Origin of the sequence: Microbacterium sp. JB110 (genome assembly GCF_003335195.1) — a bacterium.
Taxonomy (GTDB): domain Bacteria; phylum Actinomycetota; class Actinomycetes; order Actinomycetales; family Microbacteriaceae; genus Microbacterium.
Genome location: NZ_QPGM01000013.1, coordinates 1 through 41,773, shown reverse-complemented (window position 1 = coordinate 41,773; position 41,773 = coordinate 1). Strand labels below are relative to the sequence as shown.

Here is a 41,773-nt window from a genome sequence, read left to right as displayed (position 1 = left end):
GGTCGGACCGCGGTGCCCGCTCCGACCGCGACGACCGCCGCCCAGGCACGCGTGACGACCGCGGTTCCGGATCGCGCTTCGGTCGTGACGACCGCCGCCCAGGCTCGCGTGACGACCGCGGCTCGCGATCATCCGGCGCCCGCCCCGACCGCGACGACCGTCGCGCCGGCAGTGCCCCCGGCCGCACTGAGTACGCGGGTGAGCGCGCATGGCGCGAGAACCGCGAACAGCAGCAGGCGCCGCGCACCCGTGCGCAGGAGGACCACATCGACGTCGTGCACGAGAAGCTCACGGCGCAGGCCGTCGACGCGGGTGACGTCGCCGAGGTGACCTTCGCCGACCTCGGCCTCGGCGACAACATCGTCCGCGCGCTCGCCGACATGGGCGCATCGAGCCCGTTCCCGATCCAGGCGTCGACGGCCCCGTCGATCCTCGACGGGCGCGACGTGCTCGCCCGCGGCCGCACCGGCTCCGGCAAGACGATCGCATTCGGCGCACCGCTGGTCGAGCGCATCCTGCGCGCCCAGAAGGGCACCAAGCGCGAGTTCGGCCGCGCACCCGTCGCCCTCATCCTCGCCCCGACCCGCGAGCTGGCGCTGCAGATCGATCGCACCGTGCAGCCGATCGCCCGCGCCGTGGGTCTGTTCACCACGCAGATCTACGGCGGCGTTCCGCAGGGCCGCCAGGTCGGTGCACTGAAGAAGGGCGTCGACATCGTGATCGGAACGCCCGGCCGGATCGAGGATCTGCACAAGCAGGGCAAGCTCGACCTGTCGAGCATCACCACCAGCGTGATCGATGAGGCCGACCACATGTGCGAGCTCGGCTTCCTCGAGCCGGTGCAGCGCATCCTGCGCCTCACCTCCGATGGCGGCCAGAAGCTGCTGTTCTCCGCGACCCTCGACCGCGAGGTCGCCTCGCTCGTCGACGAGTTCCTCACCGAGCCGGCCGTCTACGAGGTCGCCGGCGAGACGCAGGAGACCGGCACGATCGATCACCGCGTGCTGGTCGTCGAGCACCGCCGCAAGGCCGAGATCCTCGAGCAGCTGGTCAACCGCGAGGGCAAGACGCTGGTGTTCACCCGCACCCGCGCCTACGCCGAGATGCTCGCCGAGCAGTTCGACGACGCGGGGCTGCGCGCGATCGCGCTGCACGGCGACCTGAACCAGGCCAAGCGCACCCGCAACATCGAGCGCTTCTCGAAGGGCAAGGCGCAGGTGCTGGTCGCCACGGATGTCGCCGCGCGCGGCATCCACGTCGACGACGTCGATCTGGTCGTGCAGGCGGATGCTCCGGATGAGTTCAAGACGTACCTGCACAGGGCGGGCCGCACCGGCCGTGCGGGCAACGAGGGGCGCGTGGTCACGCTTATCCCGCGCCAGCGCCGCCGCCGGATGACGGAGCTGCTCGGCCGCGCCGAGATCGAGGCGCCGTTCGAGGAGGCCGCTCCAGGCGACGACCTGATCGACGAGCTCGCCGGCGCTCCGACCGTTGAGGATCTGACGACGGCGTGAGCCGGAGCCGGATGCGCGACTGAGGGGGTCGTGTCGGTGGGCCTGCGGGTCTGCTGACGCGACCCGTCCGGCATCCGGAAGCCGGAGAGCGCACTGTTCAGCGTGCAGGCCCGTCGTCATATACCGGACGGGTTCCCTGGGAGCTCACATCCGGTGCGACACAATGGAAGCGATGAGGTTCTCGATGGTGACCGCGCGCACGCCGCTGGCGCAGCATCGCGCCGCGCCGCGCCATCGGAGTGCGCTCGGGATGCTGATGGTGCTCCTCATCGTGGTGGGAGGCACGGCCGGCGCTGCGATCGGGCACATGACCGCCGCGACGGCCCAGGCGCCGGCGGCGCAGACGACCCAGGAACCCACCGGCCCGGCGACCGCCACGGCGCTGCCCGCGCCCGACATCGACGCGGTCACGGCCGCGGCGCCGTGCGAGAACGCGAAGGTCACCCAGGCTCTCGACGCGGGTGATCCGGATGCCGTGATCGAGGCGCTCGGGGGAGCGGAGGCCTTCCGCGGGCACGTGGCGGCCGGTTCCGCGCCCTGCATCGCGCTCAACGACGGGCGCTGGCCGTGGCTGGTCGTGAACAAGCACGTCACGCTCGACCCGATCGACTACGTGCCGGAGAACCTCACCGCGCCCGACCGGCGCGTCACGACGTCGAGCGTGCTGCGCGCCGAGGTGACCGACGCGGTGAACCGGCTGATCGCCGACGCCGCGACCGAGGGCGTCGGCGACATCGCCGTGACCAGCGGCTACCGCTCGTACGGGCTGCAGGAGAACCTCTTCAACGGCTACGTGAACAGCTCAGGGCTGGAGGCGGCCGAGGCGACGTCCGCGCACGCCGGACACAGCGAACACCAGACGGGGTACGCCGTCGACGTGGTGCCGTGCAGCCCAGGGTGCGGCACGATGGACCAGTTCGGCGCGTCGCCGCAGGGGCAGTGGACCGCCGAGAACGCGTGGAAGTACGGCTTCATCGTGCGCTACGAAGAGGGGTACACCGACACGACCGGCTACTCGCCGGAGCCGTGGCACCTGCGCTACATCGGCACGGAGCTCGCGGTCGCGTACCACGAAGGCGAGTTCCACACGCTCGAGGACTTCTTCGGCCTCGAGGCGGCGCCGGACTACGAATAGGCCCTCCTCAGCCGGGCAGCACCGCGCCTGAGGCGAACACAGCCGCGGTCACCACAAGGCCCACGACGACCGCGACGGTGTCGCGCACGCGCCAACGGGGCGGGTGGCGCTCGGTGCGGGTGGGGAAGGCGCCGAAGGCGCGGGCGTCCATGGCGAGTGCCACGCGCTCGGCGTGCCGGATGGCGCTGGCCAGCAGCGGCACGATGGCGGTGAAAGCGCGCGAGACGGGGTCTCCTCCGGTGCCGCGCACACGGTGCGCGGATCGGATCACCTCGAGTTCGTGACGGAACCGCGGCACGAACCGGTAGGCGGCGAGGGCGGCGTAGCCGATGCGATACGGCACCCGAAGGTGTGCGACGACCGAGCGGACGAACGCGGTGCCGTCCGTGCTCAGCCCGGGGATCAGCGCGAGCGCGAGCAGCGCGGTCAGCCGCAGTCCGGTGGCGGCGCCGGTGGCCGCGTCGCTCCAGAGCGTGAAGCCGCCGGCGATGGCGAGCGCCATCACGGGCAGGATGACGCAGAGCCAGACGGCCAGAGCACGCGTCTTCGGCGCGCCGATCAGCACGACGGCGTACGCGGCGGCGACGGCGATCGCCGGTGTGGCGACATCGCGCGTGAACACGAGCCCGATCATCGCCGGCAGCACCGCGGCAAGCAGCGCCAGCGGATCGAGCCGCTCGAGCGGGGAGCGGCTCGGGGCGGCGCGGGGGTGCACATCCGGAGGGTCATGGCCGGTATCAGCGGTGGCCGATGCCGACGGGGCCGCGGAAATCGGGCGGTCGGCTTCGAGCGTTGTGTCGGGGCCCGGAGGCGCGACGGGAGCCGGGACGGTCGGATCCGCGCCGGCCGCCGTCGACGTTGCCGCAGAAGCCGACTGGTCACTGTCGATTGTCGTGTCCGGGCCCGGATGCCCGGAAGGCACCTGTGTGTTCGTACCGGCATCCGGGCGCCAGAACGCGGGTTCGCGCACCAGCGGGAGCACCTCGTCGGCGGGGCCGAAGCCTGCCAGCCTGCCGTCTCTCACGGCGGCGATGTGCGTCGCGTGGCGGGCGACGAGATCCGGGTCGTGCGTGACGACGATCACTGTGGTGCCGCCCCGGTGGAGTTCGTCGAGCAGGGCGAGCAGCGCGTCGGCGCGGGCGCGATCCTGGCCGAATGTGGGCTCGTCGAGCACCAGCACTCCGCCCGGCCGGTCGGCACCGCCGATCAGCGCGGTGCCGACCGAGAGGCGGCGCTTCTGGCCGCCGGAGAGGCGGAACGGATGCCGGTCGGCGTGAGCTCGCAGGTCGAAGCGACCCAGCATCTCGTCGACGCGCGCGTCGCGGTCGGCGGGGGAGAGTCGGCGCAGCCCGTGCGCGAGTTCGTCGCGCACGGTGTGGGCGACGAACTGGTGCTCGGGGTTCTGGAAGACGAAGCCGATCTGCGCGGCCAGCTCACGCGGCTTCGCGCTGCCGGCATCGAGCGGCGGCGCACCATCCCTGGCGATCAGCACCTGCCCGCGCGGGGGAGGCACGACCCCGGCGATCGCCTGCGCGAGCGTGGTCTTGCCCGCCCCGTTCGGCCCGATGATCGCGGTGAACGACCCCCGAGGAACCTCGAGCGTGACATCCCGCAGCAGCGTCGCGGCACCCCGCCCGCGCCCCCGCGTCACGGTCAGAGCTCGCGCCACCACTGCCGAACCGTCTGGAGTTTGTCGAGATGCCCCGCTTTGGTCGCCCATTTGGTTGATATGTGTGCGTCTCGCGGGCCGGGTCTCGTCGCCGTGATCGGGCGAGACCCCGGATGGGGTGGAGGCGGCGGGCGGCAGTGTGCGCTCGGTGATGGTTGTGGGCGGGGGTGCGCCTTCGACCTCGTTCGACGGCGTGGGCTCGGCGGTGGTTTCGCCGCCCTCGTCGGGCCCGACCCCGAGCTCGCGCAGCAGCTGCGCGTGCTCGATGAGCACCTCATCCGGTGCGCCGTCGATCGCGACCGCGCCGTCGTGGTCGAGCACGATCATCCGGGTCGCGAGTTCGCGCACGGCGTTCACGTCGTGCTCTACGAGCAGCACTGCGGGCGCGTCGGGCCTGGCCGCCGAACTGTGCGCCGACCCGGCCGAACCGGGCGCCGTGGGTGCCGACTGCTCCGCGGCTGAGTCGCTTCCTGGCCGCTGGGTCACCCCGCCGCGCACCAGCTCCCGCACTGCGGCGTACACGTCGGTACGCCCCGCGGGATCGAGGTTCGCGGTCGGCTCGTCGAGCACCAGCAGTCGCGGCTCGGGGGCGATCGCGCACGCGACGGCGAGGCGCTGTCTGCCGCCGCCGGACAGCACGCTCGGGTCGTCGCCGCGCCGCTGCCACAGTCCCACGGTGCGCAGCGCGCGCTCGGTGCGGAGGAGCACCTCGTCCGCGGGCAGCAGCAGGTTCTCCAGCGCGAACGCGACCTCGTCGAGCACCGATCCGGTGACGATCTGCGCATCCGGGTCCTGGAACACCATGCCGACGTGTCGGCTCAGCTCGGCGGGCGTCGCCTCGGCCGTGTCGAACCCAGCGATCGTCACCCGGCCCGTCAGCTCGGCGTCGTGCGCGTGCGGGATCAGGCCGTTCAGCGTCATCGCGAGGGTCGATTTGCCGCATCCGCTCGGGCCCAGCAGCAGCACGACCTCACCGGGGAGGATTCGGAACGAGACGTTCCTCGGCGTCGGCTCATCGGCATCCGGATGGGTGACGCTCACGTCCTCGAGAGTGACCAGGGCGTGCGGAACGGGCGCGGTCATGTCGCGCGGCGGGGTCCGTGCGCTGCTGCCGCACGTGCAGGTTCGCGAGGTGCCCCGAGATGGTCCAGAACCCCGTCAATGTCGTGGCATCTCGACAAAGCCCAGGCACCTCGCGAGGGGGCGGTGAGTCGGCGGGGCATCGCGGGTCAGCTCCGGACGACGCGGCGGCGGGGTGCGGCGCCTGCGCGTTCGAGGGCCTTGCCGATCTTGATGCCGACGATGGTCCACGCGACGGGGCCGAGCAGCGACAGGCACAGGTACGTCACCTGCGCCCACGCCGGCAGCGCGGCGAGGTCGGCGGCGAACCACACGGCCACCGCGACGACGGCGCCGATGATCAGCGCCGAGATCAGATAGCGCCACCAGCTCCACGCGCGGTAGCGGAACAGCGCGGCCACGCCCTCCTGGATCAGCCCGAACATCAGCGCGGTGCCGAGGAACTGCGGGATGTACACGGGAGCGATCGCCGAACCGACCAGCCCCGCCAGCACGTGGGTGAGCAGCGCGACGCCCGGAAGGCGGAACAGTTCCTGCGCCACGATGCCCGGCAGTGCGTGCACGCCGAGCAGGAACCCGTAGAGGAAGGGAACCGTGGCGATTACGGGAACGGAGAGCCAGCCCTCGGCGCCGCCCAGCGCACCGGTGACGACGGCGATCGCGGCGCACACGAGGAGCACTCGCGTCGACATGCCCTGCTTGCTCACCCGACGAGTTTACCGGGATTCAGCTGAGGCAAGCCTTAGTACCGGATGAACCACCTCCTCAGTCGCGTGTCGGCCACTCCACAACGGCGCCGGGAACGTCGTTCTCGCGCAAGTACTTCTCGATGAACGGGCACAGCGGCATGACGGTGTCGCCGCGGGAGACCACGTCGGCCAGCGCCTCCGCCGCGAGCACCCTGCCGAGCCCGCGACCCTTGAACGCAGGGTCGGTCTCGGTGTGCACGAACCGCGTCTTGTTGGTGCCCAGCGTGAACCGGGCGAAGCCCGCGAGCGTCTCGGACCCTGTGGCGTCGTCGATCAGAAAGATCTCGTAGCGGCGCTCGTCATCGTTGCGCACGACCCTTGTGGTAGCCATATGCCGACGCTACGCCAGACTCCCGACATCCGGGAAGGCCGATGCCGGGGGCCGAGGTTCTCCACAGGCGCGCCGCGTAGGCGCCGGATGTCGCAGCCGCCGCCTACGCTGGTGGAGTGACTACGAGCGAACCCTACGCGCACCCGGAAGACGAGTGGGTTCCGCCCGAGGAGCCGCTCGACGATGAGTACGGCGACCCCTACGCGGGTCACGGCGATCCCTACGCCGAGCAGGCGTATCAGGGCGGCGCGATCGAGTGGGTCGGGCCCGGCGTGCAGATCGACCGCTCCGGCACCAGCGCACAGCCGTCATCCGGATCGGCCGCGCCCGGGTCGGCGCCATCCGCAGCCCGCGCCGCCACCCCCTCCCGCTACGCGACGGCGCTCGAGGCGCTCGGCACGGTCTACGGCTTCGAGTCGTTCCGCGGAGACCAGGCAGAAGCCGTCGACCAGGTGATCTCGGGCGGCGACGCCGTCGTGCTGATGCCGACAGGCGGAGGAAAGAGCCTCTGCTACCAGATTCCCGCTCTCGTGCGCGAGGGCACCGGGCTCGTGGTCTCGCCGCTGATCGCGCTGATGCACGACCAGGTCGATGCGCTGCGCCAGAACGGTGTGAACGCGGCCTACCTCAACTCCACGCAGAACCCCGATGAGCGGCGCCGTGTTGAGAACGAGTACCTCGCGGGGGAGCTCGACATCCTCTACGTCGCGCCGGAGCGACTCGGCAACTCGCAGACGGTGAGCCTCCTGCAGCGCGGCACCCTGAGCGTGATCGCGATCGACGAGGCGCACTGCGTCAGCCAGTGGGGCCACGACTTCCGCCCTGACTATCTGGCGCTCGGCGAGCTCGGCTCGACCTTCCCCGGCGTGCCGCGCCTCGCACTCACCGCAACGGCCACACCCGAGACGCATCGCGAGATCACCGAGCGGCTGGCGCTGCCCGAGGCGAAGCACTTCGTCGCCAGCTTCGACCGCCCGAACATCCGGTACCGCGTCGAGGCCAAGGCGGAGCCGCGCAAGCAGCTGCTCGCGTTCATCCAGTCGCAGCCGGAGGGCTCGGCCGGCATCGTCTACGCCCTCAGCCGCAAGTCCGTGGAGCAGACCGCGGCGTTCCTTGCGGGCAAGGGCATCGACGCGATTCCGTACCACGCGGGCCTCGACGCGGGCACCCGCGCGAAGCACCAGGGGCGCTTCCTGCGTGAGGACGGCGTGGTCGTGGTCGCCACGATCGCGTTCGGCATGGGCATCGACAAGCCGGATGTCCGCTTCGTCGCGCACGTCGATCTGCCGAAGTCGGTCGAGGGCTACTACCAGGAGACGGGCCGCGCCGGTCGCGACGGCGACCCGAGCGTCGCGTGGATGGCGTACGGGCTGGGCGACGTCGTGCAGCAGCGCCGGATGATCCAGCAGAGCGACGGCGACAGGGCGATCCAGCAGCGTCAGCAGCAGCATCTCGACGCCATGCTCGCCCTGTGCGAGACCGTGTCGTGCCGGCGGCAGAACCTGCTCGACTACTTCGGCGAGGCGTCGGGCCCGTGCGGCAACTGCGACACCTGCCTCGAACCGCCTGAGACGTGGGACGGCCTGGTCGCGTCGCAGAAGCTGATGTCGACGATCGTGCGCCTGAAGCGCGAGCGCAACCAGGCGTTCGGCGCCGGCCAGCTCATCGACATCCTGCGCGGAGCCTCGACCGAGCGCATCCGCCGGATGAAGCACGATCAGCTCACGACCTTCGGTATCGGCCAGGACCTCTCCGAGCAGGACTGGCGCAGCGTGATCCGACAGCTCCTCGCCCGCGGGCTGCTCAGCGCCGTGGGAGAGTACGGCACGCTCGCCGTGAACGATGCATCGGGCGGAGTGCTGCGCGGCGAGACGCAGGTGCCGCTGCGACGCGACGTGATCGGGCGCGTCTCCCGCGGCGGAGGCGGGGGCGGTGCGAAGAAGGCGTCGGCGGCCGACCAGCTGGCTCCGGATGACCGGCCGCTGTTCGAGGCGCTGCGCGCGTGGCGCACGGCGCAGGCGAGCGAGCAGGGCGTTCCGGCCTACATCGTGTTCGGCGACGCGACGCTGCGCGCTCTCGCGGAGCACCGGCCGAGCTCGGTCGAGCAGCTCGACGGCATCAGCGGCATCGGAGCGAAGAAGCGCGACGCATACGGCGAGGCGGTGCTCGGGGTCATCGCACAGGCTGAGAGCTGAGCGGTGCGTACGCATGCAGATATCGGTCGCAGCAGAAGGACGACGGGCATCGTGCGCGTCCATAGCAATCCTTAGAGTCTAAAGAGTCTAAAGAGTCTAAAAGTCTCTATAAGGATGGATCTCATGGCGTATCGCAACCCATTCAAGCCGACCGCGGGCGCTTCGCCGCCGCTTCTCGTCGGGCGCGACGAGGTGCTGGAGGAATTCGAAGAATCGATCGATGACGGTCCCGGAGCGCCAGGGCGGCTCTCGTTGATCACCGGGCCTCGAGGTGTCGGCAAGACAGTCGTACTGAACGCAGTCCACGACATCGTCGTCGCAAAGGGATGGATCGCGATAGCCGAAACTGCGACAACAGGAATGTGCGACCGCATCACCCAGGCTGTCCGGCGTCACCATGAGGAACTGCGGCAAGGACGTTCCGCACGCGTGAGGGGGATCACGCTGCCAGTAGTCGGTGGAGGCCTGACCTTCGAGTCGCGTGCAGATCCTCCGGCGGACCTGCGCGAGAGCACCGCATCGCTGCTTGACGAACTCGAACCGAACGAGACCGGACTGCTCATCACAGTCGACGAAGTCCATCGGAAGAGTGTCGGTGAGATCCGGCATCTCGCAACCGTCGTGCAGCATCTGGTGCGTGAGGACCGGAACATCGCCCTGGTGATGGCTGGCTTGCCCTCGGCGGTCTCTGACGTGCTCAGCGACAGCGTGCTCACCTTCATGCGTCGTGCCAGCCGCGAAGAGTTGAGCGACGTTTCCCTCGCCGATGTCAGAGAGTCGCTCGCAGAAACCATCACGCGGAACGGGCGAACAATCACCTCCAGCGCGCTCGACGCCGCTACGGAGGCAACCGGGGGATACCCGTTCATGGTGCAGCTGGTCGGCTATCACTGCTGGCGCAAAACGACCGGCAGTGCTATCGATGACGCAGCGACGAGCAGCGGCATTCCCGCTGCTCGGAAGCGCCTCGGTTCCACCGTTCACGCGGCGGCTCTTGCTGATCTGTCCGCGGTGGACCGCACGGTGCTCCTAGCCATCGCCGTCGACGATGGCCCGGCACGCACCGCGGATGTTGCGCGGCGAATCGGCGAGTCCGCGAAGTATGTGTCCATCTATCGGCAGCGGTTGATCGACGCGGCCGTCATTCAGCCTGCGGGGAGAGGGTTCGTCGACTTCACGATCCCGTATCTGCGTGAGTACCTGCGCGAGCACGCGGCCAGCGCCCTTTGATGTGAGCGTTGTCGAGGATCAGCGTGGGTGCAGGCGCTGATGGCGACGCGACGCTGCGCGCTCTCGCGGAGCACCGGCCGAGCTCGGTCGAGCAGCTCGACGGCATCAGCGGCATCGGAGCGAAGAAGCGCGACGCATACGGCGAGGCGGTGCTCGGGGTGATCGCCGAAGCGGCGTAGCGCGGGGGGCGCGCCGCCCGGAGGCCGCATCGAGACATTTCTCAACAGACTTCCAGGCAAGAACCGCGGAATCACGCGGGAGTCGTCTCAGTCGTTATCTGCTCGTTACCAATCTGGCTCTTCGCGGATGAGGGTGTAGTCGTCGGTTGACGAGCCGGCGGCGTGGCGGTCGCGGGGACGAGGTCGAGGCCTTCCGATGATGGAAGTTCTCACGCTGTCCATCAGGAAGACCTCGACGATGATCCACGGTACCTTCGCCACCCCTGACCTGTCTGCGTTCTGCCTCCTCGATGAGCACGGCCTCACCGTCACGGGCCAGCAGATCGATCCTGACAAGGCGGTACTCGAATGCCGCGTCACCGACCGCGACCCGTTCTGTCGCGGTTGCGGTGCCGAAGGCATCGCCCGCGGGACACAGGCCCGCCGGCTGGCGCATGTCCCGCTGGGGTGGCGGCCGACGACGCTCCTCGTCCGCGTCCGCCGCTTCGCGTGTTCCGACTGTGGGACGATCTGGCGCGAGGACACCACGGCGGCGGCCGAGCCGCGGGGGAAACTCACTCGCGCCGCGATCCGGTGGGCCTTGGAGGCTGTCGTCTGCCAGCACCTGCCTGTCGCGCGGGTCGCGGAGTCCCTCGACGTGTCTTGGCATGCCACCAACGACGCCGTCCTCGTCGAGGGCCGGCGCGTCCTGATCGACAACCCCCGCAGGTTCGACGGGGTGACGACGATCGGCGTCGACGAGCACGTCTGGCGCCACACGCGCCTCGGCGACAAATACGTGACCGTGATCATCGACCTCACCCCGGCCCGCGAGAAGACCGGCCCCGCCCGGCTGCTCGACATGGTCCCGGGCCGCTCGAAGCACGCCTTCAAGACCTGGCTCGCCGGGCGCCCGAAACAGTGGCGCGACGGCGTCGGCGTCGTCGCGATGGACGGCTTCACCGGCTACAAGACCGCCGCCGGCGAAGAGATCCCCGACGCGACGGCCGTGATGGATCCCTTCCATGTCGTTCAGCTGTTCGGCGATGCGCTCGACAAGACCAGGCAGCGTGTCCAGCAGGAGACTCTCGGGCATCGCGGCCGAACCGGCGACCCCCTCTACGGCTGCCGCCGTCTGCTCAGGACGGGGCTCGGACTGTTGAAACAGCACCAGCTCGCGAAGCTCGAGGCGGTGTTCGACGCGCATCCCGATCATGTCGCCGTCGAGGTCACCTGGGACGTCTACCAGCGCGCGGTCGCCGCCTACCGGCACAAGAAGCCGGGCACCGGGAAGAAGATCTTCACGCGCGTCATCGCCCAGCTCGCCGGCGGCGTCCCACAGGATCTGCCCGAGTTGATCACCCTCGGGCGGACGATCAAGCGGCGCGCGGGCGACATCCTCGCGTTCTTCGACCATCCCGGCACGAGCAACGGGCCGTCCGAGGCGATCAACGGCAGACTCGAGCATCTCCGCGGCACCGCCCTGGGCTTCAGGAACCTGACCCACTACATCGCGAGGAGCTTGCTCGAGACCGGCGGGTTCAGGCCGCTACTACACCCTCAAACACGATGAGCCACCAATCTCGGTGGACAAGCGTCCTGGAATACCGATTGGATAGGTCACGAGTCTGCCAGCTCGGTGCGGTCCGTACCGTGCCACCGCGAGCGGGCAGTATCGACCATTGTCGTCATTTCTGGGGAGATGCACTGCATGTCAGTTGAAGAACAGAAGCGGCCTGGCGGGCTGCGGCGCATTGGTCGCCGCGCGCTCGCTCCGGCCGCAATCGGAACGGCCGCCCTCTTGGGCGCTGCCGCGCTGGGCGGACTGCCCGCGCTTGCGGCGGACGAGAACGATGACTCGGAAGCTCTGGGCCAGATCCTCGACGCGGATCTGCTGGGAAGCGACCTGCTCGATGCGGTGTCGGCGCACGCCGGCAACCCGAGCGAGCCGCTCGTGGACACCGGCTCGATCAACGCGGATCTGCTCGACGGCATTGCGACCGTCGATGTTGGCGGCGTGTCGATCCCGGTCATCAGCGGCCCCGATGGCGGTGGGCTGCTTGAGCTCGGCGACCTCGGTCTACTGAACGCCTACGCGGCGACGCCGTCGGCCACGGAGTCGAAGGCTAGCGCGGGCGTCGTCGGTGAAGACGGCGTCATCAACGTCGATGCCATCAACGACGGCAGTTACGGCAACTCGAAGATCGACCTGACCAACCTGTTCGACCAGCTCGATGTCGACCTGATCACGGACGGCGTCATCGACGAGTTCGCACTCGAGCTCGGCGCGGTCGCATCTGCCGCGGAGGAGAACGCGGGCACTGTCAGCAGTGAGTATGTGCTCGCCGACGCGAAGCTCGACATCTCGTCGCAGCTGGTCGGCGACATCTCGACCGAACTCGACTCGACGATCGGTGGTGTCGGTACGACCGTCGACGGCCTGCTCGCCAGCGACGGCACGGTCGGTTCGCTGCTCAGCGATCTGGACATCGACCTGAACGTGCTCGGGACCGGCGTAACGGTCTCCAGCGGCACGATCGGTGTCGACGGTCTCGACGCGGCGCTCACCGAGCTGAGCAACACGATCATCAACGAGCCGCTGACCGACCCGAACGACATCGTGTCGATCGACCTCGCCAACGGCACCATCGCAGTCGACCTGGCCGCGGCCACGGACGGCGGATCGCTGAACGGTCTCGACCCGAACACGGAGCTGCTCGACAGCACCACGATCAGCAATGTCACCACTGCGATCTCGGACGCGCTCGGAACGGTCACGACGAAGGTCACTGACGGTGTGACAGAGGTGCTGAACAGCACCGAGGTGACGCTGGACCTTTCGGCTGTGCTGAGCGCACTTGGTACCAGCGTCGACGCTGAAATCATCGTCGAAACGACCCTCGGTCAGCTTGCTGGCACCGCAGAGGGCGACCCCACGGTCGAGATCATCGCCGACGGCGGCCTCCTGGACACCCTCCTCGGACTTGTCGGGCTGAGCCTCCAGGACCTGGTCGAGGGTCTCGTCACGCCGCTGGTCGACGCGCTCGTCGGTGTTCTGCAGGACACGCTGAGCACCTCGCTCGACACGATCGGCACCGACCTGTCGTCGAACCTGAGCGGCATCGTGGACCCGGTCCTCACCGGCCTCCAGCCGCTGTTCGACGCGCTGAACCAGGTCGCCTCGGTCACGATCAACGACCAGCCGACCGAGGAAGGCGGCGAGGGCAAGCTCGGTCCCGAGTCGTTCACCGTCTCGGCCGTGAGCATCGCGATCGTGGGCGGCGACCTCGCACAGGTCGACCTGGCATCCTCGACGGTCCGCGCGGCCGACGAGGACCCCGGTACCGAGCCTGGAACTGAGCCGGGTACGGACCCCGGTACCGAGCCTGGAACTGAGCCGGGTACGGACCCCGGTACCGAGCCTGGAACGGAGCCGGGTACGGACCCTGGAACCGAGCCTGGAACGGAGCCGGGTACGGACCCTGGAACCGAGCCCGGCACTGAGCCTGGTACGGACCCGGGCACCGAGCCTGGAACTGACCCCGGTACGGACCCGGGTACGGAGCCTGGTACCGACCCGGGCACTGAGCCTGGTACTGACCCTGGCACCGAGCCTGGAACTGACCCCGGTACGGACCCGGGTACGGAGCCTGGTACCGACCCGGGCACTGAGCCTGGTACGGACCCCGGTACGGAGCCTGGAACTGACCCGGGCACTGAGCCTGGTACGGACCCCGGTACGGAGCCTGGAACTGACCCGGGCACTGAGCCTGGTACGGACCCCGGTACGGAGCCTGGAACTGACCCGGGCACTGAGCCTGGTACGGACCCCGGTACGGAGCCTGGAACTGACCCGGGCACTGAGCCTGGTACGGACCCCGGTACGGAGCCTGGAACTGACCCGGGCACTGAGCCTGGTACGGACCCCGGTACGGAGCCTGGAACTGACCCGGGCACTGAGCCTGGTACGGACCCCGGTACGGAGCCTGGAACTGACCCGGGCACTGAGCCTGGTACGGACCCCGGTACGGAGCCTGGAACTGACCCGGGCACTGAGCCTGGTACGGACCCCGGTACGGAGCCTGGAACTGACCCGGGCACTGAGCCTGGTACGGACCCCGGTACGGAGCCTGGAACCGACCCGGGCACGGACCCTGGTACTGACCCCGGCACCGAGCCTGGAACTGACCCCGGTACCGACACCGACACCACGGACAGCAGCACCGACACTGACGGTGCGACTGACCCCGACGACGGTGGAATCTCGATGGAGCTGGAGCACGATGTGCGCGAGCACGGCCAGGAGCAGGTTGCTCACGGCTACGGCTTCCAGCCCGGCGAGACGGTGAAGGGAACGATGTTCTCCAGCCCGTACGCACTCGGTTCGCAGGTCGCGGACGACAACGGTGAGGTCACCTTCACCTGGAACGTCCAGAGCGACGCTGAACTCGGAGACCACACGGTCGAGCTGGCCGGTGCCACCTCGGGCACGGTCGACGACGAGTTCAAGGTCGTGGCCAAGGCCGGGACCGGAAGTGACGGCGACGACGAGCTTCCCGCAACGGGTGTGGACATGGGCGGCATGCTGCCCATCGCCGGCCTGCTGCTGCTCGCCGGTGTCGGCATCGTCGTGGCGACGCGGCGTAGTACAGTTCGCGGGTGACCAAGGGTAACCCCAAGCGCGGAAACGGGTCGGGTGTGGCGAACGCGTCACGCCCGGCCCGTCTCCCGCGCTCAGCGCGAATTGCGGCGGGCGTCGCGGCGGTGTTCATCGCGATCCACGTCTTCTTCACGGCCGTCTACAACACGCCGTACGACCACATCCGCAACGATGTGCTCCCCGGCGCGGCCGCATCCGGATACATCAATCCGTATCTGCAGCAGGACTACCGGATCTTCGCCCCCAACCCGGCGAACTCAGACCGCAATCTGTGGCTGAGGGCATGGGTGGAGACGCCCGACGGTGAGCGCGTGACGACCAAGTGGGTCGATGCCACATCGATCGAGCTCGCCGAACCCGCACGGCGCGTGCTGCGCAAGCAGCTGTCGATTCAGGCCGCTCTTCGGCTGATGAGCACGTACTTCGACATGTCGACGGCCCAGCGCGAAGTCGCCGAACAGAACTTCCACGAGGACGAAGATCTCACACCTCTGCAGGACGCCCTCATCGAGGCCGACGACAGTCTCGATTCCGAGGCACGCGCCTTCATCCGGGCATCGAACTTCGCCACCTCCTACGCGACGCAGGCAGCGAAGGCGCTGTGGAGCGACGACGGGGAGGTGATCGCCGTGCAGACGCGATCCGTGTCGACCCCGATCATCCGGTGGGACGAACGCTTCGAAGACGAGCCGGAGGAGCTCAGCTCGAGCTACACGGCCATGGGCTGGCGCCCGGTCATGGAGTGGTCGGGTCAGAGCACCGAGGGCTTCTCCGCCAGCTTCCTGAAGTGGGCGGAGAAGGCAGGCGTCTCGGGATCGCTCACCGACGACGAGGAACAGCCGGGCGACACCGTGGAATCAGACGACACGGACTCCACAGGCGGCGGTACCGGGGGTGATGAGGAATGACTCAGGTGATCAGAATCTGGGAACTCTTCACCCATTGGGTGCTCGACGAGCGCCGCGGCAGCTACGGCGTCGCCCTGATGCGCATGGGCTTCGGCGCGATGACCATCGCGCTGATCCTGATGTTCCTGCCCGACATGTCGTACTCATTCGGCGAGGGCTCGCGCTGGGGTGAGGTGTACTACCGCACCTCATTCACCGACGACTACCTCTGGCCGATCTCCGAGCTCTTCTCCCGCGCCGACAGCGACGCGGTCACGCTGGTCAAGGTCTTCGTTCTGCTCGTGGTCGCCGCGCTCTACACCCTCGGGTGGCGGATGCGCATCATCTCGCCGCTGTTCCTGGTGCTCCTGCTCGGCTTCGCCTCGACGAACCCGCAGCTGTTCGCCACGGGCCACCACCAGACGCTCCGCGTGGTGCTGATCTTCCTGCTGCTCGCCGACACCTCCAGGGTGTGGTCGCTCGATGCGCGCAGGCGCAGGCTGAAGGGCGAGCCTCCCGCGCTCGGATTCGGCAGGTTCCGGGTGCCGAGCTGGTTCCCCGTGCTGACGAACAACGTCGCGGTGATCCTGATCGGCGCCCAGCTCTGCATCGCCTATATCGCGAGCGCGCTGTGGAAGCTGCAGGGCCCGATGTGGGGCGACGGCACCGCCGTCTACTACACGCTGCGCCTGCAGGAGCTCGCGCTGCTGCCGTGGCTGAACGACTTCGTCTGGACCCTCACACCGCTCGTGATCGTCGCGACTTTCGCGGCCGTGTACGGGCAGCTGATGTTCCCCGTGCTGCTGCTGAACCGCTGGACCCGCATCCTGGGCCTCGTCGTCGTCACAGGGATGCACTTCGCGATCGGCATCCTGCTGGCGCTGCCGTGGTTCTCGCTCGTGATGATCCTCAGCGACATGATCTTCATCCGCACGCAGTCGTGGCGCTGGCTCGCCGACTTCGTGCGGCCGAAGATGCGTCGACTGTGGAACAGAGTCTCCGGATGGCTGCCCGCTCGTCAGGAGAAGGCCACCCCGGATGAGCAGAAGCCCGCTCAGAGCACGAAGCGCAAGAAGTCGAAAGCGGCTTCGGATGAGCAGGATGTGACGCCGGCTCCGGATGAGCAGGATGTGACGGTGTCGTCCGCGGTGCTGGATGCACAGGACACGACCCCCGCGCTCACGAGGGTGCCCGCCGAGACGACTCCGCAGGCAGATCCGGCCACTCGCCGCGAGCGGCGTGCCAGAGCGGATTTCCCTGCCTCCGGCGGCAGCTGACGAGGCGCGCGGCGACGCTCTCGGTTCGGCATGACTCACTGCGAGCGGGGCGCATATGCCGTTGTCGGCGGAGACGTGGGCGTCTTCGTCGACAACGGCGGCAGAAGCTCGGAGGATGCGCGAAAGCGCGGAGGGATTCGAGGATCTGCTCCGAGAGACTGCGGATTTTCCGAGATTATGCGCCGGGCACAAGGGCGGATGGCACCTTCCCGACGGCGAACTGTCGATCTCGCACAACGCATTGCCTCTGGTTTGGTCGACAGGCATAACGTGAAGGCATACGGATGGCCCGCGCACCCCAGAGCGCGGGCCACTCGCGCGCATCGAAGCGCGCACGAGGAGGCTTACGCATGACCGACATCGCCACCAAGCACGCCGAAACCGACGAGCTCGAGGCCCGCATCGACATTCCTGTCGTGACCGAGGCACTGCTCGGCACGTGGGCCGATATCCGGCGCGAGGCGCGGGAGATGATCAAGGACTCCGCCTTCTGGCGCATCGAGGGCCAGGCGATCCCTGAGCATCGTGAGCGCACGCTCTCCCAGCTGCACCTGCTGGTGAAGGCAGGAGCCAACTCCCGCGCGAACCCGAAGGAGTACGGCGGGCAGGAGAACCAGGGCGGCAATCTCGCCGGATTCGAGGAGCTCGTCGCCGCCGACCCGAGCCTGCAGATCAAGTCGGGCGTGCAGTGGGGGCTGTTCGGCTCGGCGATCCTGCAGCTGGGCACCAAGCCGCACCACGACAAATGGCTGCGTGATGCCTCCGACATGGTCCTGCCAGGCGCGTTCGCGATGACCGAGACCGGCCACGGCTCGGACGTGCAGGCGATCGGCACGACCGCGACATACGACGCGGAAACGGGCGAGTTCGTCGTGAACACCCCGTTCCGCGGCGCGTGGAAGGACTACCTCGGCAACGCCGCTCAGCACGCGAAGGCCGCAACGGTGTTCGCGCAGCTCGTCACCGGCGGCGTGAACTACGGCGTGCACTGCTTCCTGGTGCCGATCCGCGACGACGACGGCGCATTCCTGCCCGGTGTCGGGGGAGAGGACGACGGTCCCAAGGGCGGCCTGAACGGCGTCGACAACGGCCGTCTGCACTTCGACCACGTGCGCGTGCCGCGCGAGAACCTGCTCAATCGCTACGGCGACGTCGCCGAGGACGGTGCCTACTCGAGCCCGATCGCCAGCCCTGGCCGCCGCTTCTTCACGATGCTCGGCGCGCTCGTGCAGGGCCGCGTCTCGCTCGACGGCGCAGCCACCTGGGGTTCGGCCCTGGCGATGACGATCGCCGTCACCTACGGCAACCAGCGCCGCCAGTTCGACAACGACGGCGCGGGTGAGACCGTGCTGCTCGACTACGGCCGCCACCAGCGCCGGCTGATGCCGCGACTGGCGACGGTGTACGCCCAGGCCTTCGCGCACGACGAGCTGCTGCAGAAGTTCGACGCCGTCTTCAGTGGTGCGGCAGACACCGACGACAACCGGCAGGATCTGGAGACCCTCGCCGCGGCGCTGAAGCCGCTGTCGACGTGGAACGCGCTCGACATCGTGCAGGAGGCGCGCGAAGCCTGCGGCGGCGCGGGCTTCCTCGCCGAGAACCGGCTCACCGGCCTGCGCAGCGACCTCGACGTGTATGTCACCTTCGAGGGCGACAACAACGTGCTGCTGCAGCTGGTCGGCAAGCGCCTGCTGGGCGACTACGCCAAGCAGTTCGCGGGCAAACCGGCCGACGTGGCGCGGCTCGTCGCCGGGCAGACGGCCGGTCGCATCTACAACGGCGCGGGGCTGCGCCGGCTCGGCCAGGCGGTCACCGACTTCGGCTCGACCGCCCGCTCCGTCGAACTCGGTCTGCGCGCCGACCACCAGCACGAGCTCCTCGCCGCGCGCGTCGAGCAGATGGTCGCTGACGTGGCCGCGAAGCTGCGCCCCGCGGCCAAGATGTCGCCGGCTGAGAGCGCCGCGGTGTTCAACGAGAACCAGAACGACCTGATCGCAGCAGCCCGCGCGCATGCGGAGCTGCTGCAGTGGGAGGCGTTCACCGACGCCCTCGACCGCATCGACGATGAGGACAGCCGCATGGTGCTCACCTGGGTGCGCGACCTGTTCGGCCTGCAGCTGATCGAGACGCACCTGGCGTGGTACCTGATCACCGGTCGCCTCTCGGCGCAGCGCGCCGCGGCAGTGTCGAGCTACATCGACCGCCTCTGCTCCCGCCTGCGCCCGCACGCGCAGGACCTCGTCGACGCGTTCGCGTACGAGCCGGAGCATGTGCGCGCACCGATCGCCTCGGGTGCGGAGCGCGACCGCCAGGAGGAGGCCGCGCAGTACTACGCCGATCTCGCAGCCAGCGGCAGCGCCCCTCAGAAGGAGCCCAAGCCGAAGAAGCGGTGACAGCGAGGCCCAGGGGAGTTCTCCCCAGGGCCTCGCCTGTGAATACGGAGCCGTCACCCACTAAGCTCTGTGCGAAGGGCACCGCTGTGCCCTGCCGCCGTACCGGAGAGCGGCCAGGGGGAGATACATGTCGATGCTGTCGTGGCTGAGCGGCCGCCGTCGGACGATGGCCGGCGGCGCAGTAGTGGGCGTTGCCGCCGTGGCCGTGACCACGCTCGCGTTCGCGCATGACGGGAACCCCACCACCGAGCTCGATCTGCACGACGGCAGCGTCTGGCTCACGAACGCCTCGCTGCTCGCGGCCGGCCACTTCAACGATCCCTCCCGTCAGCTCGACGGCTCCATCCGGGCCACGAGCCCCGAGTTCGACGTGCGCCAGCAGGGCAGCGACGTGCTGCTCTTCGATCAGCAGACCTCCACCGTGGCGGCCGTCGATGTCGCGACGATGTCGATGTCGACCCCGGCAGAGGTGATGCCGGCTGCCGACGTCGAGATGGGCGGGCAGTCCACGGTCGTGCTCGATCCGGAACACGGCGAACTGTACGTGGTTCCGACGCAGGCGGTCGGCAGCTTCGACCGCGCCGAGGAGGAACCGCTGCTCGAGCTCGGCGAAGGCGCCGATGTCACTGTCGGGCATGACGGAATCGTGCACGCCGTCTCCCCGGCCACAGCCTCGGTGTTCACGATCGCGACCGACGCCAACGGCCAGCCTGCGGAACCCGACAGGCGATCCCTCGAGATGCTCGGGGCCGATGACAGCGTCGACATCGCCGCCGTGGGAGCGACGGCCGTCGTCTTCGACAGGACGACCGGTCAGATCGTCACGCCCGACGGGATCGTCGCTGAGCTTCCGCGAGACGAGGCGCAGGGCGCGCGCCTGCAGCAGACCTCCGCGGACGGCGACAGCGTGCTCGTCGCAACGGAATCGGAGCTCCACCAGTTCCCGCTCGCCGGCGGGGAACCGAACGTGTCGCCCTCCGGCGCAGGCGACGGCGTGCCGGCGCAGCCGGTCTGGCTGAACGGGTGCGCGTACGCCGCATGGGCGTCCAGCGGTGTGTTCGTGCGCGACTGCGCGGGCGCGCAGAACGACACCTCCGTCGAGCTTCCGTCCGGCGGCAGCACCACAGACCTGCGTTTCCGCGTGAACCGCGACGTGATCGTGCTCAACGACGTCGCCGACGGTGCGGCATGGCAGGTCGTCGACCAGGTGCGCAAGGTCGACAACTGGGACGACCTCACCCCGCCGGAGGGCGAGGAGAGCGAAGAAGAGGACGACTCGACCGACGAGACGATCGAGGTGCAGCCGCCAGAGCGCACCGAGGAGAACCAGGACCCGATCGCGAACGACGACGAGTTCGGCGTGCGCGCCGGCCGTTCCACGGTGCTGAAGGTGCTCGACAACGATTCGGACGCCGACGGCGACATCCTGACGGTCGATGCGCCCGACGGCGGGCCGCGCATCGGCGAGATATCGAAGGTCGAGGCCGGATCATCGTTCCAGATCTCCGTGCAGCCGGGCGTCAGCGGCAGCGGCACCTTCACCTACGAGGTCGACGACGGTCGGGGCGGCACCGACACCGCGACCGTCACGGTGGAGATCCGGCCCGAGAGCGAGAACGACGCGCCTGAGCCGAAGCGCGAGCCCGTGGTGCCGATCGAGGTCGGCGGCACGGTCACCTACAACGTGCTGCAGGACTGGCGCGATCCGGATGGCGACGACGTCTTCCTGACTGCGGTGGAGCCGCTCGCGGGCGACGGCGTCGACTTCACTCCGGATGGCCAGGTCACCTACCGCGCGACCAGCGGCACGCAGGGCCCGCACGACATCCCGATCACCGTCTCCGACGGCGACGCGAGCACTCCAGGCGTGCTGAAGCTCGACATCCGGCCAGTGGGGTCGACCGAGCCGATCGCGAACAACGACCACGTCGTGGTGCGCGCGGGCGAGACGGCGACGGTCGCGCCGCTCGCCAATGATGTGAACCCCACGAACGAGTCGCTGCGGCTGACCAACGTCGGCGAGATCGCCGGGGCCGCGATCGTACCCGACTTCGCGAACAAGACCTTCACCTTCCGCAGCGACAGCGTCGGCACGGAGTACGTCGAGTACATGACAGCGGCCGGCCCCAACTCCGCCGTCGGATATGTGCGCGTCGACGTGATCCCCGACGAGACCGTCGACCTGCCGCCCGTCGCGGTGCGCGACGTGGCGCTGCTGCCGGCCGGGGGCGAAGCGCTCGTGAACGTGCTCGGCAACGACGAGGACCCGACGGGCGGGGTGCTCGTGCTGCAGTCGGTGCAGGTGCCGGATGACGCGAGCGGCATCAGCGTCTCGGTGCTGAACCACGAGACGCTGCGCGTGACGGACACCGGCACGCTCGCCGAGTCGGTCACGGTCACCTACAGCGTCTCGAACGGCCCATACTCCGCCACCGGCGAGGTCGTGATCATTCCGATCCCCGCGCCCACCAACATCCGGCCGCCCGTCGCCAACGACGACGAGGTCACGGTGCGCGTCGGCGATGTGGCCACGGTCGACGTGCTCGCCAACGACTTCCACCCGAACGACGATGAGATGACGGTGCTGCCCGCCCTCGTCGACCCGCTGCCGGAGCCGGAGCAGGGGGAGGCGTTCGTCTCGCAGGACGCCGTGCGCTTCAAAGCGGGCGATGAGCCTGGCACGGCCTATGTCACCTACGAGGTGGAGGACTCCCGCGGCCAGCGAGACTCGGCGTTCATCACGGTGAACATCCTCGAACTCGACGAGGAGCGCAACCAGGCTCCGCGTCCTGAGGATCTCGAGGCGCGCGCCCTGGCCGGCACGCAGGCGCAGATCGCCGTGCCGCTGGACGGCATCGATCCGGACGGCGACTCGGTCGAGCTGATGGGCATCGACTCGGCTCCCGAGAAGGGCAAGGTCTCCTCCGTCGAGAAGGACCACTTCGTCTACGAGGCCTTCCCCGACTCTGTCGGAGTCGACACCTTCTCGTACCGGGTGCGCGACAGACTCGGCGCGGAATCGACCGCGACCGTGCGCGTGGGCATCGCCGGGGCCGAGGATGTCAACCAGTCGCCGTACGCCGTGACCGACTCGCTGTTCGTCCGCCCGGGCCGCGAGGTCGCCGTGCCGGTGCTCGCCAACGACTCCGACCCCGACGGCGACCGGATCGGCCTGGTCGACGACGGGCTCATCCTGCCAGACGACGTGCCGGACATGTCGGCCGACGTGCTGGGCGATCGGCTCATCGTGACGGCGCCGGGCTCCGAGCAGGAGACCTCGCTGCAATACACGATCGCCGATGCGAAGGGTGCGCGCTCGACGGGCCTGCTGATGGTCACGGTCGACGAAGACGTTCCGCTGCAGTCGCCGATCGCGCGCGACGACACCGTGCTGGTCGGCGACGTCACGGACGAGCTGACGGCCGATGTCGAGGTGCTCGCCAACGACGAGGACCCGGACGGCACGGTCGACGCCCTCGAGATCGCGCCGGAGCAGGGCGAGCTGGTCGGCGACGGCATGGTGCGCGTCGAGGTCACCGAGCAGCGCCGGATCATCACCTACACGATCACCGACGAGGACGGCCAGGACGCCTCGGCGTTCATCCACGTGCCGGCGGTCGGCGACCTCGCGCCGCGGCTGATCGACACGACGGGCATCGAGGTGCAAAGCGGCGAGACGGTCGACGTGCCGCTCGCCGACCATGTCACGGTGCAGGGCGGCGGCGGTGTGCGCATCACGCAGGCCGACCGCGTCTCGGCCGTGCACGCCAACGGCGACGCGCTGGTGAAGGACACGGGCACGCTGACCTACACCTCGCAGGACGGCTACCACGGCCCGGACGCGATCACCTTCGAGGTGACGGACGGCGACGGCCCAGACGACCCGGATGGCCGCACGTCGACCCTGTCGATCCCCGTCACGGTGCTGCCTCCGGACAACGTCAGCCCCGAATTCACCGACGGTGCGCTCGAGGTCGGCGCGGGCGACGGTCCGCAGTCGACCGATCTCGCCGCGCTCACCACGGACGCCGATCCGGATGACCTGGCAGGCATCTCGTATCGGATCACGGGCGGCGAGAACCAGGCCATCGACACCAGGATCGACGGGCAGAGCCTCGTCGCAGAGGCGGGCCCTGACGCCAAGGGCGAGCAGGCCGCGATCACGCTGGAGATCTCCGACGGCGAGAGCGAACCGGTCACGGGCACGGTGCACGTCACGGTGACGGCGACCGGGCGCGCGATGCCCGTGGCGAACGACGACGTGCTCGACGACGCGCACCAGGGCGAGTCGTACGACATCGCCGTGCTGGAGAACGACTTCAACCCGTTCCCGGATGAAGACCTCACGGTCGTCGACGCCAGGGTCGACGCAGGCACCGGCAGCGTCTCGCACGACGATTCGCGCGTGCAGGTGACGCCAGGTGCCGACTTCCACGGCACGATGACCGTGATGTACCGCGTGCAGGACGCCACAGGCGACCCGGATCGGCAGGCGCAGGCGCGGGTCGAGCTCACCGTGAAGGGCAAGCCAGACGCCCCCACCGAGGTGACGGGCAGCCAGGAGATGAACCGCTCGGCGATCATCAGCTGGCGCCCGCCGGCGAACAACGGCGAGCAGATCACGCACTACACCGTCACGAGCGTGCAGGGCCCGGCCGTGTCGCAGCAGTGCCAGGCGACGACCTGCACCATCACGGGGCTGTCGAACGGGCAGGACTACCGGTTCGCCGTGACGGCCACCAACGCGGTGGGCGAGTCGGATGCGTCGCTGGCGTCGCCGGTCGTCACGCCCGACGTGAAGCCGGAGCGTCCCGACGCGCCGCGGATCACCGACTTCGGCGACCGCTCGCTCGACGTGGCGTGGACGCCGCCGGTGAACGAGGGCACGCCGATCGAGAGCTACACGCTGTTCATCTCGCCGGCAGCCCCCGACGGCACCAGCCAGAAGGAGTTCCCAGGCGGAACTCTCTCCCACACCTGGACGGGGCTGCAGAACGGCCAGAACTACACCTTCTCGGTGCTCGCGCGCAACGGCGCGAAGGATCCGTCAGACACCAGCCGCGGCTCGGCGCCGGACTTCCCCGCCGCGCCGCCGAATGCGCCGGGCAAGCCGACCATCTCGAACGCGGAGCCGGTCGGCAGTGAGTCGCAGATGACTGTGCAGTGGCCCGAGGTGACCGGCGGCGATGCGAACGGCGACAGCGTGATGCGATACCAGGTGCAGCGCAAGGGTGGAGCAGGCGCCACGGAGCCGGTCACCGTTTCGGCGCCCACCCACCAGCAGACTTATGTTGTTCCAGTGTCTCAGGATGACTACACGTACAAGGTGCGTGCCGAGAACAAAGCCGGCTGGGGCGCATGGAGCACAGCGAGCAACCCGCAGCGCGCGACCACTCCGCCAGGGCCCCCGTCGAACGTGAAAGCTACGGCGACGGACACGAACACCGCTGCCGGTGGGGCCGTCAACCTGACGTGGAGCGCCGCATCAGACCTCAATGGGGCAAAGCCGAGCGAGGTTACCTACGTTGTGTCCTGGAAGGACAATGGCGGGAACCACAGGAAGACCGTGGGCGGGACGGCGACGAAGATCACGAACCTGGAGAATGGGCGCGGATACATATTCACTGTACGCACCGTCACGAAGGGCTCGACGTACTCGCACGCCAGCGGGGGCGGCGACGCGAGTTCGAACCTCGTCGAGCCGTGGGGAAAGCCTGCCGCGCCGACCGTGTCAGCCAAGCCCTCGGGTGCCCAGAGCATCGCATTTTCCGCAAGCCCTCCGAAGGACGACAACGGTCGTGACATCGTCCGCATGGACATCAAGTACGTCACCGACAAATCGGGCACAGGCGGAAAGTCTGCTTCTACCGGTGGTGGTGGATGGTCGGAGACCGAGAATGTCGGCTACTCGAATACGAAGTGCGTCATAGCGACGGTCACGAACTCTGAAGGTCAGAGTGCTTCAAGTGGCGTGGCATGCGCGAAGAGCAAACCGAAACCGAAGCCCCCGGAGCCTGTCGCCACGACGAGCAAGTCGAGCGTCTCGGCACAGGGCCAGCCCAACTGTGTGTCGTCTTCGTGCGCCTACATGGTGCTGAACGTGAAGGACTTCCCCGCCGGAAACTACACGCTGAGGTGCAACGCGAATGGTCCGTATGGCGGTACCTGGGGCAACTCCACCTACTCGGTCCCCGCGAACGGATCCGTGCGACTGAAGTGCTACTTCGGCGACCCCGGCGAGAAAGCCTGGGTCAGCATCGAGGGCTGGGGCAATGCGCAGGCCATGACCTGGTACTAGCGCACCGCCCGCGCCGCTGTGACCGACCAAGTAACGCGACACGAAGGATGAACACGACGATGACGATGAGCGCCGAGCAGGCCGCATGGTTCCACGGCACCTTCACGCGCCTGGTCGACAGCGTGGACCAGGCGCTGATGGGCAAGCGCGAGGTGGTCGGTCTGGTGGTCGCGACGATGCTCGCGGAGGGCCACGTGCTGCTCGAGGACGCCCCAGGCACCGGCAAGACCAGCCTGGCCCGCGCTCTCGCCGCAACCGTGAAGGGCACATCGAACCGCATCCAGTTCACGCCCGACCTGCTGCCCAGCGACGTCACCGGCGTGACGATCTACGACCAGAACGCGCACTCCTTCGAGTTCCACCACGGCCCGATCTTCGCGTCGATCGTGCTCGCCGATGAGATCAACCGCGCTTCGCCGAAGACGCAGTCGGCGCTGCTCGAGGTGATGGAGGAGTCGAAGGTCACCGTCGACGGCACCACGCACGACGTCGGCCGCCCGTTCCTGGTGATCGCGACGCAGAACCCGATCGAGCAGGCCGGCACCTACCGGCTGCCGGAGGCGCAGCTCGACCGCTTCCTGATCAAGACGTCGATCGGCTACCCCACGCTCGAGGTGACCGAGCGCATCCTCGTCGGCTCCGCCGAGCGCAACACGGCCGCGTCACTCACCCCGATCATCACCACCAACGCGATCGCCGACATGGCCGACCTCGCCGCGACCTGCCACGTCGACCAGGCGGTGCTGCGCTACGTCGCCGAGCTCGCCGAGGCGACGCGAGACGACAGCGGAACGCAGGTCGGCGTCTCCGTGCGCGGGGCGATCGCGATGGTGCGCTTGGCGAAGGTGTGGGCGGCCGCGAACGGGCGCCACTTCGTGACCCCGGACGACATCAAGCTGCTGGCGCCGCACGTGTGGACCCACCGGCTCGTGATCGACGCCGAGGCGGAGTTCGCCGGCACGACGGCCGAGACCGTGATCGAGCGCGTGCTCGGCGCCGTGGCCGCGCCCGTGAACCGCGCCTGAGCGCGCAGCCGCACGACCCGGAAGAGCCGATGCCGACCGACCAGACCGACGCACCCGTCCTGCCAGCCACGGCGGGGCGGCAGGACGTGCAGCGCGACGTCGCGGGCTACGGCGCCGTCGCCCTGCACGCGCTGCGCGTCGCGGGTGCGTGGGCGCTGCGGGTGGCCGCCGTCGTGCGGCCGACGGGCTGGGTCGTCGTCTCGATCGCGGCGGCGATGTGGGTCGCCGGCCTGTGGTGGGGATGGCGGGAGATCATCCTCGCCGCCGTCATCCTGACCGTCGTGATCGCACTGAGCGCGCTGTTCCTGATCGGCAGGAGCAGCTACGACGTCGAGCTCGACCTCAGCAGAACACGCGTCGTCGTCGGAGAGAAGGCGCACGGCGCCCTGCTGCTGCGCAACACGGGCGCCCGCGCGATCCTGCCGTCGCGCGTGGTGCTTCCCGTCGGCAGCGGTCGCGGCGTGTTCGGCGTCGGCCGGATGGCGCCGGGCGAAGAGGCCGAGGAGCTGTTCACGATCCCGACCCTGCGCCGTCAGGTGCTCAGCGTCGGCCCCGTCTCGATCGTGCGCGGCGATCCTTTCGGCCTGTTCGAGCGCACCGACTCGCGCAACGAGCCGGTCGAGCTCTACGTGCATCCGAAGACGACCATGCTCGTCGGGCAGTCGCTCGGCCACATCCGGGATCTCGAGGGCCTCACCTCGACCGTGATCGCGCGCGACGACATCGCCTTCCACGCGCTCACCGAGTACCAGCCGGGCGATGACCTGCGCCACGTGCACTGGCGCTCGACCGCGCGCACCGGCACCATGATGATGCGCACCTACGAGGAGACCAGGCGGTCGCACTTCGTGCTCGGGTTGTCGACCGCATCGGCCGAATACGCCTCACCGGACGAGTTCGAACTGGCCGTGTCGACCGTGGGATCGGTCGGCGTGCGCGCGCTGCAGGACGCATTCGCCGTCGACCTGCGCACGCCTGAGGCCGACACGGAGCCGCCGAACTCGCGACGGCTGCTCGACTCGCTCTCCGCCGTGACGGGCACCCGCGCCCGCGACGGCGGCGTCGGCGACCTCGGGCAGAGGATCAGTGCCGACCTGCCGCTGGCCAGCGTCGTGGTGATCGTGTGCGGCGGGCGGGTGACGACGGCGCAGCTGCGGGAGGCGTGCGCGCGGATTCCGCACGGGGCACGGTGTCTGGTGATCATGACCAGCGAGGGCGCGGAACCCGCGCTGCGGCGCATCGGCGACGCCGACGTCGTCACCATCGGCACGCTCGACGACCTGGCCCCGACCGTGAGGAGGGTGCTGTCGTGACGCTCTCTCCGCGCCGCTGGGTCGTCGATCTCTCGGCCGTCGCCGTCTTCGTCGCCATCACGCTGGTGGGCTGGTGGCCCACCTTCACCGGCCCCGGATACCTCGTGGCGGGGGCGGGAGCCGCCGTGCTCGGGCTCGGCATCGCCGCGGCGGGGGCCAGGTTCCGCCTCGGCGTGCTGTCGCTGGCCGGACTCACCGTCGCGGTGTACTTCCTGCTCGGCGGGCCGCTCGCGCTTTCGCACACCACGATCGCCGGCTTCGTTCCGACGCTCGACACCTTCGCGCAGCTCGCGACCGGCGCGGTGACGAGCTGGAAGTCGCTGCTGACGAGCGTGACCCCCGTCTCGATGACGGACGGGCACGCGCTGGTTCCGTTCCTGGCGACCCTCGTCGCCACGGTGATCGCGGCCAGCCTCGCGCTGCGGCTGCGGACATCCGGATGGGCGCTGATCCCGCTGGGCGCGCTGCTCGCGACGGAGATCGCATTCGGAACCTTCGAGGAGTCGCTGCCGCTCGTGCAGGGCATCTGCCTGGTGGTCGTCGTCGTGGCATGGCTCGCGCTGCGAGAGGCATGGGCACCCGCGCACAGCGCCGTCTCGCTCGAGGCAGGCGCGGAGCGGGGCGCGCACGGCCGCGGTCGCAGCAGGCTCGTCGCCGGCGGCGTCGTGCTGGCGCTCGCCGCGGGTCTCGGCGCCGGCGCGAACGCGCTGATCCCCGGCAACCTGACCCGCGACGTCATCCGGGAGCACATCGTTCCTCCCTTCGACGTGCACCAGTACCCCAGCCCGCTGCAGGCCTACCGGCTGTATGTGCGCGACTACAAGGACCAGGCGCTGTTCACCGTCGAGGGCGGGCTGCCGGACGACGTGCGCATCCGGCTCGGCGTGATGGACGCCTACAACGGCATCGTCTACGACGTCTCGGACACGGGTTCGGCCGACTCGAGCGACTTCACCCACCTCCGCAGCGACATGGCGGCCGGCCGCAGCGGCGACGACGTCGAGTTCGACGTGACGATCGGCGAATACGCCGACGTGTGGCTGCCCGATGCCGGCCATGTCGACCGCATCGACTTCGCCGGCCCGCGCGCCGAGGAGCTGCGCCGTTCCGCCTACTACAACGCGAACACCGGCACCGCGCTGACGCAGGCCGGCCTGCGCGAAGGCGATCGCTACACGGTGCACGCCGTAAACCCCGACATCCCAGCGGACTCGACGCTGGCCGACGTGCCGTTCGGCAAGGTCGAGGTGCCGCAGGCAGAGAACGTGCCGGAGGGGATCGCGGCATCGGCCGCCGACACCATCGCCGAGGCGGAGACGCCGATCGAGCGGGTGCGGGCGCTCGAGGCGGAGCTGAGCGAGCACGGCTTCTTCAGCCATGGGCTCGCCGACGAGGCGTATTCGCTGCCTGGCCACGGCGCCCGTCGCATGCAGACGCTGTTCGAGAACGAGCAGATGGTCGGCGACGACGAGCAGTACGCCGTTGCGATGGCGCTGATGGCGAACGAGGTCGGCATTCCCGCACGGGTGGTGATGGGGTTCCACGACCAGGCGCCCTCGCCCGAGGCGGAAGAGGACGAGGCTCCGAGCACCGAGGCATCCGGAGATTTCGTCGCCACAGGCGACAACCTGCACGCGTGGGTGGAGGTGGCCTTCGAAGGCTACGGCTGGTTGCCGTTCGACCCGACCCCGCCTGAGGATCAGGAGCCGCAGCAGGAGACGACCGAGCCCAAGCCCGACCCGAAGCCGCAGGTCGTGCAGCCGCCGCCCCCGCCGCAGGAGCCGGCCGATCTGCCGCCGCTGATCCCGGATGAGGAGGAGCAGGAGGAGGAGAGCGCAGCCGTCTGGGGTGTGCTCTGGCTCGTCCTGACGATCACCGGGGTCACGCTGCTGGGTCTGATGCTGCTGCTCAGCCCGTTCGTGATCATCGCGCTGCTCAAGGGGGCAAGGCGTCGCAAGCGCTACGGTGCGCCGATCCCGGCCGACCGGGTCGCCGGCGGCTGGGAAGAGCTGATGGACAGGGCGACCGACTACGGCGCGGCGGTGCCGATGGGGCAGACACGGCAGGAGGAGGCGACCGCCGTCGGCGATGCGCTCTCCGAGTCGAGGATGACGCCCCTCGCGGTGCGGGCGGATGCGTCGGTGTTCGGGCCGGGCGACCCACCGGCGATCGAGATCGAGGAATACTGGAAGCACGTCGACGAGGTGGTCGACGCGCTGGCAGAGAAGGCATCATTCTGGAAGCGGATGAGGGCGCGCATGAGTGTGGCCTCACTGACGCACGGCTCGAAGCTGTCCGTCCGGATGCGTTCGCTGCGCGAACGACTCGCTTCGGCACGAGAGGAGGGCGCCAGATGAGCACCCCGCACAACCCAGGAAACCCCGGTGCACCGTACGCCGCCTCGGCGCAGCAGCGTCCGTTCGCCGCGTACGCGCAGGTGCCCGTCGACCCATACGCGCTCGCCGCTGCAGGGCCGCTGGGAGCGCCGGATGATCCGAACATGCCGGTGTCGCGCGATGCGGCCGGTCCGTCGTCCGCTGGCGGCCAGAACGAGGGCGCCGTCGGGCCGGCCCCGACCGCGCAGGCGGAAGGCGGCCAGTCGGCAGGAGGATTCGCCGCGCACGGTGACGATGCATCGTCGTCACCGCCGATCGACTACGTGCCCGGCATCACTCAGGATCCGCCGCAGCGGTCAGCCCCGGCGACGACGGAAGCCGCAGAACCGGCCGTCGCCGGTCAGGACATGCCTCGTGCATCAGGTCATCCGACCCCCGAAGACGACGACGTCGACGGCGAAACGGTCGTGCGCGTAGGGGCGGCCGCCGCGCTGGAGTGGGACGACGGCACCGGTCTCGAGCTGGACGGTCGCGTGATCGTGGGCCGCAACCCCGCCGAGGAGGACGGCGCGGCGGTCGTCGCGGTGCGCGACGAGACGCTGTCGCTGTCGAAGACGCACTTCGAGGTCGTCGTCGAGAGCGGCATCGCGTGGCTCACCGACCGCCACTCGACCAACGGCGTCACGATCGTTCGGAGCGGAGCGCGCATCGTCGCGACGCCGGGAGAGCGCGTCCAGCTGGTTCCGAACGACGTGCTCGAGATGGGCGATCGCACCGTCACCTTCCGGGGGCGAGCCGGATGAGACCGATCACCGTGGTGAGCGGTGCCGCCACCGACGTCGGCGCGAAGCGATCGCTGAACGAGGACGCGTACCTCGCCTCGACGCCCGTGTTCGCCGTGGCCGACGGCATGGGAGGGCACGACGCGGGCGAGATCGCCTCCGCGACGGCGATCGAGTCGTTCGCGTCGCTCGTCGGCACCGGGTCCGTGCAGATCGACGAGGCGCGCGAGGCGTACGACCGAGCCAGGGGCAGGGTCGACGCGCTCTCCGGCGATCGGGAGAAGGGCGCGGGAACCACGTTCGCCGGCGTGCTCGTCAGCGAGGTCGACGGGTTCGGGTACTGGTTGGCGATCAACGTCGGCGATTCGCGCATCTACCGGCTCGCCGGCGGCGAACTCGAACAGATCAGCGTGGACCATTCCGTCGTGCAGGAGCTCGTGGACAGCGGGCGCATCACGCCGGAGCAGGCGGGGCGGGACAACCGGCGCAACGTGATCACGCGCGCCATGGGTGCGGGGTCTGTGGCCGAAGCCGACTACTGGATGCTTCCCGCGGCTGCGGGGGAGCGGATGCTGATGTGCACCGACGGCCTCTCCAACGAGCTTCCCGGTGAGCGCATCGCGCAGATCCTGAGGGAAGTTCCCCAACCGGGGCAGGCGGCCCTCATACTGGTGCACGAGGCGCTCGCGAACGGCGGCCGCGACAACATCACGGCCGTGGTCGTCGATGCACTCTCGGTGCGGGGGACCCTCGCGCACGAATCCGTCGATTCTGCTACCGAACCGCGAGAGGCGGTACAGCAATGATTCGCGCACGCTACACCCCGGGGCCCGCGTTCCTGATCGTCGCGAAGGACACTGCCGTCCTGCTGCCGCCGACGACGCCCGCGGAGATGCTCGACCGCGCCTGGCTCGCCCTGCACGGCGATCGCGACGAACTCGACGAGCTGCTCGGCTCTGTCGGCGACCATGTGCTGATCGCCGGCGACGTCGCTGGCGTGCGCGTGGTCGTGCGCGGCGATCGCGAGGCCGTGGTCACCGGTGGGGGCATCGAGTCGCAGACGGTGACCGGTTCCGACGGCGCGGCCGAGCTGGCGGGCGCAGAGCTGGTGTCGGTCGCGCTCGGGTGGGCGACGCCGAACCCGTCGCTGCCTCTGCTGGGGGGCGTCGTGGGCGTCGCGAGCGTCGAGATCGAGGTGGTCGCCGCCCAGGTCACAGGGGAGGCCGCGGTCGCTGGCGATGTCGCGGCCGAGGAAGCCGGCGAGACGGCAGCGGCCGAGGACGCCGGCGATGCGGCGGGCGACGGTGCGGGCATCGGCGACGAGATTCTGGATGAGACGATCCTGCCGGTCGACGTCAACGGTGACGGCGTCTACGACGACCACGAGATGCTCGGCGCCCCGGCCGGCTCCGATGAGTCAGGCTCGCCGGACGAGACCCCCGCGCCGGATGAGGGCGCGGCACCGGATGAGACCGTCACTCCGGATGAGCTGGGAAGCGCGGGCGGCCAACAACCGGACGACGCGAAGGCGGTCGGCGCGGAGCCGGCGGTCGACGGCGGGTCCGGAGCATCCGGATGGAGTGCCGCAGATACCGGCGTCGCGCTGACGGCGGCGGGTGCCGCCGCGGTCGGCGGGCTCGGGGCCACGGCGGGCGTGCCCGGAGCGGCCGGAGCCGTCCCAGGCGGCGGACTCGACAGCGGGAGCGAGCACGAATCGGCCGACGGCGCAGCAGCCGGGATCGGTTCGGTGGCAGGCGGCTTCGCCGAGGCGGATGCGCCGGAGGCCGCAGGAATCGGCGTCGACGGTGCGGACGGCGACGAGGTGCCGGACGGGGAAGGCCCCTCAGCGGAGGCCGCGGCAGACGCGATCGATTCGGAGCCTGCCGTGCCGGAGCAGCCGATCGTGCGCGCGCCGGAACAGGCGGCACCCGCTGCCCCGCGCGATCCGGATCCCGCTGATTCGTCGGAGCTGGGGGATCACGACGGGAACACCGTGCTCCCGGGTGAGCTTGCGGCCATCCGGAATCAGGGCGAGCAGGACGGCGACCACGACGGCATCACGATCGCTGCGGGGGACATCGCCGCGATGCGACGAGGAGCGCAGGCGTCGCCGCCTGCGCCGACGACCCCTGCTGGACAGGCAGCCGCCCGCCCGCCGGCGCGCGTGCGGCTGTCGACGGGCGCCGAAGTGGCGCTCGACCGGCCCGTGCTCATCGGGCGCCGGCCGCGGTCGGTGCGCTCGGTCGGTGAGGACGTGCCGCACCTGATCACGGTGGCGAGCCCGATGCACGACATCTCGCGCAACCACATCGAGATCAAGATCGAGGACGACGTGGCGATGGTCACCGATCTCGACTCCACCAACGGCACCCTGCTCTACCGAGACGGCGACCCGCAGCGACTGCACCCGGGCGAGCGCACGATTCTGATCGAGGGCGACGCGCTCGACGTCGGTGAGGGCATCACCGTGACGTTCCAGGGGCTGCCGTGACCAAACGGCCGCCCGCCGCCCCTCCCCAGCTGCCAGGCTTCGAGTACATCCGGCTGCTGGGATCGGGCGGGTTCGCCGACGTGTTCCTGTACGAGCAGCAGATGCCCAAGCGCCGCGTCGCGGTGAAGGTGCTGCTGCCGGATCGGCTGGAATCGGCCGGTCAGCAGTTCGCCAGCGAGGCGAACGTGATGGCGATGCTGTCGAATCATCCGGCGATCGTGACGATTCTGCAGGCCGGGATGAGCGCCGATCAGCGCCCCTACATCGTGATGGAGCACTGTCCGCGCCCGAACCTGCAGCTGCGCTACCGGCGCGCGCCGTTCTCGGTCGCTGAGACGCTGCGCACGGCGATCCCGGTGATCGCGGCGGTGGAGACAGCGCACCGGATGGGCGTGCTGCATCGCGACATCAAGCCAGCCAACGTGCTGGTCACCGAATACAACCGGCCGGCGCTGACCGACTTCGGCATCGCGTCGAACGCGGGCTCCGCGGAGGCGGCGGCCGGCATGTCGATTCCGTGGTCGCCGCCGGAATCGTTCGCCGTGCCGCCGCGGAACGGGCCGGAGACCGACGTCTATCAGCTGGCTGCCACCGTGTACACGCTGCTGGCGGGGCGGGCACCGTTCGAGATTCCCGGCCAGCGCAACTCGAGCGCCGAACTGATCGACCGCGCCGAGCGGATGCCGGTGCGCCGCATCGACCGCCCGGACGTGCCGCCGTCGCTCGAGGCAGCACTGGTGCGCGCGATGGCGAAGCGGCCGGAGGACCGATTCCCGACGGCCGTGGCGTTCGCCAGGGCGCTGCAGAAGGTGCAGATCGAGCTGGAGCACTCCGTGACTCCGATCGACATCCTCGATGATGCACCCACAGAGGAGCTCGACGACGAGAACGACGGCCTCACCAGGGTGAGGGCCGTGATGAACATCGAGCCGGATGTCGAGGGCACGCGGCCGTCGGCGGCGACGGCGGAGGTCGCGGGGCCGATCGACGACGCGACCGTGGTGCGCAGACCAGGCGCGGAGCCCGTGGGGGACGCGCGGACGGCCGGCACGAGCCCCGAGCAGCAGGGGACCGGTGCGGGCATCGGAGGTTCGTACGGCCAGAACGGCGCACTCGCCGCGAGCATCTGGACCGGAGGGGTCGACGATCTCGACGACGCCACGATCCCGTCGCCGAGCGTCGGAGGATCCGTGCCGACCTTCGCCGCGCAGGTCGGCGCTGCGGCGGCATCGGCGCCGGGCGGAGCGACCCACGCGCCGGGAATCCGGGGCTTCCAGAGCGCACCTGCGGCGGGCTCGGCGAAGAAGCGCGGCCGGCCGGTGTGGCCGTGGGTCCTCGGCGGCGCGGTCCTGGCCGCGGGCCTGGTATCCGTTGCCGTGTTCGCCCTGCCCGCACTGCTCGGCGATGAGCCGCCCGAGGCCGACCCGACGGTTCAGCCGCAGGACCCGGTCACCGAGACCCCGCCGGCCGTGGCGGAGCTGAGCGCCGAGATCGACGGCGACGAAGCGACCTTCTCGTGGAGCAACCCCGATCCGCAGGACGGCGACTCGTACCAGTGGGGCATCGACGAGCCGGGATCCCCCATCGAGTTCCACGACACCCGCGAGGCCTCGGTCACCGTCCCCGCCGACCCCGTGCCCACCTGCATCGAGGTCTACCTCGTCCGCGCGGATGGGGTTGCCTCACCCGCCGCCACCACCTGCGCCAGCTGACCTGCCGGGCCCCGGGCACGCACATCGCGGCGTTGTCGTCCGTCGCCGACCTGGTGGTCGACTCCGTCCTCCGCCTTGCGCTGCACGCGCCCGGAACCCGGCACGCGCGCTGCGGTGTTGTCGTCCGTCGTTGACCTGGTGGTCGACTCCGTCCTCCGCCTTGCGCTGCACGCGCCCGGAACCCGGCACGCGCGCTGCGGTGTTGTCGTCCGTCGTTGACCTGGTGGTCGACTCCGTCCTCCGCTTTGCGCTGCACGCGCCCGGAGCCCGGCGCGCGCTGCGGGCGGCTACGCGCTCTCGAGGTGGCGGGACTTGTGGCCGAGCACCTTGACCATGATGCCGTGCCGGCGGAGGGCGGCGACCGTGCGCGCGCCCTCTGACGCATCGCGACCGAGCGAGCGCAGGTCGGCGACGACGAGCACGTCACCGGATGTCAGGGTGTTGAACAGGCGGTCCAGCCTCGTCTCCCACGACTCCAGGATGTCGGGGGCCGGGTGGCGGAAGCCGTCGATCGGCACGCCGAAGCGCGTCAGTTCGGTGCGCTGCTCGACCACGGATGGCAGGTCGTCGCGCGCGACGACGAGACCCACCAGGCGCGCGCCCTCGGGCTTGGCCTGCCACCAGTCGCGATCGCGCTGGAGCTCCTCGAAGCACTTCGGGCACTCCGCCGCCTCATGCGGCAGGCTCAGCGGACTCGTCTCTGCTGCATCTGGCACGCTGGCCACCTTCCGTCACTGCCCATTCTGCCGTGAAACAGGCGCCGAGGGGAACACCCGGTGCCCCACACGCGCGAAACGACCGCTGGTTCCGGATGTCGGACATCCGGAACCAGCGGCCGTCTCGTTTCGGCTCAGATGAGCGAGAGCTCCTTGAGCTTCGTCTCGACGTCGGCGTTGGTCGGCTCGACGTGGTGCGAGCTGTCGGGGTACACCACCACGGGGATCTGCGTGCGGCCCGAGATCTCCTTCGCCACGTCAGCGGCGGAAGCGTCTGCCTCCAGGTCGATGTACTCGTAGTCGAGGCCGAGCTCGTCGAGCTGCGCCTTGGTGCGGCGGCAGTCGCGGCACCACTCGGCACCGAACATCCGGATCTGCGAGGAAGTCGTCATGACTCCAGGCTACCCGCGTTCGCCTGGGGCGTGTCTCATAATTCGCGACCTACTGCGCTGGGTGCTGTGCACCGGCTCGCGTCGTTCTCGTCGGTCGACGATGCTACGGCATCGCCTCCCTCCTCGGCCTAGCGATCCGGCACACATCACCCATGCTCGCTACGGCCGGAATTATGAGACACGCCCTTGGCGGGCGCTCGGAAGCGGAACCATGCCCATACCCCGACGGACACCACGCCGAACGCGCCGAATGCGGCGAGCCACAGCAGTGATGTGCCGGCGGACTCCTGCCACGAGTCGGGCAGCGGAAGCACGAGCAGCACGAACAGCACGAGGGCGATCGCGTAGACGAGCGCCCAGACGCGCTTGGACCAGAGGAAGATGTCTCGACCGCTCATGAACGTCACAGGCAGCAGCACGACCACCATGGAGCCGATGCCTCCGGCCGCGACGGCGGTGAGCAGTTCCCGCAGGAACTCGCCCCAGAAGCCCGACAGCGCGTCGCCGATCACCGCGTACAGCAGCCAGGCGACCACGCCGGCCACGATGAAGCCGCCGCACAGGATCAGTGCGAGCACACCCGCTTGGCTCTTCTTCACGGCCGCGGTCACGATCGACATCGCGAGGATGCCGAAGAGGATTCCCGGATGCATGTCGAAGATGCGGGAGGCGAGCACGCCGACGGCGCCGATCAGCAGGAACCCCGGCATCAGCAGCACGCGCGTGGGCAGCCCCATGCGGCCAGCCGCCCATCGGCCGGACAGCACGGCCAGCACATTCATCAGCGTCATCGAGCAGATCAGTGCGAGGAACAGACGCAGCGAGGCACCCGGGGTAGGAGGCGCGGGGTCGGCGAACGAAGCGATCAGCGCACCCGCCAGGATGATCGCGGGTGCCACGAGCACACGCCAGCGGGGGGAGCGGCGTGCACGCCACGCCGTCCACCTGCGGCGCAGGGCCGCGGGGAGGAACGCGAGTCTGGTGTAGTTCTGACGCAGCGTGCCGTACAGCAGCTCGGACGGAATCGCGACGAGGAACAGGAACCCGATCGCGGTGGCGATCGCAGGGACCACGACGCCGATCGGCTTCGCGAGGATGTCGTGGAGCGTCGGCAGGCCGTGTCCGTACTCTGTCGGCTCATCCGACGCGGACATCGGCGGGGCCGTCGTTGCGGCATCCGCCGCCGCCGGTGACGTGTCGTCGGATGAGGGCGACTCCTCGCCTGCGTCATCCGGATTCTGCTCGGTTGGGGCGTCCTGCGTCGTCTCCTCGTCGCCGTCGGCATCGAGGGGCGGATCCTGCGCGGGATCGTCGTCGTTCGATGCGAGGTCCGGGTCAGGTTCGTCGAGTGTGGGCGCGTCGGGCTCGTCGGTCGGGCCGGACGGCGGCGTGGGCTCCGCGTCGGGCTGAGCGGTGGGGTCGGGCTCTGACTCGGACGGTGGGTCCTGCTCGGGGTCGGGCTCGGCCGGTGGGTCGGGCTCGGGGTCGGGTTCGGCTGGCGGGTCTGGGTCGGGATCGGGTTCGGCTGGCGGATCCGGATCCGGATCCGGCTCAGGGTCCGTCACGGGGATTCGCTCCACGACGGCCCAGCGGTACCCCGAGTTGACCAGGAACGGGCTGTCGGCCGAGATCGGCACCTGGCGCGCGCTGATGAGGTGCGTGTCCACCGTGTTATCCGGGAGCGTCAGCTCGCACGACCACTCGCGAGCGCCAGGCGTCAGGTCGACGCACAGCGGCTCCCCGCCGTCGTCGCTGTCCCGATCGAGCCGGCCGTCGTGCACGGTGATGCCGAGGCCGGGCTCCTTCGTGCCGGACACCGTCAGGGTGCCGGTGTCCGTTTCGAACTCCGGGTAGCGCATCTCTGCGCCGCCGGAGTCGGTGTACTCGGGCGGAGCGAGGATCATCACGTCGGGGTACGCCGCAACGGCGGTCGGCTGGCCGGGGTCCGCCGCGTCGTGGTTCGTGGTCAGACGCGCTTCGACGGCGATCGCCGTGGGCAGCGTCGAGGAGAACGTGTTGTCGGAGCAGAGCACATAGGTGGTCGGGTCGCCGCCCCACTCGGTTTCCGTTTCGGAGCAGATCGACTGCTCCGCACCGCCGGGCAGTATGGCGACGACTTCGAAGAGGATGGGGAAGTCACCCTCGGCGACCTCGGCGGTCGCGGAGAAGCTCAGCTCGGCGTCGGCATCGACATCGTTCGGGAGCAGATAGGTGCCGGTGCCGTCCGGCGACGGCACGTCGATGTAAGGGACAGCGCCCGGCGTGATCCCTGCAGCACTGGCCGGTGCAGACATCGTCAGCGCCGCGCCCACGGCGATCGCCGCGGCGACGACCAAGCGCCCCCATCGTCTCCGAACCGACATCCTGATCCTCTCTGAAAACGGACTCTCTGTCCGGTAAGCTACTGTACCGAGATCCTGGTGTGCAGGAAAGGGGAGGCTCGAATGCCGGATGAGCGTGCGCGGGCACGCCATGCGCAAGCCCCGGGAACACGCGGGGAGCAGTGGCATAGTGGGGTGGTGCCGAACCAGGGAAGAGCGCAGCGCCGCGACGCTGCGGAGAATCGCGAACGCATTCTCGACCGTGCAGAAGAGCTGTTCCAGGAGGAAGGGCTCGAGATCGGCTTCCACCGCATCGCAGACGACGTGGGCGTCGGCGTCGGCACCGTCTACCGGCACTTCCCCGACCGCGGCACGCTGTTCCTCGCGATCTACCGGCGCAATCAGGCCAGGCTCGACGAGGCGGGAGAGGAGATGCTCGAGGCCGAGCCCGGCATGCCGCGACTGCTCTCCTTCATGGACGGCGCCATCCGGCTGGCCGTGCACAAGCCGGTGTCGCGCCGGATCTCGGCCAGAGTGTCGAGGCTGTATCCGGAAGAGCTGCGGATGGGCAGATGGGCCGCCGAGGTCGCGGAGTCCGTGGCAGTCGCCAAGTCCTCCGGCGACATCCGGGACGATGCCGAGGTCGGAGACATCGCCATGCTCGCAACGATGGTCGCGGACCTCGCCACGGTCGCCGAACCGCAGCGCTCCCGCCTGATCCCCCGGATGCGCGCCTACGTGCTCGATGCGCTCCGCCCCGAGGGCGCGGCCCGCCCGCCGCTGCCGTCGGAGCCGATGACCCCAGACGACCTCACCGGACTGGCGCACCAGGGCGATCGCGACTGAACCGACGGTGCTCGGCCCGGCCAGCACCGCCTCAGCGACCCGTGCGAACATGGGCGGGTGCAGAGTCAGGCCGCGGCGACCGTCATCGTGCCGACGCGCAATGAGCGCGGCAACGCCGCCGAACTGATCGTTCAGGTCGCGGCGGCCCTGAACGGGCGCGAGGCTGAGATCCTGTTCGTCGACGACAGCGACGACGGCACGCCTGAGGAGATCGCGAGGGTCGCAGCTGACGCGCCGCTCCCAGTTCGGGTCGTGCACCGCGGGCCGGATGATCGTGCAGGCGGTCTCGGCGGAGCGGTCGTCGAGGGCATGAGACGGGCGGCGCACGACGTGTGCATCGTGATGGACGGCGACCTGCAGCATCCGCCGGCCGTGCTGCCGACGCTGCTCGACCGGCACGCACGCGGCGACGCCGACGCGGTGATCGCATCGCGCTACACGGGCGGGGGCGACCTCGCAGGGCTCGGCACCCGGATGCGCGTGTGGGTCTCGCGGGCGTCGACGGCGATCACCAGGGCGATGTTCCCCGTGCGGCTGCAGAGCGTGACCGACCCGATGGCCGGCTTCTTCCTGGTCGACAGGCGGCGCGTCGACCTCGACGCGCTGCGCCCCGACGGATTCAAGATCCTGCTCGAGATCCTGGTGCGCTCACATCTGCGCGTCGCGGAGGTGCCGATGAGCTTCGAGCGCCGACGCGACGGCCGCTCCAAGGCGAACGCGCGGCAGGGCGTGCACTTCCTGGGCCAGCTGACCCGGCTCCGATTCGGCAAGATGTCGGTGTTCGCACTGATCGGCGCCATCGGAGCGGTGGCCAACATCGCCATCGTGTGGGCGCTGACGGAGGCCGGCGCCGCCTACCTGTGGGCGGCGATCGCGGCCGCCGAGATCACCATCGTGGCGAACTTCCTGCTGCAGGAGCGCTTCGTCTTCCACGACATGCGATCGAGGGCCGCCGGATTCTGGCGCCGCTTCGCGACGTCGTTCGCCTTCAACAACGTCGAGGCCGCCATCCGGATCCCGGTGATGGCGGTGCTGGTGGAGACCTGGCACATCTCCAGCCCCTTCGCCACCGCGATCACCCTCGCGGTGGCGTTCCTGGCGCGGTTCGTGTTCCACTCGCTGGTGGTCTACCGGCCGCGCAGGGTCGAGCCCGACCACCGGGTCGAAGCCGTGCACCGCGTCGAGGAGGCGGCCCGCTCCGGCGAGCTCGTCGCCGACACCGGTGCGCTGCGCATCATCCGGAGCATCGACCGGGAACGGTGAGCCGCGCTTCGGCCGGGGCTCCGAACACAGCGCAGCCGATCCGGCGGCGTGTGCGGGCGGGCGTCGATGAGTCCGCGGCAGGGCGGCTGCGTTGTGTCGGGCGGCGGGCTGGCAGGATGGACGGGTGCGCCGCCCGGCGCAGAGGGAGTGGACGATGAGCATCGCCGTGGTCGGAAGCGTCAACATGGATGTCGTCGCGCGGGTTCCGCGCATCCCGGGGCCGGGTGAGACGCTGCTCGCGACCGGCTCGTCGCGCGGCGGCGGGGGCAAGGGCGCGAACCAGGTCGTCGGCGCAGCGCGCGCCGGGGGAGCGGACGCGGCGTTCATCGGCGCGGTCGGCGATGAGCCGGATGGCGGGCAGCTGCGCGCGTGGCTCGAAGCCGACGGCATCGATGTGTCCGGCCTGGCGACGGTCGCCGAACCGAGCGGCGTCGCCCTCATCTCCGTCGACGACGACGCCGAGAACGCGATCGTCGTGGTCGCCGGCGCCAACGGCGCGCTGACATCGCTGAACGACGCGCAGCGCGGGATCGTCGCGGCGGCCGATGTCGTCGCCGCGCAGCTCGAGGTGCCGGTCGAGCTGGTCGAGGCGGCGGCCGATGCACGAGGCGACGGCGCGCTGTTCGTGCTGAACGCCGCACCCTCGGAGCCGCTGACGGACCCGGATGTCGCCGAGCGCGTGCTCGACAAGGTCGACGTGCTCATCGTGAACGAGCACGAACTTCTCGACATCGCGGGCGTCGCCGATCAGGCCGAGGCGGTCGACCTGCTCGCGGCACGGGTGCCGGCGCTGGTCGTCACACTCGGGGCATCCGGTTCGATCATCGCCCTCGGGTCGGAGCGCGCACAGGTGCCGGCGTTCCCCGTCACCCCCGTCGACACCACCGGCGCCGGCGACACCTTCTGCGGGGTGTTCGCCGCACACCTCGGCCGCGGCCCGCTCGAACTCGCCGCACTGACCGCCGCCGCCCGCGCCGGCGTCGCCGCCGGCCCGATCGCC

General features: G+C 69.7%; 26 protein-coding genes and 1 pseudogene. 21 read left to right on the top strand and 6 right to left on the bottom strand.

The annotated features are described in order from the left end of the window. A partial coding sequence (locus CIK77_RS17270) for a DEAD/DEAH box helicase (RefSeq protein WP_114347298.1) occupies positions 1–1,514 on the top strand: 1,514 nt, incomplete at its 5' end. A gap of 172 nt (positions 1,515–1,686) precedes the next feature. Then, complete coding sequence (locus tag CIK77_RS17265; protein WP_087054136.1) at positions 1,687–2,649, top strand: M15 family metallopeptidase; 963 nt, start codon at positions 1,687–1,689, stop codon at positions 2,647–2,649. A gap of 7 nt (positions 2,650–2,656) precedes the next feature. Here CIK77_RS17265 and CIK77_RS18260 read toward each other — a convergent pair whose 3' ends face one another. The 3 genes from CIK77_RS18260 to CIK77_RS17245 all read right to left on the bottom strand — a co-directional run bounded on the left by CIK77_RS18260 (position 2,657) and on the right by CIK77_RS17245 (position 6,478). Next, on the bottom strand, positions 2,657–5,401 hold the full coding sequence (locus CIK77_RS18260; protein ID WP_087054137.1) for an ATP-binding cassette domain-containing protein: 2,745 nt from the start codon (positions 5,399–5,401) through the stop codon (positions 2,657–2,659). Positions 5,402–5,547: 146 nt separating this feature from the next. After that, entirely contained in the window at positions 5,548–6,105 is a 558-nt protein-coding gene (locus CIK77_RS17250) for an ECF transporter S component (RefSeq protein WP_332841623.1), read from the bottom strand. Between the two features lie 58 nt (positions 6,106–6,163). Next, the gene (locus tag CIK77_RS17245) at positions 6,164–6,478 is read right to left on the bottom strand and encodes a GNAT family N-acetyltransferase (RefSeq protein ID WP_087054139.1); all 315 of its coding nucleotides are present in this window, start codon (positions 6,476–6,478) and stop codon (positions 6,164–6,166) included. Positions 6,479–6,594: 116 nt separating this feature from the next. Between CIK77_RS17245 and recQ the strand changes: the two genes are divergently transcribed. The 16 genes and pseudogenes from recQ (at position 6,595) to CIK77_RS17165 (ending at position 35,235) form a co-directional block, all read left to right on the top strand. After that, the gene (gene recQ / locus CIK77_RS17240) at positions 6,595–8,673 is read left to right on the top strand and encodes a DNA helicase RecQ (RefSeq protein ID WP_087054140.1); all 2,079 of its coding nucleotides are present in this window, start codon (positions 6,595–6,597) and stop codon (positions 8,671–8,673) included. Between the two features lie 123 nt (positions 8,674–8,796). Then, positions 8,797–9,903 carry an AAA family ATPase gene (locus tag CIK77_RS17235; protein WP_212647445.1) on the top strand — a complete coding sequence of 369 codons (1,107 nt, stop codon included), beginning with the start codon at positions 8,797–8,799 and terminating at the stop codon, positions 9,901–9,903. Between the two features lie 41 nt (positions 9,904–9,944). Beyond that, a pseudogene (locus CIK77_RS17230) lies at positions 9,945–10,082 on the top strand (HRDC domain-containing protein); the annotation flags it as partial. A gap of 238 nt (positions 10,083–10,320) precedes the next feature. After that, positions 10,321–11,634 carry an ISL3 family transposase gene (locus CIK77_RS17225; protein ID WP_087054269.1) on the top strand — a complete coding sequence of 438 codons (1,314 nt, stop codon included), beginning with the start codon at positions 10,321–10,323 and terminating at the stop codon, positions 11,632–11,634. Positions 11,635–11,772: 138 nt separating this feature from the next. After that, on the top strand, positions 11,773–14,724 hold the full coding sequence (locus CIK77_RS17220; RefSeq protein WP_181861435.1) for a choice-of-anchor G family protein: 2,952 nt from the start codon (positions 11,773–11,775) through the stop codon (positions 14,722–14,724). Beyond that, the gene (locus CIK77_RS17215; protein WP_140403495.1) at positions 14,721–15,629 is read left to right on the top strand and encodes a DUF5819 family protein; all 909 of its coding nucleotides are present in this window, start codon (positions 14,721–14,723) and stop codon (positions 15,627–15,629) included. Before CIK77_RS17220 ends, CIK77_RS17215 begins: the two co-directional genes overlap by 4 nt. A gap of 5 nt (positions 15,630–15,634) precedes the next feature. After that, positions 15,635–16,885, top strand: coding sequence for an HTTM domain-containing protein (locus CIK77_RS17210; protein WP_170934062.1), 1,251 nt, complete (start codon positions 15,635–15,637; stop codon positions 16,883–16,885). 350 nt (positions 16,886–17,235) lie between these two features. Next, positions 17,236–19,278 (top strand): acyl-CoA dehydrogenase family protein, encoded by a 2,043-nt coding sequence (locus CIK77_RS17205; RefSeq protein ID WP_087054146.1) that lies wholly within the window; start codon positions 17,236–17,238, stop codon positions 19,276–19,278. Between the two features lie 127 nt (positions 19,279–19,405). After that, positions 19,406–25,576: an Ig-like domain-containing protein gene (locus tag CIK77_RS17200; RefSeq protein ID WP_087054147.1), complete on the top strand. Its 6,171-nt coding sequence runs from the start codon at positions 19,406–19,408 to the stop codon at positions 25,574–25,576. Between the two features lie 59 nt (positions 25,577–25,635). Continuing rightward, positions 25,636–26,601, top strand: coding sequence for an AAA family ATPase (locus CIK77_RS17195; RefSeq protein WP_087054270.1), 966 nt, complete (start codon positions 25,636–25,638; stop codon positions 26,599–26,601). 29 nt (positions 26,602–26,630) lie between these two features. Then, the gene (locus CIK77_RS17190; RefSeq protein ID WP_087054148.1) at positions 26,631–27,914 is read left to right on the top strand and encodes a DUF58 domain-containing protein; all 1,284 of its coding nucleotides are present in this window, start codon (positions 26,631–26,633) and stop codon (positions 27,912–27,914) included. Continuing rightward, positions 27,911–30,271, top strand: a complete 2,361-nt coding sequence (locus tag CIK77_RS17185; RefSeq protein WP_087054149.1) for a transglutaminase-like domain-containing protein — start codon at positions 27,911–27,913, stop codon at positions 30,269–30,271. The genes CIK77_RS17190 and CIK77_RS17185 overlap by 4 nt, the downstream gene beginning before the upstream one ends. Next, complete coding sequence (locus CIK77_RS17180; protein WP_087054150.1) at positions 30,268–31,053, top strand: FHA domain-containing protein; 786 nt, start codon at positions 30,268–30,270, stop codon at positions 31,051–31,053. The genes CIK77_RS17185 and CIK77_RS17180 overlap by 4 nt, the downstream gene beginning before the upstream one ends. Next, positions 31,050–31,838, top strand: coding sequence for a PP2C family protein-serine/threonine phosphatase (locus tag CIK77_RS17175; protein ID WP_087054151.1), 789 nt, complete (start codon positions 31,050–31,052; stop codon positions 31,836–31,838). The genes CIK77_RS17180 and CIK77_RS17175 overlap by 4 nt, the downstream gene beginning before the upstream one ends. Continuing rightward, a complete protein-coding gene (locus CIK77_RS17170) occupies positions 31,835–33,523 on the top strand; it encodes an FHA domain-containing protein (protein WP_114347296.1) in 1,689 nt (562 codons plus the stop codon). Before CIK77_RS17175 ends, CIK77_RS17170 begins: the two co-directional genes overlap by 4 nt. After that, positions 33,520–35,235 carry a serine/threonine-protein kinase gene (locus tag CIK77_RS17165; protein WP_087054153.1) on the top strand — a complete coding sequence of 572 codons (1,716 nt, stop codon included), beginning with the start codon at positions 33,520–33,522 and terminating at the stop codon, positions 35,233–35,235. Before CIK77_RS17170 ends, CIK77_RS17165 begins: the two co-directional genes overlap by 4 nt. A gap of 287 nt (positions 35,236–35,522) precedes the next feature. Here the strand turns inward: CIK77_RS17165 and CIK77_RS17160 are convergent, their stop codons facing one another. From CIK77_RS17160 to CIK77_RS17815, 3 genes are all read right to left on the bottom strand, one after another. Continuing rightward, positions 35,523–35,951 (bottom strand): recombinase family protein, encoded by a 429-nt coding sequence (locus CIK77_RS17160; protein ID WP_240423572.1) that lies wholly within the window; start codon positions 35,949–35,951, stop codon positions 35,523–35,525. A 134-nt stretch (positions 35,952–36,085) separates the two neighbouring features. Continuing rightward, the gene (locus CIK77_RS17155) at positions 36,086–36,343 is read right to left on the bottom strand and encodes a glutaredoxin family protein (RefSeq protein ID WP_087054155.1); all 258 of its coding nucleotides are present in this window, start codon (positions 36,341–36,343) and stop codon (positions 36,086–36,088) included. 146 nt (positions 36,344–36,489) lie between these two features. Beyond that, entirely contained in the window at positions 36,490–38,706 is a 2,217-nt protein-coding gene (locus tag CIK77_RS17815) for a hypothetical protein (protein ID WP_170934063.1), read from the bottom strand. Between the two features lie 156 nt (positions 38,707–38,862). On the opposite strand from CIK77_RS17815, the gene CIK77_RS17145 reads away from it, so the two are divergent. The 3 genes from CIK77_RS17145 to CIK77_RS17135 form a co-directional block, all read left to right on the top strand. Continuing rightward, positions 38,863–39,510 (top strand): TetR/AcrR family transcriptional regulator, encoded by a 648-nt coding sequence (locus CIK77_RS17145; RefSeq protein ID WP_170934064.1) that lies wholly within the window; start codon positions 38,863–38,865, stop codon positions 39,508–39,510. A 57-nt stretch (positions 39,511–39,567) separates the two neighbouring features. After that, the gene (locus CIK77_RS17140) at positions 39,568–40,773 is read left to right on the top strand and encodes a glycosyltransferase (RefSeq protein WP_087054157.1); all 1,206 of its coding nucleotides are present in this window, start codon (positions 39,568–39,570) and stop codon (positions 40,771–40,773) included. 154 nt (positions 40,774–40,927) lie between these two features. After that, the coding region (locus CIK77_RS17135) for a PfkB family carbohydrate kinase (RefSeq protein ID WP_114347295.1) at positions 40,928–41,773 on the top strand (846 nt) is incomplete at its 3' end.

Coding starts and splice junctions, on each gene's coding strand:
- CIK77_RS18260 (WP_087054137.1), bottom strand. CDS start 5,401: ATGACCGCGCCCGTTCCGCACGCCCTGGTCACTCTCGAGGACGTGAGC.
- CIK77_RS17225 (WP_087054269.1), top strand. CDS start 10,321: ATGATCCACGGTACCTTCGCCACCCCTGACCTGTCTGCGTTCTGCCTC.
- CIK77_RS17180 (WP_087054150.1), top strand. CDS start 30,268: ATGAGCACCCCGCACAACCCAGGAAACCCCGGTGCACCGTACGCCGCC.
- CIK77_RS17265 (WP_087054136.1), top strand. CDS start 1,687: ATGAGGTTCTCGATGGTGACCGCGCGCACGCCGCTGGCGCAGCATCGC.
- CIK77_RS17220 (WP_181861435.1), top strand. CDS start 11,773: ATGTCAGTTGAAGAACAGAAGCGGCCTGGCGGGCTGCGGCGCATTGGT.
- CIK77_RS17245 (WP_087054139.1), bottom strand. CDS start 6,478: ATGGCTACCACAAGGGTCGTGCGCAACGATGACGAGCGCCGCTACGAG.
- CIK77_RS17170 (WP_114347296.1), top strand. CDS start 31,835: ATGATTCGCGCACGCTACACCCCGGGGCCCGCGTTCCTGATCGTCGCG.
- CIK77_RS17815 (WP_170934063.1), bottom strand. CDS start 38,706: ATGTCGGTTCGGAGACGATGGGGGCGCTTGGTCGTCGCCGCGGCGATC.
- CIK77_RS17235 (WP_212647445.1), top strand. CDS start 8,797: ATGGCGTATCGCAACCCATTCAAGCCGACCGCGGGCGCTTCGCCGCCG.
- CIK77_RS17175 (WP_087054151.1), top strand. CDS start 31,050: ATGAGACCGATCACCGTGGTGAGCGGTGCCGCCACCGACGTCGGCGCG.
- CIK77_RS17200 (WP_087054147.1), top strand. CDS start 19,406: ATGTCGATGCTGTCGTGGCTGAGCGGCCGCCGTCGGACGATGGCCGGC.
- CIK77_RS17205 (WP_087054146.1), top strand. CDS start 17,236: ATGACCGACATCGCCACCAAGCACGCCGAAACCGACGAGCTCGAGGCC.
- CIK77_RS17155 (WP_087054155.1), bottom strand. CDS start 36,343: ATGACGACTTCCTCGCAGATCCGGATGTTCGGTGCCGAGTGGTGCCGC.
- CIK77_RS17195 (WP_087054270.1), top strand. CDS start 25,636: ATGACGATGAGCGCCGAGCAGGCCGCATGGTTCCACGGCACCTTCACG.
- CIK77_RS17190 (WP_087054148.1), top strand. CDS start 26,631: ATGCCGACCGACCAGACCGACGCACCCGTCCTGCCAGCCACGGCGGGG.